Annotated in this window: 49 protein-coding genes and 2 pseudogenes; 31 read left to right on the top strand and 20 right to left on the bottom strand. The window is 70.0% G+C overall.

Annotated features, from left to right (window positions below):
• The 3 genes and pseudogenes from ACZ5D2_RS36830 to ACZ5D2_RS36820 form a co-directional block, all read left to right on the top strand.
• Positions 1–317: pseudogene (locus ACZ5D2_RS36830) on the top strand (potassium-transporting ATPase subunit B); the annotation flags it as partial.
• 6 nt (positions 318–323) lie between these two features.
• The gene (locus ACZ5D2_RS36825) at positions 324–1,001 is read left to right on the top strand and encodes a potassium-transporting ATPase subunit C (RefSeq protein WP_468935620.1); all 678 of its coding nucleotides are present in this window, start codon (positions 324–326) and stop codon (positions 999–1,001) included.
• A gap of 100 nt (positions 1,002–1,101) precedes the next feature.
• A complete protein-coding gene (locus tag ACZ5D2_RS36820) occupies positions 1,102–1,788 on the top strand; it encodes a response regulator (RefSeq protein ID WP_468935617.1) in 687 nt (228 codons plus the stop codon).
• Positions 1,789–1,898: 110 nt separating this feature from the next.
• Here ACZ5D2_RS36820 and ACZ5D2_RS36815 read toward each other — a convergent pair whose 3' ends face one another.
• The 3 genes from ACZ5D2_RS36815 to ACZ5D2_RS36805 all read right to left on the bottom strand — a co-directional run bounded on the left by ACZ5D2_RS36815 (position 1,899) and on the right by ACZ5D2_RS36805 (position 4,800).
• Positions 1,899–2,264: an iron chaperone gene (locus ACZ5D2_RS36815; protein ID WP_371675419.1), complete on the bottom strand. Its 366-nt coding sequence runs from the start codon at positions 2,262–2,264 to the stop codon at positions 1,899–1,901.
• Positions 2,265–2,365: 101 nt separating this feature from the next.
• Positions 2,366–3,775 carry an APC family permease gene (locus tag ACZ5D2_RS36810; protein WP_371675420.1) on the bottom strand — a complete coding sequence of 470 codons (1,410 nt, stop codon included), beginning with the start codon at positions 3,773–3,775 and terminating at the stop codon, positions 2,366–2,368.
• 326 nt (positions 3,776–4,101) lie between these two features.
• Positions 4,102–4,800, bottom strand: coding sequence for a hypothetical protein (locus ACZ5D2_RS36805; RefSeq protein WP_371675421.1), 699 nt, complete (start codon positions 4,798–4,800; stop codon positions 4,102–4,104).
• Positions 4,801–5,001: 201 nt separating this feature from the next.
• On the opposite strand from ACZ5D2_RS36805, the gene ACZ5D2_RS36800 reads away from it, so the two are divergent.
• Entirely contained in the window at positions 5,002–5,343 is a 342-nt protein-coding gene (locus ACZ5D2_RS36800) for a hypothetical protein (RefSeq protein WP_468935610.1), read from the top strand.
• Positions 5,344–5,370: 27 nt separating this feature from the next.
• Here the strand turns inward: ACZ5D2_RS36800 and ACZ5D2_RS36795 are convergent, their stop codons facing one another.
• Positions 5,371–6,048 (bottom strand): hypothetical protein, encoded by a 678-nt coding sequence (locus ACZ5D2_RS36795; RefSeq protein ID WP_371675423.1) that lies wholly within the window; start codon positions 6,046–6,048, stop codon positions 5,371–5,373.
• A 377-nt stretch (positions 6,049–6,425) separates the two neighbouring features.
• Between ACZ5D2_RS36795 and ACZ5D2_RS36790 the strand changes: the two genes are divergently transcribed.
• A complete protein-coding gene (locus ACZ5D2_RS36790) occupies positions 6,426–6,845 on the top strand; it encodes a hypothetical protein (protein WP_468935607.1) in 420 nt (139 codons plus the stop codon).
• A 645-nt stretch (positions 6,846–7,490) separates the two neighbouring features.
• Positions 7,491–8,444: a hypothetical protein gene (locus tag ACZ5D2_RS36785; protein ID WP_468935604.1), complete on the top strand. Its 954-nt coding sequence runs from the start codon at positions 7,491–7,493 to the stop codon at positions 8,442–8,444.
• A 687-nt stretch (positions 8,445–9,131) separates the two neighbouring features.
• Here ACZ5D2_RS36785 and ACZ5D2_RS36780 read toward each other — a convergent pair.
• Both ACZ5D2_RS36780 and ACZ5D2_RS36775 read right to left on the bottom strand, forming a co-directional pair.
• Positions 9,132–9,770 (bottom strand): CBS domain-containing protein, encoded by a 639-nt coding sequence (locus ACZ5D2_RS36780; RefSeq protein ID WP_468935602.1) that lies wholly within the window; start codon positions 9,768–9,770, stop codon positions 9,132–9,134.
• Positions 9,771–9,995: 225 nt separating this feature from the next.
• Positions 9,996–10,382 carry an MBL fold metallo-hydrolase RNA specificity domain-containing protein gene (locus ACZ5D2_RS36775; protein WP_468935627.1) on the bottom strand — a complete coding sequence of 129 codons (387 nt, stop codon included), beginning with the start codon at positions 10,380–10,382 and terminating at the stop codon, positions 9,996–9,998.
• On the opposite strand from ACZ5D2_RS36775, the gene ACZ5D2_RS36770 reads away from it, so the two are divergent.
• The 6 genes from ACZ5D2_RS36770 (at position 10,363) to ACZ5D2_RS36745 (ending at position 16,667) form a co-directional block, all read left to right on the top strand.
• Entirely contained in the window at positions 10,363–10,839 is a 477-nt protein-coding gene (locus ACZ5D2_RS36770; RefSeq protein ID WP_371675427.1) for a hypothetical protein, read from the top strand. The two genes, ACZ5D2_RS36775 and ACZ5D2_RS36770, sit on opposite strands and share 20 nt — an antisense overlap.
• A 376-nt stretch (positions 10,840–11,215) precedes the next feature.
• On the top strand, positions 11,216–12,292 hold the full coding sequence (locus ACZ5D2_RS36765) for a zinc-dependent alcohol dehydrogenase family protein (protein ID WP_468935599.1): 1,077 nt from the start codon (positions 11,216–11,218) through the stop codon (positions 12,290–12,292).
• 14 nt (positions 12,293–12,306) lie between these two features.
• Entirely contained in the window at positions 12,307–12,984 is a 678-nt protein-coding gene (locus ACZ5D2_RS36760) for a helix-turn-helix domain-containing protein (RefSeq protein WP_371675429.1), read from the top strand.
• Positions 12,981–13,739: an HAD family hydrolase gene (locus tag ACZ5D2_RS36755; protein ID WP_371675430.1), complete on the top strand. Its 759-nt coding sequence runs from the start codon at positions 12,981–12,983 to the stop codon at positions 13,737–13,739. The genes ACZ5D2_RS36760 and ACZ5D2_RS36755 overlap by 4 nt, the downstream gene beginning before the upstream one ends.
• Positions 13,736–16,135, top strand: a complete 2,400-nt coding sequence (locus tag ACZ5D2_RS36750) for a glycoside hydrolase family 65 protein (RefSeq protein WP_468935594.1) — start codon at positions 13,736–13,738, stop codon at positions 16,133–16,135. The genes ACZ5D2_RS36755 and ACZ5D2_RS36750 overlap by 4 nt, the downstream gene beginning before the upstream one ends.
• Positions 16,136–16,220: 85 nt before the next feature.
• Positions 16,221–16,667: a universal stress protein gene (locus ACZ5D2_RS36745; protein ID WP_371675432.1), complete on the top strand. Its 447-nt coding sequence runs from the start codon at positions 16,221–16,223 to the stop codon at positions 16,665–16,667.
• 127 nt (positions 16,668–16,794) lie between these two features.
• Here ACZ5D2_RS36745 and ACZ5D2_RS36740 read toward each other — a convergent pair whose 3' ends face one another.
• Positions 16,795–17,073 (bottom strand): hypothetical protein, encoded by a 279-nt coding sequence (locus ACZ5D2_RS36740; protein WP_468935592.1) that lies wholly within the window; start codon positions 17,071–17,073, stop codon positions 16,795–16,797.
• Between the two features lie 185 nt (positions 17,074–17,258).
• Between ACZ5D2_RS36740 and ACZ5D2_RS36735 the strand changes: the two genes are divergently transcribed.
• The 4 genes from ACZ5D2_RS36735 to ACZ5D2_RS36720 all read left to right on the top strand — a co-directional run bounded on the left by ACZ5D2_RS36735 (position 17,259) and on the right by ACZ5D2_RS36720 (position 21,192).
• Positions 17,259–17,759 carry a flavodoxin domain-containing protein gene (locus ACZ5D2_RS36735; protein WP_371675435.1) on the top strand — a complete coding sequence of 167 codons (501 nt, stop codon included), beginning with the start codon at positions 17,259–17,261 and terminating at the stop codon, positions 17,757–17,759.
• Between the two features lie 111 nt (positions 17,760–17,870).
• Entirely contained in the window at positions 17,871–18,218 is a 348-nt protein-coding gene (locus tag ACZ5D2_RS36730; RefSeq protein ID WP_371675436.1) for a hypothetical protein, read from the top strand.
• Positions 18,211–20,889 carry a cation-translocating P-type ATPase gene (locus ACZ5D2_RS36725; protein WP_468935588.1) on the top strand — a complete coding sequence of 893 codons (2,679 nt, stop codon included), beginning with the start codon at positions 18,211–18,213 and terminating at the stop codon, positions 20,887–20,889. Before ACZ5D2_RS36730 ends, ACZ5D2_RS36725 begins: the two co-directional genes overlap by 8 nt.
• A gap of 18 nt (positions 20,890–20,907) precedes the next feature.
• Complete coding sequence (locus tag ACZ5D2_RS36720) at positions 20,908–21,192, top strand: dsRBD fold-containing protein (protein WP_371675438.1); 285 nt, start codon at positions 20,908–20,910, stop codon at positions 21,190–21,192.
• A 463-nt stretch (positions 21,193–21,655) separates the two neighbouring features.
• On the opposite strand, the gene ACZ5D2_RS36715 is transcribed toward ACZ5D2_RS36720, so the two are convergent.
• From ACZ5D2_RS36715 to ACZ5D2_RS36700, 4 genes are read right to left on the bottom strand one after another with little or no spacing between them, the layout of a single operon-like run.
• A complete protein-coding gene (locus tag ACZ5D2_RS36715; protein WP_468935624.1) occupies positions 21,656–21,808 on the bottom strand; it encodes a BON domain-containing protein in 153 nt (50 codons plus the stop codon).
• Between the two features lie 9 nt (positions 21,809–21,817).
• Complete coding sequence (locus ACZ5D2_RS36710) at positions 21,818–22,450, bottom strand: CBS domain-containing protein (protein WP_371675439.1); 633 nt, start codon at positions 22,448–22,450, stop codon at positions 21,818–21,820.
• A 45-nt stretch (positions 22,451–22,495) separates the two neighbouring features.
• Positions 22,496–23,365: a universal stress protein gene (locus ACZ5D2_RS36705; RefSeq protein ID WP_468935584.1), complete on the bottom strand. Its 870-nt coding sequence runs from the start codon at positions 23,363–23,365 to the stop codon at positions 22,496–22,498.
• 33 nt (positions 23,366–23,398) lie between these two features.
• Positions 23,399–24,067 carry a CBS domain-containing protein gene (locus ACZ5D2_RS36700; protein ID WP_371675441.1) on the bottom strand — a complete coding sequence of 223 codons (669 nt, stop codon included), beginning with the start codon at positions 24,065–24,067 and terminating at the stop codon, positions 23,399–23,401.
• Positions 24,068–24,317: 250 nt separating this feature from the next.
• Here ACZ5D2_RS36700 and ACZ5D2_RS36695 point away from each other — a divergent pair, with 250 nt between their 5' ends.
• The 5 genes and pseudogenes from ACZ5D2_RS36695 to ACZ5D2_RS36675 all read left to right on the top strand — a co-directional run bounded on the left by ACZ5D2_RS36695 (position 24,318) and on the right by ACZ5D2_RS36675 (position 30,135).
• A complete protein-coding gene (locus ACZ5D2_RS36695; protein ID WP_371675442.1) occupies positions 24,318–25,226 on the top strand; it encodes a universal stress protein in 909 nt (302 codons plus the stop codon).
• Positions 25,223–26,086 carry a universal stress protein gene (locus tag ACZ5D2_RS36690; RefSeq protein WP_371675443.1) on the top strand — a complete coding sequence of 288 codons (864 nt, stop codon included), beginning with the start codon at positions 25,223–25,225 and terminating at the stop codon, positions 26,084–26,086. Before ACZ5D2_RS36695 ends, ACZ5D2_RS36690 begins: the two co-directional genes overlap by 4 nt.
• A 7-nt stretch (positions 26,087–26,093) precedes the next feature.
• The gene (locus tag ACZ5D2_RS36685; RefSeq protein ID WP_468935578.1) at positions 26,094–28,049 is read left to right on the top strand and encodes a cation-translocating P-type ATPase; all 1,956 of its coding nucleotides are present in this window, start codon (positions 26,094–26,096) and stop codon (positions 28,047–28,049) included.
• Positions 28,050–28,084: 35 nt separating this feature from the next.
• Positions 28,085–28,264 (top strand): annotated as a pseudogene (locus ACZ5D2_RS36680) (DUF1918 domain-containing protein); the annotation flags it as partial.
• 140 nt (positions 28,265–28,404) lie between these two features.
• Positions 28,405–30,135, top strand: coding sequence for a sensor histidine kinase (locus ACZ5D2_RS36675; RefSeq protein ID WP_371675446.1), 1,731 nt, complete (start codon positions 28,405–28,407; stop codon positions 30,133–30,135).
• 15 nt (positions 30,136–30,150) lie between these two features.
• Here the strand turns inward: ACZ5D2_RS36675 and ACZ5D2_RS36670 are convergent, their stop codons facing one another.
• Entirely contained in the window at positions 30,151–30,849 is a 699-nt protein-coding gene (locus ACZ5D2_RS36670; protein ID WP_371681088.1) for a response regulator, read from the bottom strand.
• 163 nt (positions 30,850–31,012) lie between these two features.
• The gene (locus ACZ5D2_RS36665) at positions 31,013–31,477 is read right to left on the bottom strand and encodes a Crp/Fnr family transcriptional regulator (RefSeq protein ID WP_371675447.1); all 465 of its coding nucleotides are present in this window, start codon (positions 31,475–31,477) and stop codon (positions 31,013–31,015) included.
• A 222-nt stretch (positions 31,478–31,699) separates the two neighbouring features.
• On the opposite strand from ACZ5D2_RS36665, the gene ACZ5D2_RS36660 reads away from it, so the two are divergent.
• The 3 genes from ACZ5D2_RS36660 to ACZ5D2_RS36650 all read left to right on the top strand — a co-directional run bounded on the left by ACZ5D2_RS36660 (position 31,700) and on the right by ACZ5D2_RS36650 (position 34,261).
• On the top strand, positions 31,700–31,939 hold the full coding sequence (locus tag ACZ5D2_RS36660; protein WP_371675448.1) for an SHOCT domain-containing protein: 240 nt from the start codon (positions 31,700–31,702) through the stop codon (positions 31,937–31,939).
• Positions 31,940–31,997: 58 nt separating this feature from the next.
• Positions 31,998–32,468, top strand: a complete 471-nt coding sequence (locus ACZ5D2_RS36655) for a pyridoxamine 5'-phosphate oxidase family protein (RefSeq protein WP_371675449.1) — start codon at positions 31,998–32,000, stop codon at positions 32,466–32,468.
• A gap of 89 nt (positions 32,469–32,557) precedes the next feature.
• A complete protein-coding gene (locus ACZ5D2_RS36650) occupies positions 32,558–34,261 on the top strand; it encodes a SulP family inorganic anion transporter (RefSeq protein ID WP_371675450.1) in 1,704 nt (567 codons plus the stop codon).
• Positions 34,262–34,309: 48 nt separating this feature from the next.
• On the opposite strand, the gene ACZ5D2_RS36645 is transcribed toward ACZ5D2_RS36650, so the two are convergent.
• Positions 34,310–34,462, bottom strand: a complete 153-nt coding sequence (locus tag ACZ5D2_RS36645) for a universal stress protein (RefSeq protein ID WP_371675451.1) — start codon at positions 34,460–34,462, stop codon at positions 34,310–34,312.
• A gap of 263 nt (positions 34,463–34,725) precedes the next feature.
• Here ACZ5D2_RS36645 and ACZ5D2_RS36640 point away from each other — a divergent pair, with 263 nt between their 5' ends.
• Together ACZ5D2_RS36640 and ACZ5D2_RS36635 are read left to right on the top strand one after the other, a co-directional pair.
• On the top strand, positions 34,726–35,088 hold the full coding sequence (locus ACZ5D2_RS36640) for an SAV_915 family protein (RefSeq protein ID WP_371675452.1): 363 nt from the start codon (positions 34,726–34,728) through the stop codon (positions 35,086–35,088).
• A gap of 18 nt (positions 35,089–35,106) precedes the next feature.
• On the top strand, positions 35,107–35,295 hold the full coding sequence (locus ACZ5D2_RS36635) for a hypothetical protein (protein WP_371681425.1): 189 nt from the start codon (positions 35,107–35,109) through the stop codon (positions 35,293–35,295).
• A gap of 64 nt (positions 35,296–35,359) precedes the next feature.
• Here the strand turns inward: ACZ5D2_RS36635 and ACZ5D2_RS36630 are convergent, their stop codons facing one another.
• From ACZ5D2_RS36630 to ACZ5D2_RS36605, 6 genes are all read right to left on the bottom strand, one after another.
• Complete coding sequence (locus ACZ5D2_RS36630; protein WP_371675453.1) at positions 35,360–37,297, bottom strand: APC family permease; 1,938 nt, start codon at positions 37,295–37,297, stop codon at positions 35,360–35,362.
• A gap of 276 nt (positions 37,298–37,573) precedes the next feature.
• Entirely contained in the window at positions 37,574–38,812 is a 1,239-nt protein-coding gene (locus ACZ5D2_RS36625) for a serine hydrolase domain-containing protein (protein ID WP_468935569.1), read from the bottom strand.
• A gap of 66 nt (positions 38,813–38,878) precedes the next feature.
• Entirely contained in the window at positions 38,879–39,256 is a 378-nt protein-coding gene (locus ACZ5D2_RS36620; protein ID WP_371675455.1) for a DUF1048 domain-containing protein, read from the bottom strand.
• A gap of 2 nt (positions 39,257–39,258) precedes the next feature.
• Positions 39,259–39,591: a PadR family transcriptional regulator gene (locus tag ACZ5D2_RS36615; protein ID WP_371675456.1), complete on the bottom strand. Its 333-nt coding sequence runs from the start codon at positions 39,589–39,591 to the stop codon at positions 39,259–39,261.
• A gap of 111 nt (positions 39,592–39,702) precedes the next feature.
• The gene (kdpB, locus tag ACZ5D2_RS36610; protein ID WP_371675457.1) at positions 39,703–41,853 is read right to left on the bottom strand and encodes a potassium-transporting ATPase subunit KdpB; all 2,151 of its coding nucleotides are present in this window, start codon (positions 41,851–41,853) and stop codon (positions 39,703–39,705) included.
• A 252-nt stretch (positions 41,854–42,105) separates the two neighbouring features.
• Positions 42,106–43,989 carry an APC family permease gene (locus ACZ5D2_RS36605; protein WP_371675458.1) on the bottom strand — a complete coding sequence of 628 codons (1,884 nt, stop codon included), beginning with the start codon at positions 43,987–43,989 and terminating at the stop codon, positions 42,106–42,108.
• A 244-nt stretch (positions 43,990–44,233) separates the two neighbouring features.
• Here ACZ5D2_RS36605 and ACZ5D2_RS36600 point away from each other — a divergent pair, with 244 nt between their 5' ends.
• The 5 genes from ACZ5D2_RS36600 to kdpB (ACZ5D2_RS36580) form a co-directional block, all read left to right on the top strand.
• A complete protein-coding gene (locus tag ACZ5D2_RS36600; protein WP_371675459.1) occupies positions 44,234–44,626 on the top strand; it encodes a hypothetical protein in 393 nt (130 codons plus the stop codon).
• An 88-nt stretch (positions 44,627–44,714) separates the two neighbouring features.
• Complete coding sequence (locus tag ACZ5D2_RS36595; RefSeq protein ID WP_371675460.1) at positions 44,715–44,870, top strand: hypothetical protein; 156 nt, start codon at positions 44,715–44,717, stop codon at positions 44,868–44,870.
• Positions 44,867–44,956 (top strand): K(+)-transporting ATPase subunit F, encoded by a 90-nt coding sequence (kdpF, locus tag ACZ5D2_RS36590; protein WP_114055407.1) that lies wholly within the window; start codon positions 44,867–44,869, stop codon positions 44,954–44,956. Before ACZ5D2_RS36595 ends, kdpF begins: the two co-directional genes overlap by 4 nt.
• A 6-nt stretch (positions 44,957–44,962) precedes the next feature.
• Complete coding sequence (gene kdpA, locus ACZ5D2_RS36585) at positions 44,963–46,627, top strand: potassium-transporting ATPase subunit KdpA (RefSeq protein ID WP_371675461.1); 1,665 nt, start codon at positions 44,963–44,965, stop codon at positions 46,625–46,627.
• Positions 46,624–48,074, top strand: a 1,451-nt coding sequence (gene kdpB, locus ACZ5D2_RS36580; protein ID WP_468935560.1) for a potassium-transporting ATPase subunit KdpB, incomplete at its 3' end; no start/stop codon positions are given. The genes kdpA and kdpB (ACZ5D2_RS36580), both read left to right, overlap by 4 nt.

Genomic DNA, 48,074 nt, shown 5'->3' with positions numbered 1-48,074 from the left:
CCATCGCCAACGACGTCGCCAAGTACTTCGCGATCATCCCGGCCATGTTCGCCGTGGTCTACCCGGGCCTGGACAAGCTCAACATCATGGGCCTGGCCTCCCCCGAGTCCGCCATCCTGTCCGCCGTCATCTTCAACGCGCTGATCATCATCGCCCTCGTCCCGCTCGCCCTCAAGGGCGTGCAGTACAAGCCGACCAGCGCCGACAAGATGCTCCGCCGCAACCTGGGCCTGTACGGCGTGGGCGGTCTGATCGCCCCGTTCATCGGCATCAAGCTCATCGACCTGCTCATCTCCCTCATCCCCGGAATCGGCTGATCTGCGATGAACAACTCTGTAGGCAACACGGCGCGGTTGATCGTGGCCGGCCTGCGCGCCCTGCTCGTCCTGACCGTGATCTGCGGGGTCATCTACCCGCTCGCCGTCACCGGCATCGCCCAGGCCCTGTTCAACGACAAGGCCAACGGCTCCGAGATCAAGGACCAGAGCGGCAACGTCGTCGGATCCTCCCTCATCGGACAGCGGTACGACCTGCCCAAGAAGGATCCGAACGACGCCGACGAGGCCGCGAGGCCGGATCTCGACTGGTTCCAGCCCCGGCCCTCGAACGGCCTCGGCAGCAACAGCGTCAACACCCAGTACTCCCTCCTCCTCTCCGGCGCCACCAACAAGGCCGGCGACAACCCGGACCTCGTCAAGCTGGTCGAGGACGCCAAGGAGGCCGTGGTCGCCGACAATTCGACGGCGACCCACAAGGTCGATCCGCGGGACGTGCCGGCGGACGCCGTCACCTCCTCCGGCTCCGGCCTCGACCCGAACATCTCCCCCGAGTACGCCAAGCTCCAGATCCACCGGGTCGCCGAGCGGCACGGCCTCGACACCAAGCAGGTCGAAAAGCTCGTCGCCGACCACACCCGGGGCCGCACCCTCGGCTTCATGGGGGAACCCCGCGTCAACGTCCTCGAACTCAACACCGCCCTCAAGGCACTGACCGAGAACTGATGGTCCGCCTCACACGAGCCGAGAGCCGGCGGAGTGCGCACCGTTCGCACCCCGCCGGCTCCTCACCGTTCCGCTCACGAAGAAGGAAGGCTGCACACCGATGACCCGGGTGCTGGTGGTGGAGGACGATCCCCAGCTCGTCCGTGCGCTCAAGATCAATCTTCAGGCGCGCAAATTCGAAGTCGAGGAGGCTCCCGACGGCAGCTCCGCCCTGCGGCTCGCAGCGGCCCGCAGACCCGACGTCATCGTCCTCGACCTCGGCCTGCCCGACATGGCCGGCATCGACGTCATCAAGGGGGTGCGGGGGTGGAGCCGGGTCCCGATCCTCGTCCTGTCCGCCCGGCACACCTCGGAGGACAAGATCCGGGCGCTGGACGCCGGTGCCGACGACTACGTCACCAAGCCCTTCAGCATGGACGAACTCCTGGCCCGGCTCCGCGCGGCCACCCGGCGGCAGGCGGATCCCGAGCAGCGGACCAGCGACATCACGCTGGTCACGACCGACGGGTTCACCCTGGACCTGCTCGCCAAGAAGGTCCGGCGCGGCGACCTCACCGTACGGCTCACCCCGACGGAATGGCACCTGCTGGAGATCCTCGTCACCCACCCGGGTCACCTCGTCTCCCAGGGCCGGCTGCTGCTCGAAGTCTGGGGCCCGACCTACAGCGACAACACGAACTACCTGCGCGTCTACATGGCCCAGCTCCGGCGGAAGCTCGAAGCGGACCCTTCCCACCCCCGGTACCTGATCACGGAACCGGGCATGGGCTACCGCTTCGAACCCTGACCCACCCGGACCCGCCCGACCCACCCTGGACCGCGCGGCGCCGGCGGTGGCCTGACGATGGTCCTCACCCTGCCCGCCCGCAGGAAGCGGTCGTACGCCGCGCCCTGCCGTCAGCAGATCTCGCCCGGGGCTGCCGCGACGGCCCTCAGCAGGTCTCGCACCAAGTCGAAATCGATGTCCCCCGGCTTGCGGAACCGCAGACAGCCCTTGCCCATGTCCTGCCCGGCCAGCCGCTCCTCGAACGCCTCCCTCACATCGCTGCGCATGAGGTAGAAGGAGACGTACTGCTTCTGACTCGCGAAGGCGATCTCGGCGGCGCCCTCCCGCTCGTAGGCGGGCATTCCGTACGCCATGACCTCGTCGAACCCCTTGAGTTCGGCCCGGCACAACCGCCTCAGCCTGGTCAGGGCCTCCCTGCGCGCGTCCGGCACCTCGGCCAGGTATCCGTCGACGTCGCCCGCTCCGCTCCGCACCATGCGGTGAGCCTAGTCCAGCCTCCCGGTGCCGGTCCCTTCGAACACGGCCCGGGGCGGGTCGGGCGCGGGCGGAGCGTCCGGGGCGGGCTCGGCCGGCTCCGTCACCGCCATGGCGGGACCTCCGCCGGTGGCGCCATGTGCCGGCGTTGCGCGCGGTAGACCGGCAGGCCGCACAACAGGGCCGCCGCGGCCAGCAGGAAAGGGGCCCAGTAGCCCCACGAGGTGCGGCTGGTGTCGCGCGAGTACCAGATGAAGAGGATCGAGAACGCCAGCGAGACCACCGCGATCACCATGTCGCGGGCGAACCGGGCACCCTGCGCGTGCCGCCGGTCCGCCAGCCTCCACTTGATCTGCGCTCCGGCGGAGAGCGCGTACGGGAGGGCGGCCGTGATGCCCGTCATCAGCACCAGCGTGGTGAACACCGAGGTGCCGCCGGACCCGGAGTAGTTCACGATCACCGCCACCGACGCGAGCACGGTCGAGGCGACCACCCCGAACGCCGGCACGCCCTTGGCGGACAGCTGCTGGAACCGCGCCGGCAGCAGCCCGTCGTGCGCCGCCGCGAGCGGCATCTCCGCGCAGATCATCGTCCAGCCGTTCAGCGCGCCGAGCCCGGAGATGATCACGGCGACGGCCATGACGTTCCCGGCCCAGGTCCCGCCGAAGATCACGTTCGCGGCGTCCGAGAACGGCGCGGTGGAGTCCTTCAGCCGCGCGGCCGGCAGGATCCCGAACACCGCGACCAGGGAGAGCATGTACACCACGGCCGTCGCCAGCGTCCCGGTCACGGTGGAGCGCGGGATGTTGCGATCCGGATCGCGCACCTTGCCCGCGGCCACCGCGACCGTCTCCACCCCGAGGTAGCTGAACAGGCCGATCGCCATGCCGCCGCCGATGGCCGCGACGGTGCTCTCGCCGCTGATGTTCGCCGGGCTGTAGTTCGCCCCGTCCACGAAGAACAGTCCGACGGTCGCCATGAAGGCCAGCGCCGCGAACTTCAGCACCGTGGTGACCACCTGCACGAGGCCCATCTGCCGCACCCCGACGAGGTTCACCAACGCGGACAGCCACAGCGCGGCCAGCACCAACAGGACCGAGAGGAAACGGTTGTGCCCCTTGTTCAGAAACACTTCGACGTACAGCACCCAGCCGACCGCGATCGCCGCGTTGCCCGCCCACGCGGTGATCCAGTACGACCACGCGCTGAAGAACCCGAGCGTGTTGCCGTACGCGGTGCGCGCGTACGCGTAGGGGCCGCCGTCCGCGGGCAGCCGCCGCGAAAGCGCGGCGAACAGAAGCGCGAGCGCCAGCGCGCCGATGGTCGTCAGCCCCATCGAGTACAGGCTGATCGGCCCGTAAGTGGCCAGCGAGGTCGGCAGGTTGAAGACTCCGACACCGATGATCGTGCCGATGATCAGCGCGGTGGCGCCCCGCAGCCCGAAACTGCGCTGAGCCGGGCCGGCGGGCCGCGGCGATCCAGTGCCGTCGTCCGACGCGTTCGGAGCCGCCATGGCTCCCTCCCGTCGCTCCGAGGACGCCGGGCCGCCTCGACACGGGCGATCCAGGCCATGCGCCGAGCCTCAGCGCGCCACGCGTGCCGCGCAACAGCAGGAGGAGGGGGCGTGGCCCGCCCGGGTGAACCCGTACGGCATACGGATGAGCCGCCCGAACCGGCCAGGAGCGTTTCACAACCCAGGTGATCTTGGAGTTTGGCGGCGCTCAGCGGGGGGCGGCGGGTGCAGAGCGCGGAGATGCCCGCCGCCCGCCTGCCGGCCGTGATGCTTGCGGACGCCGGACCATCGCCCGGCTGCGGGTCTCTGACGAGGCGGCCTGTGTCTTATCGGCGCTGGCGGCCCTGGAAGGCAACCGCGGACAGGTCAGCAGCCAGTTCGACCGCCTGGTAGCCGTAGGTATCCGCCGCGTCGACCCGCAGCATGAGGCAGAACCGATCGACCGATGCGACCGTCTTCGACAGACGCCGGTAGTCGCGCTTGAGGAGGTACACAGCCGCCTGGTTCGCGATCGACGACTGCCCCATGATGACCAGGACCGGCTGTGTGGACTGCGGAGGGGTGAACTTCGCGACCAGAGCATGGTCCCTCCGCCCCTGCTCGTGCACGAACCGCTGCTCTCCGACCGTGAAGTCACCAGCCGGGTTGACCTTCACACCCGGCAGGTGCGAGGCCACGTACTCGACGTTGCGCTGGTTCGACCCCAGTCCGCCGACGCTGAGCTCGGTGCGATCCCCGTTGAGTTCACGCGCGTCAGCCGCGACAAGGGAGAACGGACACCCGGCCTCCTCGGCGAGCATCGCAAGCTCGATGATCGCGTACACGTCGCTGTGGTCGGTGACAGCGGGCATTTGCCAGTGACTGTTCAGGATGATGACGCACGGCACGCCGGGCTGCAGACCGAGAAAAGCCTGCTTCTGATGCAGGAGGCGGGTCGTGCTCGCCCTTTTCCAAGCCCATACGGATCCGCCGCTGACAATGCTCGTGACGAGCCCGATCACGATGTTCAGCACTGCATCCGACACGAACGCCCCCCAGCCTCGTCGTGATGGCACGATCAGATCAGCGGCTCAGCTTACTGATCGACTGCCCGGCGCGGCGGGCGAAGGGCGCTATCGGTCAGGGCGGTTGGCAGGCCCGTTGCACGGCAGGGCGATCGGACGGGCGGAGCGGCTGCGAAGCCCGGCCGATCCGCGGCGGCGGGCGCGGAAGGCGTCAACCCGTTGGTGAGCGTCGCGCTGATCGCCGCGTCGGCAGTCCGACCCCGCCGGAACGGACACCGTGGCGGTGGACGGCAAGAGCGCACGCGGCTCCCGCACAGGCGATATGCCGGCCACCCATCTGCTGGCCGCGATGACCGGCGACGGCCAGACCGTCACCCGCCCTACGACCCGGCCGGCATCACCCTCACCGCGGACGCCCTGCACACCCAGCGCGACCACGCGCACTTCCTGGTCGAAGAGAAGAAGGCCCACCACCCGCTCGTGGTCAAGACCAACCCGCCCGAACTCCTCCGCCGGCTGCGGTCACCGCCGTGGAAGGACGTCACCGCCCACCGCTGCGGTTGATGCGGTGCGAGAGGCGAAAGAGCGAGGTCAAGCCTCCGTGGACCCTTCGGGGCTGTCCTTGCTTTCGGCTATCACCTTGCCGCCGACAAAAGCCACACCCAGGGCGGCTACCGCACCGACGCCAACCACCACCTTCTTGAGCATCCCGTCCAGGAACCGCTTGTTCTCGCTGTCCTTCTCGAACTCCATCCTCCCGGTCTCCTGGATCCGCTCGATGATGTATTTCCTCTCCTCCCAGCCCAGGTCACCCCTGTCGAGTTCACGCTTGAGGATTTCCCTTATTTCCTGGCAGGCCCGATGGAAATACTTCTGGCTCTTCTTGTTGGCCGAGAGCGTGGACTCGTGCGCCTTCTCCATCACGCCCACGATGCCCATGGCGAAATCCTTGAACACGGGGAACTGTTCGACGATTTTCAGAGCCACTTCGGTGTCCATGTCAGGCATCATGGCTGCGAACCTGATCATCTTCTCCTTGGAAAGGTTCCTCCAGGAGTCGATTCCCAGCGCCTGCTTGACATCGTCTTCGTTCTTGTATCGCATGCTGTGGTTCCGTCCGCCGTCCTGTGTCATTTTCCCCAAACCCTTACGACGACCCCTGAAGGCCGGCGGCCCAGCCCGGCGGCGCATTCCCGTCTGGGTCCCCCCGGCGTCCGCCCGCTCGGATGCGGCCCGGGCGGACCGCCACCCCGCGATCTCCCCCACCACCAGACGAGGATGAGCTCCTCGACGCAATGGCACAGGAGTTGATCACCGGGTGTCAGGCTCGGTCGACTTCCCCCCTCGGCGTGGGAGGCGAACGACCCAACCTGCCGGGCCACTTCATCGCATGGCGCAGAGCGTAACCCCCTCGTTCCGGTTCGAGTCCTGCCACGTCACGGATTCGGTGCCGGGCGACGTGCGACGTGCGACACTGCGGCGGCCGCTGGGCGCACGACGGTCGTCCAGTGGTCCAGGACCGAGGGACCCCCGCCGGCACGAGACGCGTCCGACCCGCAGCGGGTCGTCCCGTTCCACGCCTGCCGGCAGTCCGCCGACTGCCGGCAGGCGGGTCCGGTGTGGCGGGAAGGCGAGCCCGGCCCAGAGTGCGGCATCCATGGGTACCGGCACCGCCCGGCACCCGGCTGCCACATGTCTCCGGTCTGCGGACGGACCGGCACCAGCACCAGGTCAGCGACCGGCTCGCCGAACCCCGGTCCTGCCAGGTCCAGCCGCTTCGCGCCTTCCCCGGCGGGCAGCAGCGCACCAAGTGCCCGGCCGAGGAGCTCCACGACCGGTCCGGGCGCCACCTCGACGGGCGCGCCCCCGGCGGCCACCACCACCCGGGCAGCTCCGCCCGGTCCATGACCGGCCGCTCCGGCGGGCCGGGCAGCCGCACCACCGCCTGCGGGACGAGCCGGACGACCTGCCAGCATCCGCAGTCGTCCATCCTCGTTCCGACCGGCAGGTCGCAGCCCAGGCAGGCGAGGTTCGGCCCGTCCCTCCCGTCGATCCCCATGCAGTAGCCCCCCGCCCGCTCAAGGATCAGCCTGGTGCCGCGCATGTCGCCGGGCGCGAGGAGGACGGTGCCCGACGGCCCCTCGGACAGTGCACCGAACGGCGCGAAGCGCCCCAGCTCCGCCGCCTCGCGCGCCCCGACCTCGTCCCACTGCCGCCACGGCGGCCCGTACGGCGCGGGGTCGACGGCGTAGGACCCAGCCTCCATCAGTGGCGGGTGCAGCTCCTCCCAGTGGGTGTCGGCCAGGTGGATCGGCAACGCCACCTCCGACACCGCCTCCGTCAGGACCGCACCGCAGCCCGCACACCCGAAAACCGCCAAGCCGTCCCTCCCGCCGTCGAAGCCTCTGCATCCCACCAAGCAGGCGGACCTGGGAGCTCTCACCGATCTTGTAGCAGGTCACGTCATCGTCTGGCCAGCCTCGTCCTCGCCGGCCAGACGGCCCCCTGGAGGTCACGCCGGCGTGGCCGTTCTCGCGCCACTGGCGCCGACGCTGTCCGGCGAACAGACCGACATCACCCCATCAAGTTCAGCAGTAGCAGGTCGGAGGCTGGCCCGTGCGAGGAACCGTGCTGATCACGCCGAGCACGGTCACGCCGTGCCAGCCTGACCCCAACTCCGGCATACCGACGCACCAACGAAGAGAGGTCGGATGGCAGCCCGTCACGAGGTCGGTCGATACCTCTACTGGTCAGATCGAGCAGTCCGGCAAGTCGCCGAGGAGAACGGCATCGAGCTCACGGGACGGCGAGCCTGGACCTTCGGCCTCTCACTCATCGGCCTCCAAGGAGGCATCGGGCCCCGGCAGCGCGTGACGCGGAACCGGCTGGAGGAGGCGCGCCGGCTTGAGCGTCACCTCGGGTCCGCGGCCACGGAGAGCCTTGACCTGGAACCTCCGGCCTCCTACGTCAAAGGTGTCGGCAAGGTCGAGTTCGCCGAGTTCGCCGCGTGGCACACACGGGGAGCCGCAGTCATGCACGTTCAGCTTCGAAACGTGCACGGCCGGAGGGTCGACCTCTGTCTGTTCGGAAGCAAGGACAACGTACGCGGCTTCGGTCCGAGCGACGGCTTCGTCGACGGCTGGACGTCCTCGGCGGCGCCGGCGGTCGAGGAGCTGTTGCGCACCAGGGGCAGGCGGAACACGTCCCAGTGGGACGACCCGCAGTCCCGGTCCGTGGAGGCATTGAAGATCGCTCTCGACCAGGGGTTCTCCAGCACCACCGAGCACAGGGGACACCCCGAGACCCGCGGGTTCACCATGGGGCACGGGGGCCACTGCGAGTTCGTCGCCGAGATCTACACCGACGTCGTACTCGACCCCACGCGGTGGAACCTCGACGGCGAGTCGGCCGGTGCCGAACGCATCATGGTCGGAAGGCCGCTGTGGATCCGGACGATGACCCCCGACGCGGTCGTCCGGTACGCCGATCTGCGCAACGGACCTGGCTGGGCCCGCCGACGCAGGCTGCGGCCGTTGCGCTCCCTGAGCAGGCGGCCACAGACCGGGATCACTGTGCCGGAAGTCGCGTCAGTGGAGCTTGGGACAACGGAAGCCGGCTCGCTCAATCCAACTCGGCGGCGGAGGTTCTCCCGGGCCCAGGACTGACGTCCACAGCCTGTCATCCACCCCACCGCATCCGTCCCGAGGGGGAACGACAGCAGGCAGCCTGCCCAGCTGACGGTCTTGGGCGGGACCGCGTCAGGCTGCCGGCGAGCGCTGCCATCGCAGCAGAACCGCTGTGGCGACAGCCAGGCCGCACAGGATCCACCACGGAACCCGCCAGGGCGAAGTCGGCCCAGACGGGCCATCCGTCGCCGGATCCGGCGACCATGGGCCACAGGAGCAGGGTCAGGGACCGGACGGCGCAAGCGGCGCAGTCGGTGGACCGGGCTGCCGCCGTGGATCTTTCCTCGGACGGAGGGCGGTCGTATCTGCTCCTGGGCATCGACGGGGTCGACCTACCCGGCCACCTGTGCGGTCCTGCTGACCTTGCTGGCGGAGGTGGTCCCTTCGATGCGATGCATGGCGGCCGACGGCGAACTGCTCGTTCACTGGAGACCGCCAGGGGCAGGCCGAGGCTCGCAGCAGAACGGCAACCCCATCGGCGTCGCCGGACCCACGGCGCCGGCGACACCTCCGGATGTCCCCCGCGATCTGTTCCCCGCACACACAGAGACCGAAGCCTCCGCGTAGCGGAAGAAGACCGGTCCTCTTCTCGAGCATGACGCTGTCGGCCGCGACGCGTCCATCAAATGAGTACGAGGGGTGTCCGCAGTCCGGAGGCCTGCCACCTCACTTGAGTTGGCAGTGGACGTCCACGATGCCCTCCACGGAGTGGGTGAGGCGTGCGGCCAGGGGGATCAGGTCGCCGTCGCGGACCTCGCCGGTCAGCGTAGCGACCCCTTGGGTCACGGTGACCTTGACGGCTCCGCGGGAGAGGGGGAAGAGGCGGTCGACGACGGTGCGGCGGATCTCGGCGGCGAGTTCCTCGTCGGTGCGGAGGAAGACCTTGAGGAGGTCGGCGCGGCTGACGATGCCCTTGAGGGTGCCGTCGGCGTCGACGACCGGGAGGCGCTTGATGTGCCGGTCGGCCATGAGGCGGGCGGCCTGGGGAAGTGTGGAGTCGGGGTGGATCGTGACGGCCGGGGTGGTCATCATGTCCTCGGCGCGGGTGGAGCCGGCCTTGGCGGTGTCTCCGAGGCGGCGCATCTGCTCGACCAGGCCCGGGCGGTGCTCGTGGAACTCCTCCTTGGGCAGGAGATCGGCCTCGGAGACCACGCCGACGACGTGGCCCTCGCCCTCGATGACGGGTAGGGCGGTCACCTTCCAGCGCTCCATCGCGGTGGCGATGTCCTTGAAGCCGGTCGAAGGGGTGACGGCGATGACCTTGGTGGTCATGACATCGGCGACGGTATAGGGGGTGGAGGTCATGGCGAGGTCCTCAGCGTGCGTAGTTGAAGATGCGGGTGCCGGCCGGGAAGGTCACCTGGTGGGAGTGGGCGAGCAGGGCTTCGCGGGCTTGGGGTGCCATCGCTTCGAGGATGCTGTGCACGGTGCTCACGGAGTGCCTCCAACCCTTCGCGTCCACCCTGCTCGGCGAGCCGCCGTGTCCGGGAGGGCCGCGCGGTGCACACCGTGGGGCCCGTCCGGCCCCGGTCAGCGGACCAGGACGGCCTCCCCCGACTTGGGTACGACGGCCGTCCATCCCAGTTCGTGGTCGATCCGGTCACGGAGGGCCTCGGCCGCGGTCTCCTCGCCGTGGACGAGGTAGGTGGCGTGCGGGGCTGGGGCGGCGCGCATCCAGTCGATGATCCGGTCGGCGCCGGCGTGCGCGGAGAAGTGCGGTACGTCGGCCACTTCGGCGCGTACGGGGACGTACTCGCCGAACATCTTGAGCGTGCGAGCGCCGTCCGCGAGGTCGCGCGAGCGGGTGCCGGCGGCGGCGGAGCCGACGATGACCACGGCGTTGCGGGGGTCGGGCAGGATCCGGTGCAGGTGGTGCCGCACGCGGCCTCCTGTGGCCATGCCGGCGGACGAGACGATGATCGCCGGGCCGGTGGTGTTGTTGATGTCGATCGATTCCTGGACGGTACGGGCGGCCGGGGCGGCCGAGGTCGCCGCTGACGGCGAGGGTGTGGCCGTCCTCCAGGGTCAGGTGCGCCCAGGCGGAGCCGAGGATGTGACCGCCGTGGTGCAGCATCAGCTTCGTACCGGCGATGATCTCGATCTCGCTGCCCACCGGTACCGGATCGAAGTACTTGATCGTGTGGTCGACGTCGTCATCGTCGTGGAGCGGCTTGGCAGGCCGGTGCTTGGACCAGCCGTGCTGGTTGGCGTGCTCGGCCGCTTCCCTCTGCAGGCGGGCGCTGTCGCGGAGCACGATCTCGGCGAGGCGGGCGGTGTTGGCGCTGGTCAGGATCGGTCCGCGAAAGCCGTGCCGGACCAGTCGCGGCAGGTATCCGCAGTGGTCCAGGTGGGCGTGCGTGCGACAACGGCGTGAATGCCGGAGGCGTCACAGGGCGGCTTGTCCCGGTTGCGGCGCCGTAGGTCCGCGACACCCTGGAAGAGTCCGCAGTCGACGAGGATCCGGCATGGTCGCTCTCGACCAAGAACTTGCTGCCCGTAACCGTCCGCACTCCGCCGAGGAACCTCAGCAGGGCCGGGCGGGCGGTAGCAGGGGGCGGGGCTGACCGGGACATGGCAGCAGCCCTCCTTTCGGAACGGATGCCGGTCTCCACCCTCGCACCGGAACGCCCTGTCCGCCGGGGACCCATCGGTCCCGGGTAGGGGCCGACCGGCCCAAGCGGGACGGAGGGATTCGGGCACAGCCTGACGGTGACACCCTCTCGCACAGCCCACAGAGAGAAGGCCGCGCCATGAAGGCACTTGTCTTCCACGGGCCCGGGCAGACCTCCTGGCAGGACGTCCCGGACCCCTCGGTCAAGGACGCCGCCGACGCGATCGTCCGGGTCACCGCCGTCACCATCTGCGGCACCGACCTGCACATCGTCAAGGGCGACGTTCCCGGAGTGACTCCCGGCCGGATCCTGGGCCACGAGGCCGTCGGCACCGTGGTCGAGACCGGCGGCGACGTCCGCAGTGTGCGTCCGGGCGACCGTGTCCTGATCTCCTGCATCTCCGCCTGCGGCCGTTGCCGTTTCTGCCGCGAAGGGCACTACGGTCAGTGCCGCGGGGGCGGCGGCTGGGTCCTGGGCCACACCATCGACGGGACCCAGGCCGAATACGTACGCGTCCCCTTCGCCGACCTCTCCGTCCACCCGCTGCCCAGCGCTCTGGCCAGCCACGACGCCGTCCTGCTCGCCGACATCTTCCCGACCTCCTACGAGGTCGGCGTGCTCAACGGCAAGGTGCGCCCGGGCGACACGGTCGTCGTGGTCGGCGCCGGCCCCATCGGCCTGGCCGCCATCGCCACCGCACGGCTCTACAGCCCCGGGCGGATCATCGCCGTCGACCTCGCGGCGTCCCGGCTCGCCGCCGCACGCGACCTCGGCGCAGATGCCACCGCGAGCGCGGACGAGGAGCCGGAGCGGCTGGTGGAGGACCTCACCGACGGACTGGGCGCCGACGTGGTCATCGAGGCCGTCGGCGTACCCGAGGCGTTCGAGATGTGCACCCGCATGGTCCGTCCGGGTGGCCGGGTCGCCAACATCGGCGTCCACGGCAAGCCCGCCACCCTGCACCTCGAAGATCTGTGGATCAAGGACGTCACCATCACCACCGGCCTCGTCGACACCCACTCCACGCCCATGCTGCTGCGCATGATGGCAGCCGGCCGCCTTCCCGGGGCCGCGATGGTCACCCACCGTTTCGAGCTGGATCAGATGGGAGAGGCGTACGACGTCTTCTCCCGCGCCGGCGAGACGGGCGCCCTCAAGGTCGTGCTCGGCGGACCCCAACACGACACGGTCGCCGTGCCGGCTCAGGAGCAGTGAGTACCGTGAAGAGCATGCCGAGCACCCATCCCCAGCACTCCGGCGAGGCGGCCGGACGCACCGATCTGGGCCGCCGTCTGGCGGCTCGCCGCGAAGCCCTCGGCCTGAGCCGCGACGAACTGGGCCGGCGGTGCGGCGCCGACGCTACGTACATCGCCTACCTGGAGGAGCACGCCGCCAGTCCTGCCATCGGCACTCTCGTCCGGGTGGCCGACGCTCTCGGTCTCACCGTCGGCGACCTGACCGGCGCCGGCGCCCACCGGGTCGCCGGGCGATCCACCGCCCGGCGCGACAGTGCGCTCGTACCGCTGGACGAGACCGAATGCCGGCGGCTGCTGAATACGCACGGCGTCGGCCGCATCGCCATCTTCACCCCCGAAGGCCCCGCCGTGCTTCCCGTCAACTACCTCTCCGCAGGGGCCGACATCGCCTTCCGTACTTCTGCGGAAGCCGTCACGGCCAGAGCGGCAGGTACCGAAGTCGCCTTCGAGATCGACAACATCGACGACGTGACCGCCACCGGTTGGAACGTGCTGGCCGTGGGTGAACTGGCCTCCGTCACCGACCCGCACGAGATTCAGCACCTCAACACCACTGCCCGCTCCCAACCTTGGGCCGGCGGCCCGCGCAGCCACTGGATGAAGCTCACCCCCTTCCGAATCACCGGCCGTCGTGTGGTGCACGACTCATGAGCGACCTGCGCGCGGTCGTCTTCGACACCGACGGAGTGCTCCTCGCCACGGCGGACCGCCACGCGGCCGCCTGGAAGGAGACCTTCGACCGCTGCCTCCCCGAGTGGGAGCCATCGCACACCGGTGCACGATCGCGCCGGTTCGACGCCGTCCGCGAGTACCGGGACCTGGTGGACGGCAGGTCCCGTCTCGACGGCGTACGCGCCTTCCTCAGTGCCCGTCACATCGGCCTCCCACCCGGAACTCCCGAGGATCCGCCGGGGTGCGCCACCGTCCACGCAGTCGCCGCCCGCAAGGAAGAGGTCTTCTCCATGATGCTGCGGACCGACGGTGTCCGTGCCTTCGACGACGTGCGGCCGGCGCTCCGGGAGCTGCGGCAGAAGGCGATCCGGTGCGCAGCCGTCTCTGCCTCCCGGCACGCCCGCTCCCTTCTGGAATCCACAGAGCTCATCGGCTACTTCGGCGCCCTGGTGGACGGCCAGGACGCGGCCGCACTGGACCTTCCGGGCAAGCCCGCCCCTGCCCTCTTCCTCGAAGCCGCCAGCCGTCTTGGCGTACCCCCCGACCACACGGCTGTGGTGGAGGACGCACTGGCCGGCGTCGAGGCGGGGCACCGGGGTCATTTCCGCCTGGTGGTGGGACTCAACCGCGAGGACGACCCGCACATGAGGGATGCGCTGGGCGCGCATGGCGCCGATCTCGTCCTCCCCGACCTCGGGGGCCTACCTGCCGCACTCGAAGGCCGGCGCACGTGACCACCGCCTGGCGCTGGGAATACCCCCGCTACGACCCCAAGACCGAGCGGCTGGTGGAGTCCCTGTGCACCCTGGGCAACGGCCGCTTCGCCACCCGCGGTTCCGCCCCCGAAAGCACCGCCGACGACATCCACTACCCGGGCACTTACCTCGCCGGCTGCTACAACCGGCTCGCCTCCACCATCGACGGTCGAACAGTCTCCAACGAGGACATGGTCCGACTACCCAACTGGACCGCCCTGCGGTACCGCTGCCTGCCCGAAAGCGCACCGCCCGGCGACTGGCTCACACCCGACCACCGGACCCTGCGCCACAGCCACGTCTCTTTGGACTTCCACGCCGGAACGCTCACCCGCCGCATGCTCTTCCACGATCCCGAAGGCCGCCGCCTGGGCGTCACCCACACCCGCCTCGTCCACATGGGCGACCCGAACCTGGGCGCGCAGAATACGGTGTTCAGAGCGTACGGCTGGAGCGGCAGCATCGAGATCGAGTCCGTACTCGACGGAGACGTCACCAACGCGGGAGTCGACCGCTACCGCGCCCTGGCCGGGCGCCACCTCGTCGGGCACCGGGCCGGAGTGGAGGCGGAGGGCACCGCCTGGCTGTCCTGCACCACCACCACCTCCCGGGTACGGATCGGGCTCGCAGTCCGGACCTCAGCACGTCCTCTGGCGCCGGCAGCCCGGGCATGCACAGCCGCCACCGCCACACAGACCCTCATCCTGCCGATCAAGCGAGCCGCCCCAGTGGTCGTCGTGAAGACCGCCGCCCTGTGTACTTCGCTGGACCGCCCCTCGGCCGATCCCCTGCGGCGGAGCGTCGACTGCGCCACACATGCCCCGGACTTCCCCTCCCTGCTGGCCTCCCACCGCGCATCCTGGCGGCGCCTCTGGAGCGAAGGAGAGTTGAAGGTACCCGGTGAGACCGGCAAGGTTCTGCGCCTGCATGCCTTTCACGTGCTGCAGACCCTCTCGCCGCACACCGCGGAGCTCGATGCCGGGGTCCCCGCCCGCGGTCTTCACGGCGAGGCTTACCGGGGGCACATCTTCTGGGACGAGCTGTTCGTCCTGCCCTACCTCGCCCTTCATGTCCCCGAGACAGCTCGCGCCCTGTTGCTGTACCGGCACCGACGACTCCCCGCGGCACGGGAGGCTGCTCGGCGAACCGGGGCGAAGGGCGCCATGTTCCCCTGGCAGAGCGGTAGTTCCGGAGCCGAGGAAACGCAGCGGCTGCACCTCAATCCGCGCTCCGGCCGCTGGCTGCCGGACCACTCCCACCTTCAGCACCACATCGGGTCGGCCATCGCCTGGAACGTGTGGCAGTACGGGCAGGCCACCGGCGACGCCGGCTTCATGCACGGCCCCGGAGCCGAACTTCTCCTGCAGATAGCCCATTTCTGGGCCGACGCGGCGACGTGGGACGCCGGCCTCGGCCGCTACCGGATCCGCGGCGTCGTCGGACCCGACGAGTACCACGACGCCTATCCGGACGCCGCCGCTCCGGGCATCGACGACAACGCCTACACCAACGTCACCGCCGCGTGGGTACTGTCCCGCGCCCTCAACCTGTATGCGGAACTCCCGGCGGCCCGACGCGCCGAACTCCTCACGCAGCTCGGCATCGGCCCCGAGGACCTCGGCGTCTGGGAGGACGTCTCCCACCGCCTGTACGTGCCGTTCCATCGCGATGTGATCAGCCAGTTCCACGGCTACGGGGACCTCGCCGAGCTCGACTGGGACGCATACCGCGCCCGCTACCACGACATCCGCCGCCTGGACCGCATCCTGGAAACCGAAGGCGACACGCCCAACCGCTATCAGGCGTCCAAGCAGGCCGACGCCCTCATGCTCGGGTACCTCATGCAGCCCGCAGAACTCGAACAATTGTTCCTTGGGCTCGGATACCGCCTCGACGACGCCCTGTGGCGCAGGACGGTGGACTACTACCTGCGGCGCACCTGCCACGGCTCCACGCTCAGCAGCCTCGTCCACGGCTGGGTACTGGCCCGCGAACAGGGCCCGAACGCCTGGCGCTATTGTCAGGAAGCCCTGCTCAGTGACATCACCGACGTCCAGGGCGGCACAACCGGTGAGGGAATCCACCTCGGCGCCATGGCCGGCACCCTCGACCTCGTCGAGCGGGGCATCGTCGGACTCGAACCCCGCGACGACGGCCTGCACGTCGACCCGGTGCCCCTCTCCGAAGTGCCCGGATCGTCGTTCTCGATTTCCTGCCTCGGGCACCGAGATGTCCGCATCCGGTTCCGGCCCGGCCGACTCGGCGTCAGCGTGCCCTCATCGCTCCTGGGACCGTTGCCCTTGGTCCTGCCTGGTGACCGGTACGAAGGCATTGCCCCAGGCCAGGAGCGGTGGTTCCGGCTCCCCAAAGGCTGAGATCGAAACCACCGCATGCCCGCGTGGCGGTGCGTTCGCGAAGCGCACACTGTGGATGTATCAGCAGTTTGGAAGGGTGAACGGAATGGACAGGCAGCATGAGGCTCCGCGCATCGTTGTGGGCGTCGACGGATCACCCTCGTCCCAGGCCGCGCTGCGCTGGGCGGTCCGGTACGCGGGGCTGGTGAGCGGGCGAGTAGAGGCGGTCGCGGCGTGGGACCTGCCCGGTGCCGCATCGTGGTCGGCTCCGGCGGTAGACGCCACATTCGACGAGGAGGACGCAGAACGCCGCCTGGTCGAGGAGGTCCGCACGGTCCTCGGTGAGGGCAGCGCCTCCGTGCACCAGCGTCTGGTGCGCGGCAATCCGGTCGATGTCCTGGTGGATGCGGCAAAGGGTGCGGACATGCTGGTCGTGGGCAGCCGCGGTCGCGGCGGCTTCAGCCGGGCCCTGCTCGGTTCGGTGAGCCAGCAAGCGGCGCTTCACGCTCCGTGCCCGATCACCATCGTTCGGGCGGACGTGCCCGTTGAGTAGCCCCACCGCAGGCGCCGGGATATCGAGCCGGAGCCACGGTCGGGCCCTGCGCGATCGCGTTTGCCGGCCAGAGGCAGTACAGCTCCTTCTATCGTGAAGAAGTCTCAGCGGCCCAGACCGGACAGCGTCACCGTGCTGTTGGTGACCATGAACCGTCTGGCGCTGTCCAGGACGTTGCGGCGCGCTGCCCTCCGGCGAGATGGATACCGACGGCTCCCGGCACGGTGCAGGAGGCGATGAGCACGAAGACGGCGACCGCTACGGCGAGGCCGACATCGTGGACGCCTGCCTCGACGATCGAGGCTGCGGCCGATGCCGTCAGGACGAGGTTCTTGGGGTTGGCGCCCGACAGCAGCGCACCGAGAAGCAACGCCCGTCCGGCCGTGGCGTAGTACACCGTCTTCAAGCCCGGCCTCAAGGACCCCGGCCTGAACCCCGTCATCGACGTACGGATCGGCGCCAAGCGTCGCAAGGCCGTCTGCGGGGAGGACCGAATGGTCCCCGCAGGGATCCGTCCGGCCCACGCGCGGGAGCCGTCGGCCGAGTGACAGTGGCATCAGCAACGCACCATGGAACCGAGGAGCACCCGCCATGAGCACCAAGCGAGTCCTGGTCGCCTACGGCACCAAGCACGGCGCCACCGCAGGCATCGCCGAACAGATCGGCAAGACCCTCCGCGAGGACGGTCTCGACGCCGTCGTGCTGCCCGCAGACGATGTCCACGACGTCCGCGCCTACGACGCCGTCGTCCTCGGCGGCTCCCTCTACGCCGGCCACTGGAGCAGTAAGGCCAGGCACTGCGCCGAACGCAACGCCGACTCCCTGCGGCACCGCCCGGTGTGGATGTTCAGCAGCGGCCCTCTCGACCGCTCGGCCGAGGAACACGACATCCCCCCGGTCTCGGCGGTCGCCCGGGAGATGCAGCTGGTCGGAGCGCGCGAGCACATGACCTTCGGCGGCAGCGCGACAGCCCACACCCCTGGATTCCTCGCCAAGGCGCTGACCCGTCAGGGCAAAGGCGGGGACTTCCGCAATCCCGAGCGGATCCAGAAGTGGGCCCACCACATCGGCGCCGAGCTCGTCGCCGCCTGAAGGGACGGCCCGGCTCGGCACGCACCAGCACGGAGGCGTGCCATGCACCACCGGACGAAAGGGACGGGGGCCAACCCGCTCAGGCGGGATGCCGACCGTACCCGGACCCGTATGCATACCGCCTTCGCGCTGACCTGCCTGCTGGCAGTGGTCGCCGGTATCGCCCTCGGGCGGGCCGCCTGGACGGACGGCCACCGCGCCGCCGAGAACATCGCACGCCACCGGCACAACGTAGCGGCCACCACGATCACCGGGACCGGCTACCGAACGGGAGACCAGCCGAGCAGTCGGCCGGTAACCGTGGCGACCGCGACGTGGCACTACCCCTCGCAGCGCCCGCACACCGACACCATCACCGTTCCGGCAGGGACCCGGAACGGTGACACGGTCCGAGTGTGGGTGGACGGAAAAGGCAGTTCGGCCGCCGCGCCCCCCGGCCAGGGAGCCGGCGGTGACTGAGACCGCCGACGGCCCGGACCTCGCACCGGACACCGCCTCGGATCCCCTGGAACCTCTTCCCCTGCTCCGCCGCGAACTGCATACGGGCCCCCTGGGCCTGTCGAGCCGGGAGGCGGCACGGCGGCTGTCCGTCCACGGCCCCAACGAGGTCCGCCGCACCGCCCGGACGAGCGTCTTCAGAGAATTGCTGCGGCAACTGGTCCACCCGCTGGCTCTGCTGTTGTGGGCCGCTGCAGCACTCGCGTTCACCGCCGCCATCGCGGTGCTCGGCTGGGCGATCGTCGCGGTCATCCTCGTCAACGTCGGCTTTGCCCTCGTACAGGAACGGCAGGCCGAGAAAGCCGTCGAGACCCTGGCCCGCTATCTTCCCTCGCAGGCCCAGGTGATCCGCGACGGACAGGCACAGCACGTCCCGGCCCGTGACCTGGTCCCCGGAGACCTCATCGCCCTCGACGAAGGCGAGCGGATACCCGCCGACGCCCGCCTGACGGAGGGAGGAATCGAGGCCGACCTCTCCATGCTGACGGGCGAGTCCACCCCGGTCGAGCGTCTTGCCGGCCCGGGGCTGGAAGGCCTTTCCCTGCTGCAGGAGCCCAACCTCGTCTTCAGCGGTACCACTGCCACCGAGGGGCAGGCACAGGCGATCGTCTCCGCCACCGGCGACCACACCGAGCTCGGCCGGATAGCCGCTCTCAGCCAGCGCACCCGCCGAGAGCCGAGCCCACTGGAGCAGCAGGTCAAGAAGGTCGCCTGGCTGATCGCAGCGGTCGCGGTCGCCATGGGGGCCGTGTTCCTCGTGACCGGAGTCGCGGTCGGCCTGCCGTTGACCGACTCGCTGATGTTCGCCATCGGCCTGCTCGTCGCCAACGTGCCCGAAGGACTGCTGCCCACCATCACCCTCGCCCTCGCCGTGGGCGTACGGGTGCTCGCCCGGCAGGGCGCGGTGGTCAAGCGGCTGAGCGCCGTGGAAACCCTCGGATCCACCAACGTCATCTGCACCGACAAGACCGGCACGCTCACCCGCAACCAGATGCGCCTCCACTCCACATGGACCCCGCCGTACGAGGCGGCAAGCGGTTCGGAGACCGCCGAACTGGTCCGGGCCGCCGCCCGGTGCACCACCGTCACCCGTGAGAGCGACGGCACGCTGCAAGGCGACCCGACCGAAATCGCGCTGGTGGAGGGAGCCGCACAGCACACTGCGCCCCTTGACCTGGCCGACCGGGACGCCCACCGACGAGCCTCCTTCCGCTTCGACCCGCGCCTGCGGCGCATGTCGGTCATCCACGACGGGAAACGCGGAAGGCCACGGGTGACCGTCAAGGGCGCCCCCGAAGCCGTCCTGGCACTGCTGGCCGAAGGAGAGCCGACCGGCGAGGCCCAGGGGGCCGCCGACACTCTGGCGGCGGACGGCATGCGGGTGCTGGCCGTCGCGGTACGCGAACTGCCGCCCGGGACCGGGGCAGAGCCTTGGCGGCGGCAGGACGTCGAGCGGGACCTGCACCTCCTCGGGCTCGTGGGCCTGTACGACCCGCCGCGCCCGGAAGTCGCCGCCGCGGTCCGGCGCTGCCACGAAGCGGGCCTCACCGTCCACATCGTCACCGGTGACAACGGAGCCACCGCCGCCGCCGTGGCCCGCGCCGTCGGCATCGGTACACCGAACCTCCAAGTGGTCGCCCAGTCCGAGGCGATCGACGACCACGAGCTCGACCACCTCCTGCGCCAGGACGGTACGGAGATCGTCTTCTCCCGTGCCTCGCCCGAGACCAAGCTGAAAGTGGCGGATGCCCTGCGGGCACACGGCCAGATCGTGGCCATGACCGGCGACGGAGTGAACGACGCGCCGGCCCTGCACCGCGCTCACATCGGCGTGGCCATGGGACTCTCGGGCACCGACGTCGCCCGCGAGGCGTCGACCATGGTCCTGACCAACGACAACTTCGCCACGATCGTCACCGCGATCGAGTCGGGCCGCCGTGTCTACGACAACGTCCGGAAGTTCATCGTCTACATCTTCGCCCACCTCACCCCCGAGGTCGTGCCCTTCCTCGTGTTCGCCCTCTCCGCAGGGTCCGTACCGCTACCGCTGACCGTCCTGCAGATCCTCGCCATCGACCTGGGGACCGAGACCCTGCCGGCCCTTGCCCTCGGCCGTGAGCGCGCCGAGCCGGGGATCATGTCCCGACCGCCCCGGCCCGGTTCCCAGAGCGTGATCAACAAGGACATGCTCGTGCGTAGCTGGGGCTGGCTCGGCACCGTCTCCGCCGCCCTCGTCATGACCGCCTTCTTCTCCGTGCTGTGGCGTGCGGGCTGGCACCCCGGCGACCCCACCGGACCCGGAACCCCCCTGCACCACGCTTACCTCACCGCGACCACCGCCACCTTCGCGGGAATCGTCACCTGCCAGGTCGGCACGGCCATCGCCGCCCGCACCGACCACGCGGCCCTGCACGACATCGGCTTCTTCACCAACCCACTGCTGCTCGCCGGCATCGCCTTCGAACTCGTCTTCACCGCGACGCTCGTGTACGCGCCGCCACTCCAGAACCTCTTCGGCACGGCCGCCCTCCCGCTGGACGTCGTCCTCCTCATCGCTGCCTTCCCGCCGCTGGTCTGGGGAAGCGACGAGATCCGACGCTGGGCGCGACGCCGGCACCACCGCTACTCCTGATCCGACCGGAGGCACACCATGTCGCACACGTCTGAATGGAAGACCCACGTCTACCTCTTCGAGGAAGAGCACACGACCAAGGTCCGCGTCGAGCTCGACACAGGCACCACTCGTCTCACGGGCCATGGCACCGCTCGCTGCAACCCGACGGACAAGGACGTGCCCGAGATCGGCGACGAACTCGCGGCCGCCCGGGCGCTGGAGAACCTGGCGGAGCAGCTCAGGCGGACCGCCTACGGCGACATGGCAGCAGCCGGGGCCGCACCGCAGCACGCTCCGCACACGGCGTACGCCCTTGAGTGAGCGGGCGGATCTCCGGCAGCGAGCCCGGCAGCGAGCTCAGACCGGACCCATGGGCGACGGGCCGGCGATCGAGCTGAGCGGCCTGACCAAGCGGTACGGGCCGGCTCGGGCTGGTGCGGGCGATGCAGCACGATCCGCAACTGGTGGTTCTTCTGGCTCACATGGTGCTCCGGCGCAGAGACCTCGCGCCCTGAGCGGGAGCCGCCGACCATCTGCACGTGTCCCATGGCGGCGACCGGGTCGCGCACCGTCCACCGCAGTTCCGGCCATTCCAAGGGATGGGAAGTCATCGAAGTGGCGAGACCGTCTCGAACACGGCCCAGCCGCGATCCGGTATCGGGTTGGCCCAACCGAAGTCGCGTACGGGGGTGGGACCGCCGGAAGCCTTGGGTCCGGATGCGGCCGCGGGAATGCCGTCCGGACGTGTGCCCGCATCGCTCGACCGACCGGCCCTGCGGGCCGCTCAGCTTTGATCGGCCACGGCGCAGGTGAGTCTGTTGTCGACGTCGACGACGCCATCGACGCTCTGGCAGAGGTGAACGATCACGGGCAGCAGTCCGGGCTGCGGCACGGTGCCACTGAGCCTCACCAGGCCGTCGTCGACTTCGACGGTGATGGCGGGCCTTCAGGGGGTGAAGTGGGCGGTGAAGTCCGCCTTGACGTCGACGACGCCCGGTACGGTGCCGGCGGCGCGTACGACGATGTCTTCCATCGCGGGGTCCGGCAGAGACCCGCTGAGGTAGGCGATGCCGTTGGCGACGTGGACGTGCACCTCGACGGGACCGTGCGCGCGGACGTGCCCTTCGGCGGGAACGTGCGGCATCAGCTGGAGCATGATCAGTTCGCGGATCTCGGCGCCGATGTCCTCGTCCGGGCGCAGGAAGACCTTGAGCAGGTCGCCGCGGCTGACGACGCCGACGAGGCGGCCGCCGCCGTCGATTACGGGAAGGCGCTTGAGGTGCCCGCGGGCCATCAAACGCGCCGCGGTAGGGATGGTGGCGTCCTTCGTCACCGTCACGGCCGGGCGGGTCATCAGCTGCTCGGCGGTGGTGTCGTGGGCCGTGTCGGTGCCTTGGGGCCTGAGCAGCAGGTCGGCCTCGGAGACGACACCGACCACCTGTCCGTCCGGGGCGAGGACGGGGAGCGCGCTGACGTTCCACATCCGCAGCGCTTCCACGATGTCCTTGAACGCGGTCCCCCGGTCGATGGAGATCACGGCGTGCGTCATCACGTCCTCGACGTTGCGCAGGTGTTTCATGGTCTTCCTCCTCGATGGAACGGCCGTTCACCGCTTTCCGCTCCTTCAGTCGTGGGCGATGACGGCCACGGGGGCCGCCGCGTGGTGCAGGACCGCGTGGGCGACCGAGCCGAGGTGCACACCGAGGGGGAAGCGGCGCACGTGGCGTCCCACGACGACGAGTCCCGCGCCCTGCGAGGCCCGGACGAGATGCTCGCCCGCCGATCCCCTGAACACGGTGTGGCTGACGTTCACGTCGGGGAACTTGTGCTGCCATGGCAGCAGCATGTCGTCCATCATGTGGGTGACGCTCCTGCCGATGTCCCGTTCGTTGTCCGGGTCGAAGAAGGGGACGTAGCTGTAGGCGGCCGGCATCTTCCAGCCGTGCACGGCTCGCAAGGGGCTCTCGCGCCGGGCCGCCTCTTCGAAGGCGAAAGCGAGTACCCGGTCGCACGCTTCGTGGATGTCGACGCCTACGACGACCTCGGCACCGGAGCCGGTGCGCGGCCCGTCCGGGTCGTCGGCGAGACGAACGAGGACGACCGGCGTGTCGGTCGCGACCAGGGTGGACATGGCCACCGAGCCGACTGTGAAACCGACCAGGCCGCCCAGGCCACGCGATCCCAGGACGAGCAGCCCGGCGTCGGCGGCCTCTGCCGCAAGGGCGGCTGCCGGCCGGGCCTTCAGGCAGCGGGTCGTGACCTCCAGGTTCGGGTGGCGCCCGTGCAGCTCCTGCGCGGCTTCGGTCAGGGCCTGGTCCGCCCAGCGGTCCACGTCCTGGCGGCCCAAGCCGGGGAACACCGGGTCCAACGGCCAGTCAACGGCGTGCACGAGGCGCAGCGGAACCTCCCGCAGGACGGCCTCCCGCGCGGCCCAGCGTGCTGCCGCACGGCTCTCCGGAGAGCCGTCGACGCCGACGGTCACGTGGTCTTCCATGGCTGCGATTCCCTTCGTGCGGTCCGGCGTTCATCACCACGGCATTGCGCGCCGCGCCTGGTCCGCGTGTATGCCTGCCGTGTCGTCGGTGCGGGCGGTGACGTGTGCTGCCACAGCGACGACCCCGTCCAGCTGCTCGACGAGGCTGAGCAGTGCAGGGAGCTGGCTCCGGCGCCCGACCTGGCCGTCCAGGGTGACGATGCCGTCCACCACATGGACCTCGACATCGCCGGCCGGCACACCGAGCACCTCCGTGAGGACCTCGCCGGTGACACGTCGGCTTATCTCGGAGTCCGGGCGCAGGAACATGCGGAGCAGGTCCCGGCGGGTGACGATGCCGACGAGCCGGTCCTCCACGTCCACGACGGGGAGCCGTTCGATACCCCGGCGGGTCATCAGCCTGGCGGCGTCAGCCACTGTCTCTTCGGCGTGGACGGCGACCGCGGGCGCGGACATGACGTCACCCGCGGTAGGGGGCCCAGTCGCTGCAATGCCCTGCTCAGAGAGATCGGACCCCGGCACTGTGTGGGCCAGCAGATCCGTCTGCGATACGACGCCCACCACGCGGTCCTCGTCGTCCAGGACAGGGACACCGGAGATGTCGTACTGGGCGAGAAGCTTCGCGACGTCCTTGAAGCCGGTGCCCGGAACCACGGAGACCACCTCGTCAGACATCAGGTCCGCCACCTTGAGATGCTTCATGAGACCCTCCTCCTGCTCCGCCGTGCCGCGAGGCTGATGTCCGGTGCGGATGTGCCCACCATCCCCCGACGACCACCGGCGGATCGAGGGCCGAACGGGCCCGCCCGGGGGCCCGGAGGGGCCCGAGGTGCCGGGCCGCGACGATGGGGACCTTTGGTCCCGTCGGCGGTCCCGGGCGGCCCTCTTCCCAAAGCGGCGATGGTGCCAGCGTGAGGGGTGCCCCTCATCGGCTCCTCGGTTGGGAGGAATCGTGGAAAGCACATTCCGTACCCCGGATACCAGCTCGGTCACCGTCGGCGTGGACGGGTCGCAGCCGGCGCGCGTCGCTGCGCTGTGGGCCGCCAAGGAGGCCGTACGCCGGGACCGTCCGCTGCACATCGTCTACGGCGCCGACACCGATGGCAGGGCCCTGTACCTGTCGGCGGAGTCCATCGAACGGGTCCGCGTCAACGGTCAGGCGCTCCTGGACGAGACGGCGAAGGCCGTGTCGGCCGAGTACCCCGGCTTGTCCGTGACCACGGAATTCAGCCGCGCGGGCGCCGTCGACAGTCTGCACCGGGCCGGCGGACTCCACGGCACGGTCGTGGTCGGCAACCGCGGCCTGGGCGGGTTCAACTCGCTCATGCTCGGCTCGGTCGGGCTGGGCACCGCGGCCACCGCCATGACCCCCGTCGTCGTCGTCCGGGGCATCGACGGGGCCGAGGAGACCGGAACGGTTCTCGCGGCGATCCGCGACGAACACGACCTCCTGATCGCCCGGTACGCCGCCAAGGAAGCCGAGCTGCACAAGGCCTCGCTGCGGCTGCTGCACGTGTGGAACGTGCTCCAGTCCGTCGGCGAAGTGGTCAGCATGCTCGACGGCGTCGACGAGATCGCGAGCGGGCACGCAGAAATCCTGACGGCCGTCACGGACGTGGTCGGTGGCGAGTTCCCCGACCTGGAGATCCAGGCCGATGCGGAGAAGAGCATCTCCGTGGCCGGTGTCCTGGTCGAGGCTTCCCGTCACGCAGACCTGCTCGTCACGGGCGGCCGCCGGGTCCCAGGGCCACTCGGGCTCGCCCCCAACCTGGGCAAGGCCACGCACAGCCTGCTGCACCACGCCCACTGCCCCGTCCTCCTCATCCCCCGGACCGGCAGCGACTTCGGGAGCCAGTCATGACCCTCCACCCGGCAGGAAGCCGTGACGTCGTCGTGGGCATCGACCCGGACAGGGACTGGCACCTTGCCCTGGCCTGGGCAGCCGACGAGGCACAACGGCGCCGCCTCCCGCTGCGCCTCGTGCTCGCGGTACCGCCACAGCACGACACCCATCACGTCGATGACACGCCCCGCCAGATGGCCCTGAGGCGGGCAGGATCCGACAGACTCGAACAAGCGTGCAACTGGGTGCGGGACCGCCACCCCGAGGTGGGTGTCACCGGTGACCTGCTCGGCGGCCTCCCCGCCCCTGTCCTGGGCGGCGCGGCGCGAGAGGCCCGCATGATCGTCCTCGGCTCCCGGCACCTGAGCCGCACCGCCGAGTTCTTCAGCGCCGGTTCGCTCGTGGTTCCCGTCACCGCCCAGGCCCGTTGCCCGGTCGTCGTCGTGGGCGACGCCGAGCACATCAGCCAGCAGCCTCCCTATGTAGTCGCGGGTATCGACGGCAGCGCGTCCGCCACCGCCGCGCTCGGCTTCGCCTTCGACGAGGCCGACCTTCGCGGAGCGGGGCTGCGGGTCATCTGCGTGTGGCAGCCGCCGCTGATCATGCCGGACGACGAGGAGGTGGCGCTGCGGGCGCAGCGCACCCTGCTCTCCGAGGCCACCGCCGGCCTGTCCGAGAAGTACCCGGACGTGCATGTGACGCACGAGGTCCTCACCGGCCACCCGGTCGAGGAACTGGCCCGGGCCGCCGAGCACGCCCTGTCCGTCGTTGTGGGCCGCCGCGGTCGCGGCGGATACACCGGCATGCGGATCGGATCCGTCGTCCACGGCCTCCTGCACCGTGCGCACTGCCCGGTGATCACCGTCCCCACCGGATGACACCGCGATGACCAGCCGCGCGATCGACACGCCGTCCGTCGGCTCCTCGGCCCCGACAGGGCTGACGCAGGCCGAGGCCGAACGCCGACTGGCCCGGTATGGCCGCAACGAAGTGGCACCCCCGAGGCCCACGCCCTTCCACCGTCGGGTGCTGGCGCAGCTGCGCGATCCGCTGATCATGGTGCTGCTCGGCGCCGCACTCCTGACCATCGCGATCGGTGACCACCCGGACGCCGTCGTCATCGGTCTGGTGGTCGTCTTCAACACGACCGTGGGAGTAACCCAGGAAGTCCGGGCGGACCGCGCGGTCGCGGCGCTCTCCGCTCTCTCGGCCCCTCACGCCCGGGTACGGCGTGACGGTGCCGCCTACGAGGTCGCGGCAGCGCTCGTAGTGCCCGGTGACAGCCTGCTGCTGAGCGAGGGGGACATCGTCGCCGCGGTGCCCGAATCCCTGCCCGCCGTCGTCACCCTCGCACTCGCCCTCGGGGCCCGTCGCATGGCTGCTCGCGGCGCCCTGGTCCGACGCCTGCCGGCGGTCGAGACGCTGGGCTCGGTGAGCGTGCTGGCCACAGACAAGACCGGCACCCTCACCGAAGGCCGCATGGTCGTCCAGCACGTGTGTACGCCGTCGGGAGCAGCAGCCGTGTCCGCCAGCGGATACGACCCCCACGGAACCCTGACCCGTTCCGGACGCTCCCTGACGCCCGAGCAGCTTCGCCCGCTGCAAGAGCTGCTCACGACGGCGGCCCTGTGCAACGACGCGAGCCTGGAACCGCCACGGAGCGGCCATGACGTGTGGGCGGCCGTGGGCGATCCCATGGAGGCCGCCCTTCTGGCAGCCGCTGCCAAGGCGGGCTGCCCGGACCCTGCCGAGCTGCACCGGGCCTGTCCCCGGATCGGAGAAGCACCATTCGACAGCTCGCGTAAACGGATGAGCACCCTCCACCATCTGCCCGACGGCAACGTCCTGGTCTGCCTCAAAGGGGCACCCGAGGCGGTCTTGGCTCCCACGGTGCTCGCCGAGCCGTCCGAGGTCCTGGGCCAGGCCCGCCGGCAGGCCGCCGAGCTGGCCGCACACGGTTTCAGGGTGCTGGCGGTGGCAGGGGCCGAACGGCTCCACTGGAGCCTGCCCGCCGCGGACGCGGAACACGGACTGGGCCTTCTCGGCCTGATCGCCATCAGCGATCCGCCGAAAGCGGCAGCCGCAGGCACCCTGGCAGCCTGCCGAGCCGCCGGCATCACTCCGGTCATGATCACCGGCGACCACCCCGCGACCGCCCACGCAATCGCCGTACGCATCGGGCTCGTCGAGGACGGTCCCGCCGATGCGGTCGTCACCGGGCCCGAGCTGGCCGCAAAACCGGACACCGACCTGACAGGGGTCCGCGTCTTCGCCCGGACCGATCCGCAGCAGAAGCTGGACATCGTCCACGCCTGGCGTGCCCGGGGCGCCGTGACCGCCATGACCGGGGACGGCGTCAACGACGGCCCCGCCCTGCGCCAGGCCGACATCGGCGTCGCCATGGGCGCCGAGCCCGCCGCACCTGCGGCAATGCGGCGCCCGCCCCGACCGCCGGAACAGCACATCCTGGCTGCGGGGGCATGGCAGCGGCTGCTGCTCCTGGCCTCGGCCGTGACAGCCGCCAGTCTGCTCGCCGCCCTTGCCGCGCGCGCGACGGGCCTGCCCTGGCAGAGCGTGCTCTTCCTCGCCCTCCTCGGCGCCCAGCTGGGAGCGGCCTTGGGGCTGCGGACCCGGCTGCTGACCAGGAAGAACCTCTTCCTCCCCGCCTCGGTGGCGGGCTCCGCCCTGCTGGCCCTGGCAGCCCTGCACGTCCCCGCTCTGCAGTCGCTGCTGGAGACCGAGGCCGTGGGCCGGTCCGGAGTCGGGCTCGCCACCGCCGCTGCCCTCGCCGCATTCGTCACCGCCCGGCTCCTGCGGGGCGCATTCCACAGAAAGGCATGACCATGAACGCGCACTCACCTGCGTACGGGCACGGAATCCACGCCGAGGTGGGCGACCGGATCGTCGTGGGCGGCCCGACCGTCGGCACGCCCGGCCGTGACGGCGAAGTCATCGCCCTGCACCATGAGGACGGCACGCCGCCGTACGACGTGCGCTGGTCCGACACCGGCCGCACCACCGTGTTCTTCCCCGGCCCGGACGCCCACATCAGGCACCCGCACGACGGCCCCGGTACGTCGCGCCACGATGCGAGGCCGTACGGCGCAATCGCCTCTCGCTGAGTGGGAAGGCTCCCCGGCCGGAGATACCGTGGAAACGGTGGCCCTCTCGCCACGTCGCCGGCCGGAGGTGGGGCATGAGCCCAGGTGATCCGCCCGCCCGAAGTAATGTTCCGCGGCTGCGGCTGGACGAGCTGCTCGACGAACTCCAGGTACGCATCGATGAGGTCAGGGGCACGCGGGACCGGCTGAACGGTCTGCTCGAGGCCGTCATGTCGGTGGGCCGGGAACTCGACCTGCCGCAGGTGCTCCGCGGCATCGTCGAAGCCGCGGTGGTGCTCGTGGACGCCGAGTACGGGGCCCTCGGCGTCATCGGGGACGACAAAAGGCTGGCCGAGTTCCTTCCCGTCGGCATCAGCGACGGTCTCCGCGCACAGATCGGGGACCTGCCCTCCGGCCACGGCATCCTCGGCGAACTGATCCGCCACCCCGAGCCGCTGCGGCTCTCGGAGCTGTCCGAGCATCCTGCCTCGTACGGGTTCCCGGACCACCACCCCCCGATGCACTCCTTCCTCGGCGTCCCGATCCGGGTCCGCGAAGAGGTCTTCGGCAACCTCTACCTGACCGAGAAACGCGGCGGGGCCGAATTCGACGCCGAGGACGAGGCGGTCCTGTCCACCCTCGCCGTCGCGGCCGGCATCGCCATCGAGAACGCCCGGCTCTTCGAGGAGGTCCGGCTGCGCGAGCGCTGGCTGGAAGCCAGCTCCGACATCACCAGCGCTCTGCTCTCCGGAGCGGCCGAGGACGAGGTCCTCCAGGGCATGCTGGAGCGGGCCAAGGACATCACGCGCGCGGACATGGGCGCCTTCTACCTGCTCGGCCCCGGCGGTGAACTCAGGGGCTCCCTCGCTCTCGGAGAGGGAGCCGAGGCGCACCGCGGCATCATCCTGCCCAGCGTCCAGGGCACTCTCGCCGAGGCCGCGCTGGCTCGCGACGGCTTCATCACGGTCACCGACGTGGCGACCGACGAGCGCGTCACCGTGCAACCGGAGAGGTGGACGGGCTTCGGCCCGGCGGTCGCCGTCACCGTCGGCACCAAGGAAAGACTGAGCGGCGTCCTGATCCTGGCCCGCAGCCACGGTCGCCCCGTGTTCGCAATCGCCGAAGTCGCCGCGCTTCCCGGGTTCGCGGGCCAGGCCGCCCTCGCGCTGGAGCTCGCCGACCGCCGCCGCGACGCCGAGCAGATGAGCCTGCTGGAGGACCACGACCGCATCGCCCGTGACCTGCACGACCTGGCCATCCAGCGCCTCTTCGCCACCGGCATGACCCTCCAGAGCGCCCAGCGCTTCGTCGACCACCCCCAGGCGTCCGAGCGCCTCGCGCGTGCCGTGGACGACTTGGACACCACTATCAAGATCATCCGATCGACCATCTTCGGACTTCGCGAGCACGAGGCCCCCGGCGAGGCGTCCAAGATGCGCTCCCGTCTGGTCCAGGCCCTGGACGAGGCCTCGGCGGCGCTCGGCTTCGCCCCGGCCCTGCGGACGGAGGGACTGATCGACACCGACGTACCGCCGTCCGTCGCGGACGAGGCCCTCGCCGTGGTGGGGGAAGCACTCACCAACGTCGCCCGCCACGCCGAGGCCACGCGCGCGGAGGTCTCGATCGCCGCAGCCGACGGAAACCTGACCGTCACCGTGACCGACAACGGCATGGGCCTGCCTGCGGGCGGCCGGCGCAGCGGACTGCGGAACCTGGCAGAACGCGCTGCCGGACTCCGCGGTCAGATGGACGTCGCAGCGCGGGGCGGCGGGGAGCCGGGCACTCGCCTGGAGTGGCGGGTACCTCTCGTCCAGCCGCCGCAGTGACCGGCCCCGGCGTGCCTACGCTCTGGTCGTCCCGGCGTCGTGCTCGTGGACCTGGGCGGCGATCACGGCTGCCTGAACCCGCCGCTCCACTCCGAGCTTGCCCAGCAGTCGGGAGATGTGGTTCTTGACCGTCTTCTCGGACAGGTAGAGCTGCTTGGCGATCTGCCGGTTCGTGAGTCCCTCGCCGATGAGTTCCAGGACGGCCCGCTCCCGTTCGGACAGAGCCGCCAGGCGGGCGTCCTCCGGGGCCTTCGCCGCCTCCGGGTCGCGCAGGGAGTGCATCAGGCGGGCGGTGGTCGCGGGGTCGAGCATGGACTGGCCGGTGGCGACCGTTCGCACCGCCGAGACGAGGTCGGATCCCTTGATCTGCTTCAGGACGTAGCCGGCGGCCCCTGCCATGATCGCGTCCAGCAGGGCGTCCTCGTCGTCGAACGAAGTCAGCATCAGGCAGGTGAGACCCGGCATGCGTGAGCGCAGCTCGCGGCAGACGCTGATGCCGTCGCCGTCAGGCAGCCGCACGTCCAGTACGGCGACGTCCGGGCGGAGGGCCGGCCCGCGGGCGAGCGCCTGCTCAGCCGTGCCGGCTTCGCCCACCACGGTGATATCCGGCTCTGCGTCCAGAAGATCTCGCAGCCCGCGCCGGACCACCTCGTGGTCATCGAGGAGGAACACCGTGATCGGCGCCTCAGCGGAGGCGTTCGGATCGTCGGACATGATCGCCCCCGGCTCGGTCCGGTCCATAGCGTTCACATCAGAATTGTCGCAGGAAGGCTCACCACGCACCCGGTGGCCGATGAGAAGACCGCTGTATGCGTCATGACGTCACTGACGGTGTAGCGGAATGCGGGCATGACCAGCTCCTTCGGCGTAAGGACGATCAGAGGAAGCTGCCGCTCCCATAGGGTGCGTACAGATCGAGAAGGCGCACGCGGGCGGCCTGCAGCCGGTTGGCGAGGACCTGCCCGACCCAGTGGCCCAGGGCAGAGCCGAAGGCGGCGTCCTCGTCCATCAGCATCCGTACGCGCGCCGCTTCGAACTCGTACGCGCGGACGGGCGACATAGCCTCGGCGCCCAGGCGCCAGGCGTACGGCTTGAAGAGCCACGAACAGCCGACCAGCTGACCAGCGCCGAGGCTCTCGATGACGGCGGCACGCCGCCCGGGCACGTGGACGTCCAGGGCGACGGTGCCGGTCCGGACGATCCAGAACCGATCGGCGCGGCCGCCCTCGCGGAAGAGGCGCGCGCCCTCGGCGAAGTCGACCTCCTGGGCCAGTTCCATCAGCCGGGAACGGCAGTCGGCAGGCAGCGCCTCGGAGATGCGGGTGGGTGAGGGGGTGCTCATGAACGGCCTCCTGTTCGATTCCGTCTTCAGTCTTGGCGATCCGCCGGGTCGTGGGCATGGGCCCTGTGGTCCCGTGTGTGGGCCGACCGGCCCATGCCGGAGTCCGGTGCAGACGCAGATCCTGGCAGCAGATGGCCGACTCGCGGCCGTCGGCCCCGCCCGACCGGGAGGTGCGCGATGTACTGGAATGGACATGACATGTGGGCCTGGGGATGGTTCGCCATGTCCCTCACCACGCTGATCGTCTGGACCCTGATCATCGCAGCGGCCGTCCTCGTGGTCCGCGCCCTCAGGCAGGACGGTGCGGACGGGCCCACAGCCCCTGCGCCGTACCCAGCCTCCGACAAGGGCGCCGAGAGGCTCCTGGCGGAACGGTTCGCCAAAGGCGAGATGGATGACGAGGAATACGGCCGGCGGCTCGCGGTGCTGCGGAGCCATACCCCTGGGTCCACGCCCCTGTGAGAAGCCGACAGCGGGCGACGGCACCGGCGTCCCGCCCGCTTGACCAAGGATGCCCACGATGAAGAACGACCCGGCCGGTACGGCCACCAGCTCACCTGCCGTCACCATGCCGGGACGGCACATGGAAGAGCTCAGTGCCGACGAGGCGCTGCACCTGCTGGGCACCGTCGAACTGGGCCGGATCGTGTTCACCCGTCACGCGCTGCCCGACGTGCGCCCGGTCAACCACCTCCTCGACGACGGCGACATCATCGTCCGTGTCCAGGACTATTCGACACTGGCATCCTTGCTCGCGGCCCAAGGGGCTGCCGACGTGGTCGTCGCCTACGAAGCCGATGTCATCAATCAAGGCGAGCAGCTGGGGTGGAGCGTGGTCGCCACCGGCTACGCCACCGCCGTAACCGCCCCCAGCGAGGTCGAACGTTACGCGCACCTCCTCCAGCCGTGGGTCGAGGGCGCCGCATCGGGCGCCATCCGGATCAGGCCCGACCTGGTCACCGGCTTCCGTCTTCGGGAGAGCAGCCGGTAGCGGTCCGCCCACTCGCGCCCTTCACCGCCCTGCGGCCCTCCGCCCGGCACGATGGTGAGGCACAAGCCCGCGTGAGTCCCGGAGGTGCCATGCCGAAGCACGGCCGGATCACTGCGATCCCGCCCGCCTTCCGCGGCTACCGGACGGGCTGGCTACGGGGCGATGTCCTGGCCGGGGTTACGGTCGCCGCCTACCTGGTGCCGCAGGTCATGGCTTACGCAGGTGTGGCCGGGCTACCTCCGGTCGTAGGCCTGTGGGCCGTCCTGCCGGCCTTGGTCCTCTACGCGCTGAGCGGCACCTCGCGCCTGCTGTCCGTCGGACCGGAGTCGACCACCGCCCTCATGACCGCTGTGGCCGTCGGGCCGCTCGCAGCCGGCGACCCCACGCGCTACGCGGCGCTCGCCGCAGCTTTGGCCGTGATCGTCGGCCTGCTCTGTCTGGCCGCATGGGCGGTCCGGCTCGGCTTCCTGGCCGACCTTCTCTCCAGGCCCGTGCTCGTCGGCTATCTGGCCGGTGTCGCGTTCATCATGATCGTGGATCAGCTGCCCCGCCTCACCGGGACCAGCGGGAGCGGATCGGGGTTCTTCCCCCAGCTCTACTCGTTCCTCCGTCACCTCGGCAACCTGCACTGGCCCACGACCGCGATGGCCGCGGGCTGCCTGCTCTTGCTGTTCACCCTGCCTCTGCTGTGGCGGGCTCTTCCCGGACCGCTCGTCGTCCTCGTCCTCGCCACGGCGGTGGTGGCGGTCTTCGCACTGGACGAGGACCGGGGAATCGACGTCATCGGCGCGGTCCCGACCGGCTTGCCGGGCTTCGCCCTGCCCCGGCCGGCTGACCTCGCCGGCCTGGTCCTGCCTGCTCTCGGCGTTCTGCTCGTCGGCTACACCGACGTCATCCTGACCGCACGCGCCTTCTCCCGGCACGACGATCCACACCCCCTGAACGCCAACCGCGAGCTCCTGGCCCTCGGCACGGCGAACCTCGGCGCCGGAATCCTGCACGGCTTCCCGGTCAGCAGCAGTGCCAGCCGCACCGCCCTCGCGGACTCCACCGGAGCCCGTACCCAGGTGTACTCCCTCGTCGGCGCCGCCTGCGTGGCCGCCGTGCTCCTCTTCCTCGGCCGGCTGCTCACCCACACCCCCACCGCCGCCCTCGGCGCCATCGTCGTCTACGCCGCCGTACGCCTGGTCGAGGTGGGCGAGTTCCGCAGGCTGGCAGCCTTCCGTCGCCGCGAGTTCCTGCTCGCCCTCGGCTGTGGTCTCGGCGTACTCGCCCTCGGCATCCTGTACGGCGTGCTCCTCGCCGTGGCGCTGTCCGTCGCCGAACTACTCACGAGGGTCGCCCGGCCTCACGACGCCGTCGAGGGAATCGTCCCGGGCTTGGCCGGTATGCACGACATCGACGACTACCCGAGTGCCCGCACGATTCCCGGTCTCCTCATCTACCGCTACGACTCACCGTTGTTCTTCGCCAACGCCGAGGACTTCCGCCGCCGGGCCCTGGCCTCGGTCGCAGCCCAGGACGAACCGTTGCACTGGTTCATCCTGAACACCGAGGCCAACGTCGAGGTCGACATCACCGCCCTCGATGCCGTCGAGGCCCTGCGCGCCGAACTCAGCCAACGGGACATCGTGTTCGCCCTCGCCCGCGTCAAGCAGGACCTGCGCCGTCCTCTCGACGCCTACGGGCTGACAGCGAAGATCGGCCCGGAGCGCATCTTCCCGACCCTCCCCACCGCTCTTGCCGCCTACCGAGAATGGCAATGTGCCACAGGCCACGATCCAGCCCTCTGATCAGGTCGCTGGCGACGAAATACCGGAGCTGCGGCGGTGGGCCGCTTCCTACGTGGCCTGGAGCGGGGACGGGGGTACGGTCAGCACGGGACAGGGCGCGTGCGCGAGGACGTAGCGGGCTGTGGAGGGGCGGAGCGGTCCGCGTGGGCCCGAGCCGACCGCGAGCAGGTCGTCCGGGTCGCGTGCGACGTCGACGAGCACGGCTCCCGCCGTCCGGAGCCTGCCACGCCGGCACGGCGCACAGCTCGACCCTCCGAAGCCGCTCCGCCGCGGTCGGCCGCGATTCTGACGCGTTGCTGACGCCTCGCGTCCCCGGCCGTCAGCACTCCCTATGAACCGGCCTGCACCGTCAAGATCCCGTCAGAGGCGGACCACGGGGACAGCTTTCGAGTGGCCGCCCCGGGCCGCCTCCCCGCACCCGGGGCACCATCCTTCTCCGCTCACGGCTCCCCCAGGAGGGCCCCATGTGCCTGTTCCAGTACGACGACGACCCCGAGCCCGAGGAACGCGTCCCGGCCGGACTGCTCCACGTGCCCGTCCGGCCGGGAACTGCCGAGGTGGTGGTCCGCCTGTTCCGCACCCCGCTGGGTGCGCGGACCGCGGTCGGGTTCACAGACCCTGACCGACTGACGGCCACGCTCGGCGCGGAGCACCCGTGGATCAGGATCTCCGAGCGGGCGCTCCGGGCGATGTCCGAACCGCTCGGGGTGGAACTGCTGACCGTGGATCCGACGTTCACCGCACCCGCGGTCACCCGGTCCGTCACCAGTGGTTCCCCCGCGCTCGCCCCGAAGCCTCGGCGAGCCTCTTCGGCCTCGGCCGCGTGAGAAGGGAGACCCCGTGCGATGACCACCGCTGTCATTTCGGCCTCGGCATCGGGTACGGAAGACCTCTCCGTCTGGCCGGCTTCCACGACCCGGCTCGCGGCCGGCGGCCGCCTGGGGGGCGGCCGGATCGTGATCGACAGCCCTTCGGAGATCGCCCGCATCGCCGCCACCATCGGGCCGGACGGCCGCCAGAAGAACCCCGGCTGATCGGCCGCGCCTCCGCGGCCGCACCCCGTACGACCACGTCCTGTCGGCTTCCTTGCGCCGCCCGTCAGCCGGCGTGCACGTGCGGGCGGCGGCTGCGGTCCGGTTCGGCTTCGCGGATGACCTCGCGGGTGACGGGGGCGACCTCGCCCTGGCCGAAGAGGAAGAACCGGAAGAAGTTGGCCATCGGGTTGCCCTCGGTCCACTCGAAGTAGATGTGGGGCCGTTGGCCGGTCTCGTCGCGGACGTGGAGCAGGAGGGCGGCAAGGGCGTTGGGGATGCTGGAGCTCTCCAGGGTGAGGACTCGGTAGCGGTCGTGGAGGACTTCGCCGCGTACGCGCATGCCGGACTCGAATTCGGAGGCGTCCAGGACCGTGACCTCGACGAACACGACGTCGTCCTCGGCCGGGATGTCGTTGTCCGCGCGGATCTGTGCCTTCTTCTGCCGGTACTCCTCCAGGTCCCGATTGTCGGGCTCGTTGGCGATGAACCGGATCGTGCGGTTGGCGGTGTCGCGGATGAACCGCTGCGCCATGTCGTCGAACTCGATGTGCGTGACGCGCAGCTCGAAGACCCGGGCCAGGCGCGAGAGGAGGGAGAGCGCCATGATGCCGCCGATGAAGCAGGCACCGATCTTCACGCCGTCCGGGCGCTCCACGACGTTGACGGCGGTGGTGTAGATGAAGACGGCCGAGATGATGCCGAAGCCGATGGTCCAGCCCCGTTCCCCGGCCCGGCGGGCCGCGATGGTCACCGCGACCGCCGCCGAGGTGATCAGGACCAGGACGCCCGTGGCGTAGGCGCCGCCCTGGGCGTCGACGTCGGCGTTGAAGATCCAGGTCACGAGGAACGCGACGAGGGTGAAGACGATGACCATGGGGCGCAGGGCGCGGGCCCACTGCGGGGCCATGCCGTAGCGGGGCAGGTAGCGCGGCATCAGGTTGAGCAGGCCGGCCATCGCGGAGGCTCCCGCGAACCACAGGATGCAGATGGTCGAGATGTCGTAGACGGTGCCGAAGGCGGAGCCGAGGTACTCGTGGGCCAGGTAGGCCAGGGCGCGGCCGTTGGCTTCGCCGCCCGGCTGGAACTGGGCGGCCGGGATCAGCAGGGTGGTGATGAGGCTGGAGCAGATCAGGAAGACACTCATGATCACGGCCGCCGTGGTCAGCAGCTTCTTGGCTCCGCGGATCCGTCCGGCGGGCTTCTCCTCGGTGTCCGCGGGGTCGCCCTCGACGTGTGGCATGACCGCGACGCCGGTCTCGAAGCCGGACAGGCCGAGCGCGAGTTTCGGGAACACGACGAGCGCGATGGCGATCATCATGAAGGGGTTGCCGTGCTCGGCGGTCAGCGCGGTCGTCCAGTCGGTGATGACCTGCGGCTCCGTGAACACGTTCCACAGCCCGACCGCCACGACGATGACGTTCAGGCCGAGGTAGGTGGCCACCAGGACCACGGCGACGCCGATGGCCTCGCTGAACCCCTTGAGGAAGACGCCGCCGAGCAGCGCGATCAGGATCAGGGTGATCAGGACCTCGTGGCCGTGCAGGGTGCTGGTGAGGTGCGGGTTCTCCACCATGTGCGCGGTCGCGTCGGCGGCGGAGAGGGTGATGGTGATGAGGAAGTCGGTCGCCGCGAACCCGAGCAGGGTCAGGACGAACAGCTTCCCCTTCCAGAACGACAGCAGCTTCTCCAGCATGGCGATGGATCCCTCGCCGTGCGGGCTCTCCTCGGCCACCCGTCGGTAGACGGGCAGCGCGCCGAAGAGGGTCAGCAGCACGAGCACGATGGTCGCCAGCGGCGACAGCAGACCTGCCGCGAGGAACGCGATGCCGGGCTGGTAGCCGAGGGTGGAGAAGTAGTCCAGACCCGTCAGGCACATCACCCGCCACCACGGCCGGCCGTGCGGCTGGGCCGCCGCCTCCTTGGCGGCGGGCGAACTGTTCTCGGCGGTCAGGCCTTCCAGCATCCACGCGCGCAGGCGCGAGGAGCGGGCAGGGGTGGCCATGATCGGGCGCTCCTGTCGTACGGCGTGGATTCGGCCATCGGAGTCGACGGCTGGGCCAGCGTACGCAGCGAGAACTCAGCCAATACGTCTATAGCCCCGCCTGACGGAATCCTGACGCCCTCTTAACGCCTTTCCTTCCGATGGCGTAGCGAACGCGCTCACGCTTGGAGGCGGAACCCGCACGTCGGGTGAGGAGACAGGCAGGCGGCGAAGACGCGAACCTGGTCGAGGCCTTCCGTGGAGATGTGCCGGGGCGACCTCGACCAGGTCGACAGGTCAATCGTCGATCGCCCGGTAGAGGGTGGTCCAGAAATCGTTGATGGCCCACGCCGAATCAGGAGTGGACATCCCGGTCTGGGTGAGGAGGATGCCGACGAGCCCGTTGGCCGGGTCGGCGTACGTGGTGGTGCCCGTTCCGCCGTCCCAGCCGAACTGGCCGACGGGCGCGTAGTCACCTCGGTACGTGCGCACCGCCATACCGAAACCCCAGCCTCCGTGCTGCCCCTGGCCGTGCGACAGGTGGACGAGGTCGCGGGCGCGCTCTTCCCGGTCGGCCAGCTGCGCGGCGGGGAGGCGGTTGGTCGTCATGAGCTCGACGGCGGGCCGGGACAGGATCCGCCGGTCGCCGTGCGTCCCGTGGCCCAGCAGCATCCGGAAGTAGGCGTGGTAGTCGTCGACGGTGGAGTCGAGTCCACCGCCGCCCGACTGGAACGCGGGGGGCCGGCTGTGGTGTCCCCCTTCGGCCGCGTCCGCCACGACGAACTCGCCGGTCTGCGGATCGGGAGCGTACAGGGGCGGCAGCCGGTCGATCTTGTCGGCGGGCACGTGGAAGCCGGTGTCCTTCATCCCCAGCGGCTCGAAGACGCGCTCGCGCAGGAATGCCTCGAACGACCGGCCGGTGACCCTGGCCACCAGCACCCCGAGCACGTCGTCGCCGACGTTGTACAGCCACCGCTCCCCGGGCTGGTGCATCAGCGGGAGCGTGCCCAGGCGTCGCATCCACTCGTCCGGTTCCGGGGCCGGCAGCAGCCACCCGTCCTCCTGGCCGTACACGCCCCGCTCGAAGAATGCGCCCATGATCGGGGAGGTCGGCGCAGTCATGTCCAACCCGAGCCCGAGCGTGGAGGTGAGCAGGTCCCGCACCGTGATCGGGCGCCGGGCCGGCACAGTGTCATCCAGGGGGCCGTCGGCCTTCTTCATGACCTGCCGGTCGGCGAGCTCTGGCAGCCACCGGTCCACCGGGTCGTCCAGCCGTATTCGGCACTCGTCGAGCAGGACCATCGCCGCGGCGGACGCTACCGGTTTGGTCGTCGAGGCCATCCGGAAGATCGTGTCCCGGCGCATCGGCGGGCCTCCGCCGTGGCGCATCGTCCCGATCGCTTCGACGTGGGTCTCCTCGCCCCGGCTCACCAGGGCGACGAGTCCGGGGATCTTCCCGGACTCCACGTGCCCCCGCAGCACCTCGCTCAGTCTGCGCAGTCCTGCTTCGGAGAAGCCGTTGTTGCCTTGTCCCACCGTGAAACCCCCTGTTGGATCCTGCGAAACCATTCCGGTACGGAGCTCGTGTGCGTGCCGTCGCCGTCAGACCGCCCCGTCCGCGTCGACTGCGGCCTGCTCGATGTCCTCGGTGAGCCGCTTGCGCGCACGGGCGGGGACGTAGCCACCGTCCGAGTAGTTCTGCGCGAAGGTCTCGGCGAACTCCACCGGGTCCTCCCCGACGATCTCGCGGATCGACGTGCCGTCCGCGGCGGCCTGTTCGAACAGGTCCGCGAGGTCCTCGAACATCGACGCGTTGCTGTCGGCGTCGACCGGCACGAAGTACATCAGGTGCCGCTCGATCGCCTCGACCGCCGCGCGGTGACCGCCGGGCAGCTCCTTGACGCGCGCCTTGTACGCCCTCCACCGCTTCTTGGGCCCGATCACCCTCGCGATGATCCCGCTCTTCTCGACGTCGGACATGACTACTCGCCCTCCCCTTCGCGCAGCTGTTCCAGTCGTTCCGCGAGGAAGCTCCAGGTCCTCCAGAACTCTTCGAGGTATTCCCGCCCCCGGGCGTTGAGGGAGTGCACCTTGCGCGGTGGCCCCTTCTCCGAGGCGACCTTCTCCACATCGACGAGACCACGCTTCTCCATCCTGACGAGCAGCGCGTAGACGGTCCCTTCGGCGATGTCCGAGAAGCCCTGCTCCCTCAGGCGTGCCGTGATCTCGTACCCGTAGGCGGGCCTGCCGGCCAGGGACGCGAGGATGATGCCCTCCAGCGTGCCCTTGAGCATCTCGGTCAGCAGCTTGGCCACGGAACGCCTCCCCTCTGAGCTATCAAGCGTCGTTGAGTACCGGTACACCGTAACGCTGACTACCGGTACTTAGCAAGACGCACTAGCAGCGGGAAGGAGGCGGCCCGGAACTCATCCCATGCCGGGTATGTAGGAGACCAGCAGGTCGATGAGCTTGATCCCGACGAACGGCAGCACGAGCCCGCCCACGCCGTAGACGCCGAGGTTGCGGCGCAGCAGGTCGTGAGCGGAGGCGGGCTTGTAGCGGACACCGCGCAGGGCGAGCGGGATGAGGGCGACGATGATCAGCGCGTTGAAGATGATCGCCGAGGTGATCGCGGACCGGGGGCTGCTCAGTCCCATGATGTTGAGGGCTTCGAGGCCCGGGTAGGCAGAGGCGAACATCGCGGGGATGATCGCGAAGTACTTGGCGACGTCGTTGGTGATGGAGAAGGTGGTCAGGGCGCCGCGGGTGATGAGGAGCTGCTTGCCGATCTCGACGATGTCGATGAGCTTGGTGGGGTTGGAGTCCAGGTCGACCATGTTCCCGGCTTCCTTGGCAGCCGAGGTGCCGGTGTTCATGGCCACGCCCACGTCGGCCTGGGCGAGGGCAGGGGCGTCGTTGGTGCCGTCGCCGGTCATGGCGACGAGCTTGCCGCCGGCCTGCTCCCGCTTGATGAGGGCCATCTTGTCCTCGGGAGTGGCCTCCGCCAGGTACTCGTCGACGCCGGCCTCTTCGGCGATGGCGCGGGCCGTCAGCTCGTTGTCGCCGGTCACCATGACCGTGCGGATCCCCATCTGGCGCAGCTCCTCGAACCGCTCCCGGATCCCCTCCTTGACCACGTCCTTGAGGTGGATGATCCCGAGCACCCTCGGCCCGTCCCAGTCGTGGACCGCCACCAGCAGGGGCGTGCCCCCGGACTCCGACACGGTGGCCGACCAGGCCACCGCTTCCGCCGGTACGGTGCCGCCGCGCATCGCCACCCAGTCGCAGACCTGCGCCACCGCGCCCTTGCGGATGGCACAACCGGCACCGTTGTCCCAGCTCAGGTTGACGCCGCTCATCCGGGTCCGGGCGCTGAACTCGGTGAACCGCGGGTTGCTGAGGTCATCGGCGGTGGCCGGTCGCAGTCCGTACTGCCGGGCGAGGGCCACGACGGATCGGCCCTCGGGCGTCTCGTCTGCGAGCGAGGACAGCTGAGCGGCGTCCGCCAGCTTGATGTGGTCCACGCCGGGCAGGGGGACGAAGGCCGCGGCCTCACGGTTGCCGAGGGTGATGGTTCCGGTCTTGTCGAGCAGCAGGGTGTTCACGTCCCCGGCGGCCTCGACGGCGCGTCCGCTCATGGCGATGACGTTCCGCTGGACGAGCCGGTCCATGCCCGCAATCCCGATCGCCGACAGGAGGGCGCCGATCGTGGTGGGGATGAGGGTGACGAGGAGGGCGACCAGGACCGTCGTGGACTGCGCGGCGTGCGCGTAGGCGGCCATCGGCTGGATGGCGACGACCACCAGGACGAAGATGACGGTGAGAGCGGCCAGGAGGATGTTCAGCGCGATCTCGTTCGGGGTCTTCTGCCGGGTGGCGCCCTCGACGAGGGCGATCATCCGGTCGATGAAGCTGTTGCCTGGACGTGAAGTGACCCGTACTACGATCGAGTCGGACAGCACGGTCGTGCCGCCGGTGACCCCGGACCGGTCACCGCCCGATTCCCGCAGTACGGGCGCCGATTCGCCGGTGACGGCCGACTCGTCCACCATCGCGGCCCCGTCGACCACGTCACCGTCGGCCGGGATCGGCTCTCCGGCCTCGACGAGCACGAAGTCGAAGGGTTGGAGCTCGGCCGGCGTGACCACCTCCGTCTCGGACCGGTGCAGGTTCGCCCCGTACGTCCAGTGGTTCAGCCGTACCGCGACCGTGTCCGTACGCGCCTTGCGCAGCGACTCGGCCTGAGCCCGGCCCCGGCCCTCGGCAACGGCCTCGGCGAGGTTGGCGAACAGGACCGTCAGCCAGAGCCAGACGCTGATCACCCAGGTGAAGACGGACGGGTGGATGAGGGCCGACAGCGTGGTCAGAACGGATCCGACGGCGACGACGAACAGCACCGGCTTCTTCACGAGTTCGCGGGGATGGAGCTTGCCCACGGCCTCCCGCGCGGAGGCGGCGAGGAGCTCGGGGTCCACGACGTTCACCTGGCCGGAGCGTTTCCGGGACGGTCGGTTGGTCGGGGTGCGCGGAGGTGTCCCGAGACCCGGAGGAACGTGCTGCGCGGCGGCGGGAGGCATGAAGCGACCTTCTGGATGGGTTCGAGGTGGCAGCCCTGGCAGCTCGTGGCCAGAGCGCGGGAGGGGGTGTCGCCGCCGGGGACTTCCTCCATGGACCCCCTCGGCCGTCATGTGAGTGTTTGCGAGGTCCCCGGCGGCGCAACAGGCAGGAAACTACTGCCCCTCTCACCTCAAGCGCCCATCCCGGCACGGGATTTGCCACCTCCTTGACGGCGGGCGCACGAGACCCGTCAATCCGCCGTCAGAGGCGCGTCAACGCGCCTCGGCCGTAAGGCGGAAGCGCAACCGGCAGATCACGGCGTCGGTGTCGCGGCGGACCGCGTGGGCGACGACGGAACCGCGCTGGTTCTGGAGCAGCCGCTGCCACAGGTGGGCGGGTTCGGTCTCCGGGATCAGGACGGTCACCTGCGCGTCCTGACGTGTCTGGGTCAGCTTCCGCACGTAGGCCGACAATGGACGGCCGAGCGAGCGGGTTTCCGAGGCGAGCTCGATCAGTTCGACGCCGGGCTTCCACAACTCCCAGTCACGCCTCAGGGCTTCAGCCGCATCACGGTCCTCGGGAGACGGATGGGTGACGGTCACGGCGAGGACTTCGTCGCCGAGTGAGCGGGCGGCCGTGAGGGCCTGGCTGGTCAGGCGGGACAGGCCGGAGACCGGGACCACGACCACGGAGCGGGACCGGTGCGGGGGCCGCGGGATCCGGCCGAGCTCCAGGCGTTCGCCGATCTCCGTGTACGCGCGGTGGATCTTCTCGAAGCCGAGGACGAGCAGCGGCAGCGCGACGACGATCAGCCAGGCGCCCTCGGTGAACTTGGTCGCGGTGACGACGACGGCCGAGACACCCGTCAGGAGAGCGCCGAAGCCGTTGAGCGCCGCCTTGGCCTGCCAGCCGCGCGGCCGCTCCCCGTACCAGTGCCGGACCATGCCCACCTGGCAGATGGTGAAGCCGACGAAGACACCGATCGCGAAGAGCGGGACGAGGGTGTTGGTGTCGCCGCCGGAGAAGACGAGCAGGAGGGCGGAGACGAGGGCCAGCCAGACCACTCCGTGGCGGTGGACCTGGCGATCGGCCTTGAGGGCGAAGACGTGGGGCAGGTGGTTGTCGCGGGCCAGCAGGCTCATCAGCACGGGCAGACCTCCGAAGGAGGTGTTCGCGGCCAGCGCCAGCAGCACCATCGTGGCGAACTGGACCACGTAGAAGGCGGCGTTGTGCCCGAAGGAGGCGTCCGCGAGCTGCGCGAGGACGGTGACGCCCTCGACCGGCTGGAGGTGGAAGCGCCCGATGAGGGTGGAGAGGCCGATCAGCATCACGCCCAGGAGCGCGCCGAGGGCGACCTCGGTGCGCTGGGCCCGGCGGGCGGCCGGCGCCCGGAAGGACGGCACTGCATTGGCGACCGCCTCGACTCCGGTCAGGGCCGAGCACCCGGCGGCGAAGGCCTTCAGCAACAGGAGCGCCCCGACGGCGGTCGCGCCCTCGCCGAGGGCCGAGGCGTGCCCGGTGGCGGACGCGGTGCTGACGGGACCGTCGCGGAAGAGCCCGACGACGACCATCGCGAGGATCGACCCGACGAACACGGCGGTGGGCACGAGGAACGCCTTGGCGGATTCCACGACCCCGCGCAGGTTCACGGCGGTGACCAGCACCAGGACGCCCAGGCAGATCCATACCCGTTCCCCGTACAGCTCGGGAAACGCCGAGGTCAGGGCGGCCACACCGGCCGTGACGGACACGGCCACGTTCAGGACGTAGTCCAGGATCAGCGAGGCCGCGGCGACCAGACTCGTCCGCCGGCCCAGGTGGCGCTTGGCGACCGCGTACGAACCGCCTCCGTCCGGGAACGCGGCGATCACCTGCCGGTACGAGGCCACCAGCACCGCCAGCAGCGCGGCGATCGCCAGGGTGACGGGGAGGGTGAAGCCCAAACCGTAGGCACCGGCCGCGGCCAGGACCAGCACGATCGACTCCGGCCCGTACGCCACGGACGCCATCGCGTCCAGGGACAGCGCGGCCAGCCCCTGGAGAGCGGTCAGCCGATGGCGGTCGTCTGCCGCCGGTGTCCGTACGCCGGTATCAGGAGGTTCCTCCGTGCCCGGGGCCTGTCCTGCCGCGCTCGGCTTTCCCATGTCTATCGACATCTTTCGCTGTTCCTCCGTTGGACAAAGTGAGGACAGCGTCCGAACGCCATGGCCGGATCGCCAGTGTTCTTGGCGTTATCCATACGACCGCCACGCCAGTCTTCACGCGCCCTTGATGGCCGGCCGGGAAAGTCGTATGAGGTGCGTCAAGACCTCGCAGGGGCGGGTGGCTGCACCTCCAACGGGGGCAGGGTTGAAAGGGGCATCACCCCACCCCCTCGGAAATGGGGGAAGGTTCAGATGGATGCGGAGAACGTGGTCGGAGGGAACCGCCCGGCTGGCCGAGGACGGCCGCTCGCCGGAGGCGGTGGTCGAGTACGTGCGCAGGGAGCTCGTCGGGCTGCTGGAGCTGCGCGGCTGCCGCTTCGAGTACGGATCCCTGATGGGCAACCTGCCGCGTCTGGAGCATGACGGCGGCGTCTGGCTGCACCGCCCGGGCCGGGTGACGGAGTACACCGACTGGCCGGACGGCAAGACCGAGCTCCGGGTCGTGGGCGGCGGACACTACTACGGCCGCTTCCTGCTGGATCCCCACCCCGGGCCGCTGCCTCCGGAACAGGACCGCTTCGTGGCCGTCGCGCTGGCCGCGCAGGCCGGCTCCGCCCTGGACACGGCCGGCCTGTCCCACCAGGCCTGACCGGTCCTTTTCAGGCACTTCCCGTAAGGACGGCGTCAAGAGTTCCCGCGGGCCCGTATGGACCTCATCAAGGTGTCTTAACGCCGGGATGAAGACACGGTTATCTCGTCATCGGCCATCTGGCCGATTCATTTCTTCCCTCTTCATCCAGGAGCTCACGGTGGCCGATCTGGCCTTCGTCGTCACCACGGTCGCGGTATTCGCGCTGGTGGCTCTCATCGCCCGAGGGGTGGCCAAGCTGTGACCGTCGAAAACATCGTCGGCCTCGCCGTGGCCGTCTCCCTGCTCGGATACCTCGTCCTCGCCCTCGTCAAGCCGGAGAGGTTCTAGCCACCGATGAGTCCCGTTCTCGCTGGTGTGCTCCAGCTCCTCGCACTGATCGCCGCGCTCGCGCTGGCCTACCGCCCCCTCGGCGACTACATGGCCAAGGTCTACTCCTCGGAGAAGCACTACCGCCCGGAGAAGTGGATCTACAAGGCGATCGGCGCCAATCCGACCGCCGAGATGCGCTGGCCCGCCTACCTGCGCGGCGTCCTCGCCTTCTCCGCGGTGAGTGTGCTCTTCCTCTACGCCCTCCAGCGCGCCCAGGGCATCCTGCCCGGCTCGCTCGGCTTCTCCGCGATCGACCCCGACCAGGCCTTCAACACCGCCGCCTCCTTCGTGGCCAACACGAACTGGCAGTCGTACTACGGCGAGCAGGCCATGGGCCACGTCGTGCAGACCGGCGGCCTCGCCGTACAGAACTTCGTCTCGGCCGCGGTCGGCATGGCCGTGGCGGTGGCCCTGGTACGGGGCTTCGCGCGCTCCCGCACCGGTGAACTCGGCAACTTCTGGGCCGACCTGGTCCGCGGCACCGTCCGCATCCTCCTGCCCATCGCCGTCCTCGGCGCGATCGTCCTCGTCGCGTGCGGCGCGATCCAGAACTTCGCCGGCATCCACGAGGTCGGCCAGTTCCTGGGCGGTACGCAGCAGTGGAACGGCGGGGCGGTGGCCTCCCAGGAGGTCATCAAGGAGCTGGGCACGAACGGCGGCGGCTACTTCAACGCCAACTCCGCCCACCCCTTCGAGAACCCCACCCCCTTCTCCAACCTCTTCGAGATCTTCCTGATCCTCGTCATCCCGTTCGCGCTCACCCGCACGTTCGGCCGGATGGTCGGCAACCTGCGCCAGGGCTACGCGATCCTGGCGACGATGGCGACGATCTGGCTCGGCTTCACGGCCCTGATGATGTGGACCGAATTCGCCCACCACGGCCCGGCGTTCGAGGTCGCGGGCGGGGCGATGGAGGGCAAGGAGACCCGCTTCGGCGTCGGCGCCTCCGCGATCTTCTCGGTCGCCACGACGCTCACCTCCACCGGCGCGGTCAACTCCTTCCACTCCTCCTACACCGGTCTCGGCGGCGGCATCCAACTGCTGGGCATGCAGCTCGGCGAGATCGCCCCCGGCGGTGTCGGCTCCGGTCTCTACGGCATGCTGGTCATGGCGATCATCGCGGTGTTCATCGCCGGCCTCATGGTCGGCCGCACCCCGGAGTACCTGGGCAAGAAGATCGGCACCCGCGAGATCAAGTTCGCGGCCTGCTACATCCTCATCACCCCGGCGCTGGTGCTGTGCTTCACCGCCGCGGCCATGGCCCTGCCCACCCCGCCGCACTCGATGCTGAACTCCGGGGCGCACGGCTTTTCCGAGGTCCTCTACGCCTACACCTCGGGCGCCAACAACAACGGCTCCGCCTTCGCGGGCCTGAACGCCGACACGCAGTGGTTCAACACCACCATCGGCCTCGCCATGCTGCTGGGCCGGTTCCTGCCCATGGTCTTCGTCCTCGCGCTGGCCGGCTCGCTCGCCGAGCAGAAGCCCGTCCCCGAGACCGCGGGCACGCTCCGTACCGACAAGCCGCTCTACACCGGCCTCCTCGTCGGCACGATCCTCATCGTCACCGGTCTGACCTACTTCCCCGCCCTCGCGCTGGGGCCGCTCGCCGAAGGGCTCGCATCATGAGCACCGCCACTCCGACCCGTGCCCCGCACGAGAACCTGCCCACCGGACACAAGCCGCCCGCCGGCCGTGTCGGCGGGGGCCTGTTCGACCCCAAGCAACTGCTGAAGTCCTTCCCGGATGCGGTGAAGAAGCTCGACCCCCGCGTCATGATCAAGTCGCCGGTCATGTTCGTGGTCCTCGTCGGCTCGGTGGTCACCACCGTGCTGGCCCTGAAGGACCCGACGGACTGGTTCGGCTGGGCGATCACCGCCTGGCTGTGGCTGACCACCATCTTCGCCAACCTCGCCGAGGCCGTGGCCGAGGGCCGCGGCAAGGCCCAGGCGGACACCCTCCGCAAGGCCAAGACCGACTCCGTCGCCCGCCGCCTGACCACAGACGGCATGGGCGAAGAACAGGTCCCGGGCACCGAGCTGAAGATCGGCGACCTGGTGGTCTGCGAGGCCGGTGACGTCATCCCCGGCGACGGAGACGTCATCGAAGGCGTCGCCTCCGTCGACGAGTCCGCGATCACCGGTGAGTCCGCCCCGGTGATCCGGGAGTCCGGCGGCGACCGCAGCGCGGTCACCGGCGGTACGAAGGTCCTCTCCGACCGGATCGTCGTCAAGATCACGACGAAGCCCGGTGAGACGTTCATCGACCGCATGATCGCCCTGGTGGAGGGCGCGGCGCGGCAGAAGACGCCGAACGAGATCGCGCTGAACATCCTTCTCGCATCCCTCACGATCGTCTTCCTGCTGGCGGTCGTCACCCTCCAGCCCTTCGCGATCTACGCCGGCGCCGAGCAGTCGATGATCGTGCTGACCGCGCTGCTGGTCTGCCTGATCCCGACCACGATCGGCGCGCTCCTGTCGGCCATCGGCATCGCGGGCATGGACCGCCTCGTGCAGCGCAACGTCCTGGCCATGTCCGGCCGGGCCGTCGAAGCCGCGGGTGACGTCTCCACCCTCCTGCTCGACAAGACGGGCACCATCACCCTCGGCAACCGGCAGGCCGCCGAGTTCGTCCCCGTCAAGGGCACGACGGAGGCCGAGCTGGCGGACGCCGCCCAGCTGTCGTCCCTCGCGGACGAGACCCCCGAGGGCCGCTCCATCGTCGTCCTGGCGAAGGCTAAGTACGGGCTGCGCGAGCGCCACCAGGGCGAGCTGGAGCACGCCGAATGGATCGCTTTCACCGCCCAGACCCGTATGTCGGGCGTGGACGTGGACGGCAAGCTGACCCGCAAGGGCGCGGCCGGATCGGTGATCACCTGGGTCAAGGAGCAGGGCGGCCAGGTCTCCGACGACGCCGACCTCCTCGCCAACCGCATCTCCGAAGCCGGCGGCACTCCGCTGCTCGTCGCCGTCAAGGACGGGAAGGGCGCCCGGGTCCTGGGCGTCATCCACCTCAAGGACGTGGTCAAGGAGGGCATGCGCGAACGGTTCGACGAGCTGCGCCGCATGGGCATCAA

The sequence above is a fragment of the Streptomyces sp. NPDC031479 genome (assembly GCF_055581065.1).
This window is presented reverse-complemented; position numbering and strand designations above follow the sequence as displayed.

Bases quoted from the DNA above. Each gene is read 5' to 3' on its own strand.
- ACZ5D2_RS36825 (WP_468935620.1), top strand. From the start codon at position 324: ATGAACAACTCTGTAGGCAACACGGCGCGGTTGATCGTGGCCGGCCTG.
- ACZ5D2_RS36820 (WP_468935617.1), top strand. From the start codon at position 1,102: ATGACCCGGGTGCTGGTGGTGGAGGACGATCCCCAGCTCGTCCGTGCG.
- ACZ5D2_RS36815 (WP_371675419.1), bottom strand. From the start codon at position 2,264: ATGGTGCGGAGCGGAGCGGGCGACGTCGACGGATACCTGGCCGAGGTG.
- ACZ5D2_RS36810 (WP_371675420.1), bottom strand. From the start codon at position 3,775: ATGGCGGCTCCGAACGCGTCGGACGACGGCACTGGATCGCCGCGGCCC.
- ACZ5D2_RS36785 (WP_468935604.1), top strand. From the start codon at position 7,491: ATGGCAGCCCGTCACGAGGTCGGTCGATACCTCTACTGGTCAGATCGA.
- ACZ5D2_RS36780 (WP_468935602.1), bottom strand. From the start codon at position 9,770: ATGACCTCCACCCCCTATACCGTCGCCGATGTCATGACCACCAAGGTC.
- ACZ5D2_RS36770 (WP_371675427.1), top strand. From the start codon at position 10,363: ATGCCGGCGGACGAGACGATGATCGCCGGGCCGGTGGTGTTGTTGATG.
- ACZ5D2_RS36765 (WP_468935599.1), top strand. From the start codon at position 11,216: ATGAAGGCACTTGTCTTCCACGGGCCCGGGCAGACCTCCTGGCAGGAC.
- ACZ5D2_RS36760 (WP_371675429.1), top strand. From the start codon at position 12,307: ATGCCGAGCACCCATCCCCAGCACTCCGGCGAGGCGGCCGGACGCACC.
- ACZ5D2_RS36755 (WP_371675430.1), top strand. From the start codon at position 12,981: ATGAGCGACCTGCGCGCGGTCGTCTTCGACACCGACGGAGTGCTCCTC.
- ACZ5D2_RS36745 (WP_371675432.1), top strand. From the start codon at position 16,221: ATGGACAGGCAGCATGAGGCTCCGCGCATCGTTGTGGGCGTCGACGGA.
- ACZ5D2_RS36735 (WP_371675435.1), top strand. From the start codon at position 17,259: ATGAGCACCAAGCGAGTCCTGGTCGCCTACGGCACCAAGCACGGCGCC.
- ACZ5D2_RS36730 (WP_371675436.1), top strand. From the start codon at position 17,871: ATGCATACCGCCTTCGCGCTGACCTGCCTGCTGGCAGTGGTCGCCGGT.
- ACZ5D2_RS36720 (WP_371675438.1), top strand. From the start codon at position 20,908: ATGTCGCACACGTCTGAATGGAAGACCCACGTCTACCTCTTCGAGGAA.
- ACZ5D2_RS36710 (WP_371675439.1), bottom strand. From the start codon at position 22,450: ATGAAACACCTGCGCAACGTCGAGGACGTGATGACGCACGCCGTGATC.
- ACZ5D2_RS36705 (WP_468935584.1), bottom strand. From the start codon at position 23,365: ATGGAAGACCACGTGACCGTCGGCGTCGACGGCTCTCCGGAGAGCCGT.
- ACZ5D2_RS36700 (WP_371675441.1), bottom strand. From the start codon at position 24,067: ATGAAGCATCTCAAGGTGGCGGACCTGATGTCTGACGAGGTGGTCTCC.
- ACZ5D2_RS36690 (WP_371675443.1), top strand. From the start codon at position 25,223: ATGACCCTCCACCCGGCAGGAAGCCGTGACGTCGTCGTGGGCATCGAC.
- ACZ5D2_RS36685 (WP_468935578.1), top strand. From the start codon at position 26,094: ATGACCAGCCGCGCGATCGACACGCCGTCCGTCGGCTCCTCGGCCCCG.
- ACZ5D2_RS36675 (WP_371675446.1), top strand. From the start codon at position 28,405: ATGAGCCCAGGTGATCCGCCCGCCCGAAGTAATGTTCCGCGGCTGCGG.
- ACZ5D2_RS36670 (WP_371681088.1), bottom strand. From the start codon at position 30,849: ATGTCCGACGATCCGAACGCCTCCGCTGAGGCGCCGATCACGGTGTTC.
- ACZ5D2_RS36665 (WP_371675447.1), bottom strand. From the start codon at position 31,477: ATGAGCACCCCCTCACCCACCCGCATCTCCGAGGCGCTGCCTGCCGAC.
- ACZ5D2_RS36660 (WP_371675448.1), top strand. From the start codon at position 31,700: ATGTCCCTCACCACGCTGATCGTCTGGACCCTGATCATCGCAGCGGCC.
- ACZ5D2_RS36655 (WP_371675449.1), top strand. From the start codon at position 31,998: ATGAAGAACGACCCGGCCGGTACGGCCACCAGCTCACCTGCCGTCACC.
- ACZ5D2_RS36650 (WP_371675450.1), top strand. From the start codon at position 32,558: ATGCCGAAGCACGGCCGGATCACTGCGATCCCGCCCGCCTTCCGCGGC.
- ACZ5D2_RS36640 (WP_371675452.1), top strand. From the start codon at position 34,726: ATGTGCCTGTTCCAGTACGACGACGACCCCGAGCCCGAGGAACGCGTC.
- ACZ5D2_RS36635 (WP_371681425.1), top strand. From the start codon at position 35,107: ATGACCACCGCTGTCATTTCGGCCTCGGCATCGGGTACGGAAGACCTC.
- ACZ5D2_RS36630 (WP_371675453.1), bottom strand. From the start codon at position 37,297: ATGGCCACCCCTGCCCGCTCCTCGCGCCTGCGCGCGTGGATGCTGGAA.
- ACZ5D2_RS36620 (WP_371675455.1), bottom strand. From the start codon at position 39,256: ATGTCCGACGTCGAGAAGAGCGGGATCATCGCGAGGGTGATCGGGCCC.
- kdpB (WP_371675457.1), bottom strand. From the start codon at position 41,853: ATGCCTCCCGCCGCCGCGCAGCACGTTCCTCCGGGTCTCGGGACACCT.
- ACZ5D2_RS36605 (WP_371675458.1), bottom strand. From the start codon at position 43,989: ATGTCGATAGACATGGGAAAGCCGAGCGCGGCAGGACAGGCCCCGGGC.
- ACZ5D2_RS36600 (WP_371675459.1), top strand. From the start codon at position 44,234: ATGCGGAGAACGTGGTCGGAGGGAACCGCCCGGCTGGCCGAGGACGGC.
- ACZ5D2_RS36595 (WP_371675460.1), top strand. From the start codon at position 44,715: ATGAAGACACGGTTATCTCGTCATCGGCCATCTGGCCGATTCATTTCT.
- kdpA (WP_371675461.1), top strand. From the start codon at position 44,963: ATGAGTCCCGTTCTCGCTGGTGTGCTCCAGCTCCTCGCACTGATCGCC.